The sequence below is a fragment of the Chryseobacterium viscerum genome (assembly GCF_025949665.1).
Classification (GTDB): domain Bacteria; phylum Bacteroidota; class Bacteroidia; order Flavobacteriales; family Weeksellaceae; genus Chryseobacterium; species Chryseobacterium viscerum_A.
This window is the reverse complement of the sequence record NZ_JAPDFT010000005.1, coordinates 115,343-173,013: the sequence shown is the minus strand read 5'-3', so window position 1 is coordinate 173,013 and position 57,671 is coordinate 115,343. Positions and strand designations below refer to the sequence as shown.

General features: G+C 35.5%; 45 protein-coding genes (2 of these 45 running past the window's edge). 25 read left to right on the top strand and 20 right to left on the bottom strand.

Annotation, left to right across the window (positions count from 1 at the left end):
- The 4 genes from OL225_RS20600 to OL225_RS20585 form a co-directional block, all read right to left on the bottom strand.
- On the bottom strand, positions 1-7,883 hold part of the coding region annotated (locus OL225_RS20600; RefSeq protein WP_264519433.1) for a non-ribosomal peptide synthase/polyketide synthase (this coding region is incomplete at its 3' end). 18,834 nt of the annotated region lie to the left of the window's left edge; 7,883 of 26,717 annotated nt are visible.
- A gap of 366 nt (positions 7,884-8,249) precedes the next feature.
- On the bottom strand, positions 8,250-10,025 hold the full coding sequence (locus OL225_RS20595; protein ID WP_047377899.1) for a hypothetical protein: 1,776 nt from the start codon (positions 10,023-10,025) through the stop codon (positions 8,250-8,252).
- A gap of 295 nt (positions 10,026-10,320) precedes the next feature.
- Positions 10,321-10,887: a hypothetical protein gene (locus OL225_RS20590; protein ID WP_264519432.1), complete on the bottom strand. Its 567-nt coding sequence runs from the start codon at positions 10,885-10,887 to the stop codon at positions 10,321-10,323.
- Between the two features lie 175 nt (positions 10,888-11,062).
- Positions 11,063-11,701 carry a 4'-phosphopantetheinyl transferase family protein gene (locus OL225_RS20585; protein ID WP_264519431.1) on the bottom strand — a complete coding sequence of 213 codons (639 nt, stop codon included), beginning with the start codon at positions 11,699-11,701 and terminating at the stop codon, positions 11,063-11,065.
- 237 nt (positions 11,702-11,938) lie between these two features.
- Between OL225_RS20585 and OL225_RS20580 the strand changes: the two genes are divergently transcribed.
- Entirely contained in the window at positions 11,939-12,442 is a 504-nt protein-coding gene (locus OL225_RS20580) for a superoxide dismutase family protein (protein WP_047377901.1), read from the top strand.
- A 52-nt stretch (positions 12,443-12,494) separates the two neighbouring features.
- Here the strand turns inward: OL225_RS20580 and OL225_RS20575 are convergent, their stop codons facing one another.
- A complete protein-coding gene (locus tag OL225_RS20575; RefSeq protein ID WP_047377902.1) occupies positions 12,495-14,624 on the bottom strand; it encodes a carboxy terminal-processing peptidase in 2,130 nt (709 codons plus the stop codon).
- Between the two features lie 343 nt (positions 14,625-14,967).
- Here OL225_RS20575 and OL225_RS20570 point away from each other — a divergent pair, with 343 nt between their 5' ends.
- Positions 14,968-15,138 (top strand): lmo0937 family membrane protein, encoded by a 171-nt coding sequence (locus OL225_RS20570; protein ID WP_047377903.1) that lies wholly within the window; start codon positions 14,968-14,970, stop codon positions 15,136-15,138.
- A gap of 403 nt (positions 15,139-15,541) precedes the next feature.
- Entirely contained in the window at positions 15,542-16,330 is a 789-nt protein-coding gene (gene surE / locus OL225_RS20565; RefSeq protein WP_047377904.1) for a 5'/3'-nucleotidase SurE, read from the top strand.
- Between the two features lie 57 nt (positions 16,331-16,387).
- Here the strand turns inward: surE and OL225_RS20560 are convergent, their stop codons facing one another.
- The 3 genes from OL225_RS20560 to OL225_RS20550 are packed head-to-tail and all read right to left on the bottom strand — an operon-like array spanning position 16,388 to position 18,778.
- Positions 16,388-17,791: a radical SAM protein gene (locus OL225_RS20560; protein ID WP_264519430.1), complete on the bottom strand. Its 1,404-nt coding sequence runs from the start codon at positions 17,789-17,791 to the stop codon at positions 16,388-16,390.
- Positions 17,792-17,801: 10 nt separating this feature from the next.
- The gene (locus tag OL225_RS20555) at positions 17,802-18,038 is read right to left on the bottom strand and encodes a hypothetical protein (protein ID WP_047377907.1); all 237 of its coding nucleotides are present in this window, start codon (positions 18,036-18,038) and stop codon (positions 17,802-17,804) included.
- Positions 18,035-18,778, bottom strand: coding sequence for a prolipoprotein diacylglyceryl transferase (locus tag OL225_RS20550; RefSeq protein ID WP_264519429.1), 744 nt, complete (start codon positions 18,776-18,778; stop codon positions 18,035-18,037). The genes OL225_RS20555 and OL225_RS20550 overlap by 4 nt, the downstream gene beginning before the upstream one ends.
- A 61-nt stretch (positions 18,779-18,839) precedes the next feature.
- Here OL225_RS20550 and OL225_RS20545 point away from each other — a divergent pair, with 61 nt between their 5' ends.
- A complete protein-coding gene (locus OL225_RS20545) occupies positions 18,840-19,880 on the top strand; it encodes a GMP reductase (RefSeq protein ID WP_264519428.1) in 1,041 nt (346 codons plus the stop codon).
- Positions 19,881-19,931: 51 nt separating this feature from the next.
- Here the strand turns inward: OL225_RS20545 and OL225_RS20540 are convergent, their stop codons facing one another.
- From OL225_RS20540 to OL225_RS20520, 5 genes are all read right to left on the bottom strand, one after another.
- Positions 19,932-21,251, bottom strand: coding sequence for a DUF6056 family protein (locus tag OL225_RS20540; protein WP_264519427.1), 1,320 nt, complete (start codon positions 21,249-21,251; stop codon positions 19,932-19,934).
- Between the two features lie 3 nt (positions 21,252-21,254).
- Positions 21,255-21,998, bottom strand: coding sequence for a 3-oxoacyl-[acyl-carrier-protein] reductase (fabG, locus tag OL225_RS20535; protein WP_047377912.1), 744 nt, complete (start codon positions 21,996-21,998; stop codon positions 21,255-21,257).
- A gap of 170 nt (positions 21,999-22,168) precedes the next feature.
- Positions 22,169-23,680, bottom strand: a complete 1,512-nt coding sequence (locus OL225_RS20530; protein ID WP_264519426.1) for a WG repeat-containing protein — start codon at positions 23,678-23,680, stop codon at positions 22,169-22,171.
- 6 nt (positions 23,681-23,686) lie between these two features.
- Positions 23,687-24,361: a 16S rRNA (cytidine(1402)-2'-O)-methyltransferase gene (rsmI, locus tag OL225_RS20525; protein ID WP_047377914.1), complete on the bottom strand. Its 675-nt coding sequence runs from the start codon at positions 24,359-24,361 to the stop codon at positions 23,687-23,689.
- Positions 24,362-24,363: 2 nt separating this feature from the next.
- The gene (locus tag OL225_RS20520; protein ID WP_264519425.1) at positions 24,364-25,848 is read right to left on the bottom strand and encodes a hypothetical protein; all 1,485 of its coding nucleotides are present in this window, start codon (positions 25,846-25,848) and stop codon (positions 24,364-24,366) included.
- A gap of 61 nt (positions 25,849-25,909) precedes the next feature.
- Here OL225_RS20520 and OL225_RS20515 point away from each other — a divergent pair, with 61 nt between their 5' ends.
- The 6 genes from OL225_RS20515 to OL225_RS20490 all read left to right on the top strand — a co-directional run bounded on the left by OL225_RS20515 (position 25,910) and on the right by OL225_RS20490 (position 34,646).
- Positions 25,910-26,497 (top strand): thymidine kinase, encoded by a 588-nt coding sequence (locus OL225_RS20515; RefSeq protein ID WP_047377916.1) that lies wholly within the window; start codon positions 25,910-25,912, stop codon positions 26,495-26,497.
- Positions 26,498-26,662: 165 nt separating this feature from the next.
- Positions 26,663-29,110, top strand: coding sequence for a bifunctional UDP-N-acetylmuramoyl-tripeptide:D-alanyl-D-alanine ligase/alanine racemase (locus tag OL225_RS20510; RefSeq protein WP_264519424.1), 2,448 nt, complete (start codon positions 26,663-26,665; stop codon positions 29,108-29,110).
- A 2-nt stretch (positions 29,111-29,112) separates the two neighbouring features.
- Positions 29,113-31,272, top strand: a complete 2,160-nt coding sequence (locus OL225_RS20505) for a patatin-like phospholipase family protein (RefSeq protein WP_264519423.1) — start codon at positions 29,113-29,115, stop codon at positions 31,270-31,272.
- 5 nt (positions 31,273-31,277) lie between these two features.
- Entirely contained in the window at positions 31,278-31,697 is a 420-nt protein-coding gene (ybeY, locus tag OL225_RS20500) for an rRNA maturation RNase YbeY (RefSeq protein WP_264519422.1), read from the top strand.
- 147 nt (positions 31,698-31,844) lie between these two features.
- The gene (gene mnmG, locus OL225_RS20495; RefSeq protein WP_264519421.1) at positions 31,845-33,707 is read left to right on the top strand and encodes a tRNA uridine-5-carboxymethylaminomethyl(34) synthesis enzyme MnmG; all 1,863 of its coding nucleotides are present in this window, start codon (positions 31,845-31,847) and stop codon (positions 33,705-33,707) included.
- Between the two features lie 117 nt (positions 33,708-33,824).
- A complete protein-coding gene (locus OL225_RS20490; RefSeq protein WP_264519420.1) occupies positions 33,825-34,646 on the top strand; it encodes a class I SAM-dependent methyltransferase in 822 nt (273 codons plus the stop codon).
- A 1,463-nt stretch (positions 34,647-36,109) separates the two neighbouring features.
- Here the strand turns inward: OL225_RS20490 and OL225_RS20485 are convergent.
- Positions 36,110-37,300 carry a phosphoglycerate kinase gene (locus tag OL225_RS20485; protein WP_047377922.1) on the bottom strand — a complete coding sequence of 397 codons (1,191 nt, stop codon included), beginning with the start codon at positions 37,298-37,300 and terminating at the stop codon, positions 36,110-36,112.
- Positions 37,301-37,942: 642 nt separating this feature from the next.
- On the opposite strand from OL225_RS20485, the gene rpiB reads away from it, so the two are divergent.
- The 5 genes from rpiB to OL225_RS20460 all read left to right on the top strand — a co-directional run bounded on the left by rpiB (position 37,943) and on the right by OL225_RS20460 (position 43,275).
- Positions 37,943-38,377, top strand: coding sequence for a ribose 5-phosphate isomerase B (gene rpiB / locus OL225_RS20480; RefSeq protein ID WP_047377923.1), 435 nt, complete (start codon positions 37,943-37,945; stop codon positions 38,375-38,377).
- A 338-nt stretch (positions 38,378-38,715) separates the two neighbouring features.
- The gene (gene rnr, locus OL225_RS20475) at positions 38,716-40,869 is read left to right on the top strand and encodes a ribonuclease R (protein WP_264519419.1); all 2,154 of its coding nucleotides are present in this window, start codon (positions 38,716-38,718) and stop codon (positions 40,867-40,869) included.
- Positions 40,869-41,381 carry a hypothetical protein gene (locus OL225_RS20470; RefSeq protein ID WP_264519418.1) on the top strand — a complete coding sequence of 171 codons (513 nt, stop codon included), beginning with the start codon at positions 40,869-40,871 and terminating at the stop codon, positions 41,379-41,381. The genes rnr and OL225_RS20470 overlap by 1 nt, the downstream gene beginning before the upstream one ends.
- Before the next feature lie 281 nt (positions 41,382-41,662).
- Positions 41,663-42,349, top strand: coding sequence for a LysE family translocator (locus tag OL225_RS20465; RefSeq protein ID WP_047377926.1), 687 nt, complete (start codon positions 41,663-41,665; stop codon positions 42,347-42,349).
- Positions 42,346-43,275, top strand: coding sequence for a S66 peptidase family protein (locus tag OL225_RS20460; RefSeq protein WP_047377927.1), 930 nt, complete (start codon positions 42,346-42,348; stop codon positions 43,273-43,275). Before OL225_RS20465 ends, OL225_RS20460 begins: the two co-directional genes overlap by 4 nt.
- On the opposite strand, the gene OL225_RS20455 is transcribed toward OL225_RS20460, so the two are convergent.
- On the bottom strand, positions 43,272-44,387 hold the full coding sequence (locus tag OL225_RS20455) for a PQQ-binding-like beta-propeller repeat protein (protein WP_052184765.1): 1,116 nt from the start codon (positions 44,385-44,387) through the stop codon (positions 43,272-43,274). The two genes, OL225_RS20460 and OL225_RS20455, sit on opposite strands and share 4 nt — an antisense overlap.
- A gap of 37 nt (positions 44,388-44,424) precedes the next feature.
- On the opposite strand from OL225_RS20455, the gene OL225_RS20450 reads away from it, so the two are divergent.
- The 3 genes from OL225_RS20450 (at position 44,425) to tsaB (ending at position 46,379) form a co-directional block, all read left to right on the top strand.
- Entirely contained in the window at positions 44,425-44,796 is a 372-nt protein-coding gene (locus OL225_RS20450) for a YraN family protein (RefSeq protein ID WP_047377928.1), read from the top strand.
- A 79-nt stretch (positions 44,797-44,875) separates the two neighbouring features.
- A complete protein-coding gene (locus tag OL225_RS20445; RefSeq protein ID WP_264519417.1) occupies positions 44,876-45,625 on the top strand; it encodes an SDR family NAD(P)-dependent oxidoreductase in 750 nt (249 codons plus the stop codon).
- Between the two features lie 79 nt (positions 45,626-45,704).
- Positions 45,705-46,379, top strand: coding sequence for a tRNA (adenosine(37)-N6)-threonylcarbamoyltransferase complex dimerization subunit type 1 TsaB (tsaB, locus tag OL225_RS20440; RefSeq protein WP_264519416.1), 675 nt, complete (start codon positions 45,705-45,707; stop codon positions 46,377-46,379).
- 68 nt (positions 46,380-46,447) lie between these two features.
- On the opposite strand, the gene OL225_RS20435 is transcribed toward tsaB, so the two are convergent.
- The 4 genes from OL225_RS20435 to OL225_RS20420 form a co-directional block, all read right to left on the bottom strand.
- The gene (locus OL225_RS20435) at positions 46,448-49,036 is read right to left on the bottom strand and encodes a tetratricopeptide repeat protein (RefSeq protein ID WP_264519415.1); all 2,589 of its coding nucleotides are present in this window, start codon (positions 49,034-49,036) and stop codon (positions 46,448-46,450) included.
- A gap of 150 nt (positions 49,037-49,186) precedes the next feature.
- Entirely contained in the window at positions 49,187-49,750 is a 564-nt protein-coding gene (locus OL225_RS20430; RefSeq protein WP_264519414.1) for a Maf family nucleotide pyrophosphatase, read from the bottom strand.
- Positions 49,751-49,758: 8 nt separating this feature from the next.
- Positions 49,759-50,277: a KdsC family phosphatase gene (locus tag OL225_RS20425; protein ID WP_264519413.1), complete on the bottom strand. Its 519-nt coding sequence runs from the start codon at positions 50,275-50,277 to the stop codon at positions 49,759-49,761.
- Positions 50,267-51,010, bottom strand: coding sequence for a Rossmann-like and DUF2520 domain-containing protein (locus tag OL225_RS20420; protein ID WP_264519412.1), 744 nt, complete (start codon positions 51,008-51,010; stop codon positions 50,267-50,269). Before OL225_RS20420 ends, OL225_RS20425 begins: the two co-directional genes overlap by 11 nt.
- 181 nt (positions 51,011-51,191) lie before the next feature.
- Between OL225_RS20420 and OL225_RS20415 the strand changes: the two genes are divergently transcribed.
- From OL225_RS20415 to dinD, 6 genes are all read left to right on the top strand, one after another.
- Positions 51,192-51,743 (top strand): RNA polymerase sigma factor, encoded by a 552-nt coding sequence (locus tag OL225_RS20415; protein WP_047377935.1) that lies wholly within the window; start codon positions 51,192-51,194, stop codon positions 51,741-51,743.
- An 18-nt stretch (positions 51,744-51,761) separates the two neighbouring features.
- Complete coding sequence (locus OL225_RS20410; RefSeq protein ID WP_264519411.1) at positions 51,762-52,304, top strand: hypothetical protein; 543 nt, start codon at positions 51,762-51,764, stop codon at positions 52,302-52,304.
- 6 nt (positions 52,305-52,310) lie between these two features.
- Entirely contained in the window at positions 52,311-52,820 is a 510-nt protein-coding gene (locus OL225_RS20405) for a hypothetical protein (RefSeq protein WP_047377937.1), read from the top strand.
- 101 nt (positions 52,821-52,921) lie between these two features.
- Complete coding sequence (locus OL225_RS20400) at positions 52,922-53,941, top strand: hypothetical protein (protein ID WP_264519410.1); 1,020 nt, start codon at positions 52,922-52,924, stop codon at positions 53,939-53,941.
- Between the two features lie 125 nt (positions 53,942-54,066).
- The gene (lepA, locus tag OL225_RS20395) at positions 54,067-55,863 is read left to right on the top strand and encodes a translation elongation factor 4 (RefSeq protein ID WP_264519409.1); all 1,797 of its coding nucleotides are present in this window, start codon (positions 54,067-54,069) and stop codon (positions 55,861-55,863) included.
- 68 nt (positions 55,864-55,931) lie between these two features.
- Complete coding sequence (dinD, locus tag OL225_RS20390) at positions 55,932-56,774, top strand: DNA damage-inducible protein D (RefSeq protein ID WP_264519408.1); 843 nt, start codon at positions 55,932-55,934, stop codon at positions 56,772-56,774.
- A 39-nt stretch (positions 56,775-56,813) separates the two neighbouring features.
- Here the strand turns inward: dinD and OL225_RS20385 are convergent, their stop codons facing one another.
- Positions 56,814-57,455, bottom strand: coding sequence for a DUF1579 domain-containing protein (locus tag OL225_RS20385; RefSeq protein ID WP_264519407.1), 642 nt, complete (start codon positions 57,453-57,455; stop codon positions 56,814-56,816).
- A 122-nt stretch (positions 57,456-57,577) separates the two neighbouring features.
- Between OL225_RS20385 and OL225_RS20380 the strand changes: the two genes are divergently transcribed.
- Positions 57,578-57,671, top strand: partial view of an NUDIX hydrolase gene (locus OL225_RS20380; RefSeq protein WP_047377941.1) — the start only. Its footprint extends 602 nt past the window's final position; only the first 94 of its 696 coding nucleotides appear in the window; it begins with the start codon at positions 57,578-57,580; its stop codon lies beyond the right edge, outside the window.

Below are 57,671 nucleotides of genomic sequence, written 5' to 3'. Positions count from 1 at the left end.
AAATCATCCGGCTGCAGATTGTAAGTACTAATTAAATAATTCGCTAAACGGTTTGATCTTTTATTCAGTTCCCGATAAGACCATTCAATATTCTGATACACTAAAGCTGTAGCATCGGGTGTTTTTACCACCTGATCTTCAAACAATTGCTGTATTGTTTTATCAGAAGCATAGTCAGAAATCGTTTCATTCCACCCTTCTGTGATTTGGCTGTAATTTGAATCTTCCAGAAGACGGAATTCGTTGATTTTTATCTTTTTATAACTGCTCTCTCCTATTGCAGCCAACTGATTAAGAAGCAGAAGATAAGTACCCTGCATTCTCAAAACCGTTTCTTTTTTGAAAAGAGAGGTTGCATAGTTGAATATTCCCCTGATCGTTTCTTCTCCGTCATCAATCATAGTGGTCAGATCAAACTTAGCTGCCTGATAGTTGACTTCATGGTGCAGAGGAGTAAACACAGCTTCATGATCTGCATTCATTCCAAAGCTTTGAACTCCGAACATTACCTGGAAAACCGGGTGTTTTGAAGTGTCCTGCTCTATATCCAGTTCATCCACTAGTTTTTCAAATGGAAGTTCCTGATAAGATTGGGCATCTGTTACTGATTTTGAAATCTGAAGAATAAAATCTTTAAGATCCTGTTCTGCATTGATCTTCTCTCTCAGCGCCAATGTATTCACAAAGAAACCGATCATATCTTCAAGACCTTCATGATGACGGTTGGCAATAGGGCTTCCTACGACAATATCATCCTGGCCTGAATAAGCCGAAAGCATCAAATAATATCCTCCTAACATCACACTGTACAAACTCACTCCCCATTCTCTGGAAAGTTTTCTCAATCCAGAACCTACTTCCAGGGAAAGACTGAAATGGGCTGTAGCACCGTCATAAGAGATGTTAGCTGGCCTTTTGAAATCTAAAGGAAGGCTAAGAGCTTCAAAGTCTTCAAGATTATTTTTCCAGTAACTGATCTGCTTCTCTAAGGTTTCACCCGTAAGATGGTTTCTCTGCCATAAAGCAAAGTCTTTATATTGAATTTTTAATTCCGGAAGCTGAGGATATCCCCCTTTAACAAGAGCATTGTATACTGTTTGTATTTCTTTTAAAAACAGATCCGCAGACCATCCGTCAAATGCAATGTGATGAATTACAACAGACAGATAATGATTTTCTTCCCACCTGAAAACAGTAGTTTCTACCGGAATTTCTTCTTCCAGACGGAATACTTTATGGGCACATTGATCTATGTTTTTCTCCAATTCCTCTTTGGTTCCAACTTCTCTATACTTGAATTCAGGGATAAGATCTGTAACAACCTGATAACCGATTCCACTTTCTGCAGCCCGGATTACGGAACGAAGCACTTCATGTCGCATTACAACTGTCTCTAATGATCTCTGAAGAACATCCAACTGTATTTCTTTGTTTAATCTGAAGGCCATTGGAACATTATAGGCATTACTTCCACCTTCAAAGTTTTCAATAAACCAAAGTCTTTCCTGAGCAAAAGATAGCAGCTGTTCTTCCGGAGAAGATACTTTTATCGGAACAATATTTTCCTGATACCCTGCATCAACCTTGCTGCCAATGACATGAGACAGAGAGGCTACTGTTTTATGAGTAAAGACAACCGCTACTCCTATTGATACATTCAAAGCTTTTTTGATACTGCTGATCAATCTTATGGCCATGATACTGTTTCCTCCAAGACGGAAGAAATCATCATGAATTCCAATGACTGAAGTGTTCAGACCAAGAACGTCTGCATAAACCTGACATAGCTTTTTCTGTAATTCGTTTTCAGGGGCTGTATATTCACTGCTTATCGTAAATTCCGGTTCAGGGAGTTGCTTTCTATCTAATTTCCCATTAATGGTCAATGGAAGTTTCTCAAGATGTACATACACACTCGGAATCATATGTTCCGGCAAGGTTTCTGCCAGAAATTCTGAAATTTCATGAGATTCTATCGCAGCATCAGATACATAATATCCAACAAGATATTTCATTCCTGCTTTATTGGTTTTAGCAAGAACTACCGACTGGCGAATTACCGGATTTTGCTGCAACTTGTTTTCAATTTCCCCAAGCTCAATTCTATAGCCGCGGATCTTTACCTGGAAGTCATTTCTTCCGATATATTCCAACTCTCCATCGGCATGATATTTTACTAAGTCTCCTGTTTTATAAAGTTTTCCGTTCTTACTGTATACTTTCTGTTCTTCTGTTTGAAAAGGATTCAGAATAAAGCGTTCTGAAGTCAGCTCGGGTCTGTTAAGATAGCCTCGTGCAATTCCAACTCCTCCAAGGTAAAGTTCTCCAACAGCTCCTACGGGAACCGGGCGATGAAGGCCATCCAGTACATACACTGAAGTATTTTCTACGGCATGTCCGATCAAATGGACATCACCATGCTCTACTTTTTTGTAAGTTGCATAAATTGTAACTTCTGTAGGTCCATAAAGGTTATAAAGGCTTGTATATTCTGACCAGTACTTTCCGGTTTCATAATCACATGGTTCACCAGCATACAGTAATCCTTTCAGATCAGGATATTCAATACGAGGAAGAACAGATAACATTACCGGAGGCAGATACGCATATGCTATCTGATGATCAAGTAAATATCTGCTTATTGAATCTGCATCTTTTTTAATGGTTTCATCTAAGATATGCAGTTCATTTCCGTACAATAGAGTATTAAAAAATTCTGATACCGATACATCAAATACATAAGAAGTAAACGCTGTTATCTTCTCATTCTCACTGAAACCATAAGCCTCTCTGATCTGAGTCACTACATTTACCACATTTCTGTGCTCAATCATTACCCCTTTAGGCATTCCCGTTGTTCCACTGGTATAGATCACATAAGCCAGTTTATCTGACTTATTTTCAGTCTCAGGGTTCTCTGCATTGCTTTTTTCAATGACATCCCGGAAAGAAACATCATCCAATGAGATAATGTTCTTGGTAAGATCTATATTCTGGATTTTTTCTGATATTTTTTCCTGAGTAAGAATAATTTCTGCATTCGTATCATCCAAAATATGTCTTATTCTGTCTGCCGGATAAGACGGATCCATAGGAACGTAGGCTGCTCCGGTTTTTAAAACAGCAAGAATAGCAATAATCATATCTTCAGACCGCTCCAAAAATAAAGGAACCATATCTTCGGCCTGAAGATTATAGGTTTCAATAAGAAAATGGGCAAGACGGTTTGCTCTCACATTCAACTCCTGATAAGATAATCGAATATTCTGATATACTAATGCTGTACGATCCGGATTTTTTTGTACCTGATCTTCAAATAATCTGTGAATAGTATACGTTTCAGGGCAGCTTTCTGATGTATTCTGATCTACTATGATCTTTTTATGCTCTTCTTTTGTCATAAAAGAAAGACCATTGATCTTACTGCTTTCTTCTTTTTTATTTCTGAGATCAACAAGCTGTTCAAGAAGCAATACATAAGTATCCTTCATACGCAAAATCGTATCTCTATTGAAAAGTGATGCTGCATAGTTGAATATTCCCCATACTTCTTCTCCATGATCATCAATCATCATGGTTAAATCGAACTTTGCCGTTTGATAATTGATATTCCCGTCAAAAGGAAGAAGAATCGCTTCATCTGTATGGGCAGAATAAATTCCTTCTTCAAAGTTCTGAAGCCCAAACATAACCTGGAAAATCGGATGGCGGGACATATCCTGATCTATTTTCAACTCTTCTACCAGCTTTTCAAAAGGAAGATCCTGATGAGATTGTGCCTCCATTACGGATTGGGAAACCTGTAAAATAAAGTCTTTAAGCTCCTGATTGGGATCAATTTTCTCTCTTAGCGCCAATGTATTAACAAAGAAACCGATGATATTTTCAAGACCTGCATGATGACGGTTGGCAACAGGGCTTCCAACAATAATGTCATCCTGACCTGAATAAGCGGACAACATCAGTGAATAACCACTAAGCATCACGCTATATAAACTTACTCCCAGCTCTTTTGAAAGCTCTCTCAGGTTTGTCACAAGATCGGCTGGCAAGTTAAAATATTCCGTTGCTCCTTCGTAAGAGGTTTGTGCCGGCCTTTTAAAATCCAATGGAAGATCAAGCGTTTGAAATTCATTAAGTTTATCTTTCCAGTAAATAATCTGCTGATCAAGTGTATCTCCTTTAAGATAGTTTCTCTGCCATAATGCAAAGTCTTTATATTGAATATTTAAAACTGGAAGTTCCGGTGTTTTTCCTTCTGCAAGGCAGTGATAAATACTGTTAATTTCTTTGATAAAAATATCTGTAGACCATCCATCAAAAGCGATGTGGTGAACTACAACGGATACATATTTCTGATCTTTCAACCTGAAAAGGACTACATTCAATGGAAGTTCTTCCTCTAAATTAAAAATTTTATTATTGGCATTATTGATCTCCTCATCAAGCTCTTCTCTCGTTTGAACCTCTTTTACAGAAAGCTGAATATTCTGGTCTGTAACCACCTGATATCCCATTCCCTCTTCTGTTGAGCGGATCATACTGCGCAAGACTTCATGACGCTGAATCAGCATTTCAAAAGACTGCTGAAGAAATTCTGTCTGAACATGGGTTCCAAGCTTAAATACCATTGGAATATTGTAAACATTACTCCCTTCTTCAAATTTTTCAATAAACCAAAGTCTTTCCTGAGCAAAGGATAATCGTTGATCTTCCTCTGAAGTCACTTCTAAAGGGACTATTTTCTCCTGTTTATCAATATTATTTTCTCCGCTTAAAACCTCAGCTAAAGAAACAATGGTTTTGTGGCTAAACACCATGGATACATTAGCCTGCAGCTTCAGTTCGTACTGTATTTTGCTGATCAGCTTTATTGCCATGATACTGTTTCCTCCCAAACGGAAGAAATCATCATAGATACTGATGGTTTCACTATTCAATCCAAGTATTTCACCATAGATCTGACATAGTCTTTCCTGCAGTTCATTCTGGGGAGCTGTATATTCTCTGTTTCCTGTAAATTCAGGCTCAGGAAGCTGTTTTCTGTCTAGTTTTCCGTTAACAGTGAGCGGAAGTTCCGTCAGTTGTACAAAAGCTCCGGGAATCATATATTCCGGAAGGGATTCCGAAAGGAAGACAGTCAGTTCTTCAATATTTAATTCTTCATCAGAAACATAATACCCTGCCAGATACTTCATTCCGGTTTTGTTTTCTTTCACCAGAACTACAGATTGTTTTACTCCCGGAAACTGGTGAAGTTTATTTTCTATTTCTTCCAGCTCAATCCTGTATCCCCGGATTTTTACCTGGAAGTCATTACGTCCGATATACTCGATATTCCCATCAGGAAGCCAGCGTACAAGGTCTCCGGTTTTGTAAAGTCTTTCATTTTCACCCTGAAAAGGATTCTTTATGAAACGCTCGGTTGTCAAATCCGGGCGGTTCAGGTAACCTCTTGCAATGCCCGCTCCACCAAGGTAAAGCTCGCCTACTGCTCCTATAGGAACAGGCTGAAAATCATTATCCAGAATATAAGCCTTTGTATTACCTACAGGACGCCCGATAAGATGTACATCTCCATGCTGTATCTGTTTGTAAACAGCATAAATAGTAGCTTCTGTAGGCCCATACAGATTATAAAGTTTCGTATACTCTGACCAGTATTTTCCTGTTTCATAGTCACAAGGTTCACCAGCATAAAGTAACCCTTTTAAGGACGGATATTCTATGCGTGGTAATACAGATAACATTACCGGCGGAAGGTAGGCATAAGCTATTTGATTATCAATTAAATAACGGCTTATTAAATCTGCATCTTTTTTGATATTTTCTCCCAGTATATGCAGTTCGTTTCCATACAATAAAGCATTGAAAAATTCTGATACGGATACATCAAAAACATAGGAAGTGTATGCTGTGATTTTTTCTCCTTTGCTATAGCCATAAGCATCCTGTACCTGATTCACCAGATTTATTACATTCCTATGTTCTATCATTACCCCTTTAGGCAGTCCTGTGGTTCCGCTGGTATAGATTACGTAAGCCAGATTATCCGGATTAACCTGTATAGAAAGGTTGTCAGGATTCATACCTTCCAATATATTTTGAAAAGCATAATCATCCAGCGCGATTATATCTGAAATAGCAGTCTGTACCTTATCTATTGCGGAATTCTGGGTCAGTATTATTTTTGCCCGGGTGTCCTGAAGAATATGTTCAATTCTGTCTGAAGGGTATGACGGATCTATTGGTACATATGCTGCTCCAGATTTTAATACCGCGAGAATGGCAATCAGCATATTTTCAGAACGCTCCAAACATAATGGAATCAAGTCATCAGGCTGAAGATCATATGTTTTAACAAGATAATTCGCCAGGCGGTTTGATCGTTCATTGAGTTCACGATAAGAAAGTTTAGTTGCATGATATACCAATGCCGTTTGATCCGGTGTTCTTTCTACCTGCTCTTCAAATAACTGATGAATGGTTTTATCCGAAGGATTATCTGAACCTGTATCATTCCAATCATGAATAATCGTTTGGAAGGTTTCTGTATCTAAAAGTTTATAATTACTTATTGAGTTCCCAGGATTTCCTTCCAGAAGTTCATCAAGGATTTCAACAAATAATCGTTGATAGATTTTAGTAAAATTGAATACCAACTCTGTGCTAAGATCCTGATTGGCATACCGAACCTTATAATTAAGCTGTCCGTTTCGTACTTCCTGTTCAAATGATAATTTACCCACCAGATCGACATTCAGATCACTGTTGATAATCACATCACTTGTTCCTTCATAATGAATCACCACGTCTTTAAGACTGGTTTGTACAAATCCATATTCTAAAATATCTGATGTAGGAGCATAGCTGATCAGCTCTTCAACTGGAAAGTATCGTGCTTTGCTTATTTTTAATTGATTGGTGTATTCTATATTCTGATCAATCAGGTCCTGAAGAGAAGTGTCTTTATTGAATCGGTATCCTTTTAAAACCGTATTAATATGAGCTCCAAAGATAAAATCCTGGCCTTCTGTAATTCCAACCGGATAATTAATCACAAAATTATCTACTCCTGAAATTTTATGCAGTAAGACAGCTAATACCAATTGCCCATATGTATAAGGCGTAAGTTTGTATTTTGATGTTAATTGTCTTACTTTAGAAAATATAGATTCGGAAATACTAAAACGAAGCTCACTTACCGGGTTTTTCGGAAGTGCTTTATTTTTTTCAGATGCTGATTCTAAAGGCCTGGTCTTTAAAAATTTAAAACCAATATTCTCCACCTCATTCAGATTGGTTTTCCAGAAATTTGACATTTCTGATTTTCCTTTTGCTAAAGTATCTTCAAGCTGGGTTCTTAAACTCTCATACAATTTTGCCTGTTCAGTAATGTTGATTGGGTTTTCATAGACAGGATCGTTGTAATATGTACTCAGTTCTGTATAGATACTGTTAGCACTCAGCCCATCCACTAGAATATGGGAAAAGATATGGATAATCCTATAGCCTCCGTTATCTAACTGAATTGCATAAAATCTGGCTAACTGTTCTTTTTCCAGATCAAAAGGTTGTAATGCAAAATCCAGTATTTCTTCAAGGCCAAGTTCCCGAGGAATAAATGTTAATATCTGATCATTTTCTGAAAGTAAAGGCCTGCGTTTCCAGAACAGCTCCCCGGATTTGGAGATCACATTACTGTTTACCAACAATTGATTATTAACAAATCTTATCAGGCTTATATTCAGTCTTTGGATATCTATAGATCCAGCCATAGACTGGTCAAATATAATATTATAATCACTTCGGGAAGGATTAAGCATCCATTCATTAAAAAAAATTGACTGGTATGGGGTTAGCTTCATAGGAAATGCTTCCATAGGATAAAGAGATATTAGGTAGGTTAGATTTAAGTCGTTTTTTTCACCATTTTAATTATTCTTAATGTCTTCATTTAAATACTTCCGGACCCCAGCAATTTTGGTGAAATCTTGGAAATATTGAATTTATGAGAGTGAAATAATTGTAATAGGTTTACTGAGATTCTCTTATTTAAGTAAAAGAACATTAAGCTTTGTTTAGTTTAAATGTGTGTTTATCATGATTTTAATCAGAATATAGTATTGAATACATAATATGGTCTGACAGAGGGAGTTTATTTTTATTAATGGTATTAGATTCAGTAATTACTGATAGCCACCAACAATGTTGGCGGCCATCAAATAATCATTTATTTTAAATTTTACTTATTCTTTGATACAACGAACTGAGCTTCCCTGTGCTGTTCCTGAGCTTGAAACACCATGTTCTCCAAATTCGGAAATCTGGAAAATATCACCGGACTGGCCGGACGCTCCACTTCCCCAATAGAAGCCACTGCTTCCTGAATAAGATGATGATATCGTTCCGAATGAAGCATCACGTTTTCCTGCCGCAGGAAAAGCCAGTTTGCTGGAAGCTGCCGCATTAATTCCACCACCTAATCCTAAAGGTTTAACTGCTGCTATATAATTAGTTAGCTGAGCTGCTGAAGGAACTTTAAATCCTTTAGGACAAGGATTATTCGGAGCAGATCCATTCTGCCACAATGTACCATCTGCTGTTACTCTCCAGCCTCCACCTGTTCCAATAAACCTGGTATCTGTTGGATTATCGGTTGCTGTTGGATTAACTGTTGGATTAACAGGTGTTCCTGCATTATTTGCAGTCCAAATCATTAACTCATGCCCATCTGGCTTTCTTCCCCATTGGAACATTGATCCATAAGCTCTAAAATCTTTAGGGCCGGTTGCCTGCTGAGCAATACTGAAGTTTGAACTGTTAGTATTGGCATAATCTGCTCCCAGGTTATTATTTAACCATGTGTAGCCATCTTCAGCCTGAACAGGAAGATAAAGGAAATTATGTCTGTTATTGGATCCTCCTGCGTCAGTCATACCAAACATTTTATCAGGAATACCCGGCAAAATACGAACATCATAATTTTTTGAAGCTCCGGTATTATTAGAAGGGAACTGGAACCTTGCCATTAATACTCCAAGATAATCATTTCCTATTCCTGCATTAATATCCAGTTTTTTGGCATTCAAAGTTCCCCCTATAGCTGTAAGCTTTGCTTTTATTGATTTAGTATTAGAATCATAAGTCTGTGCTGCCCATGAAAGTGTAAGTTGTCTGGAAATTCCATCTTCCGTAAGATTAGCAGGAACCGTTGTTGTTGAACTCCACGCGCTAAGAGAACCAGTTCCTGTAGTGGTAACAGGAATAAAAATGTCCAGTCCTGACGTAGGAATGAAACCTTGATAATCTGCCAGTTTATCCAGAACACCATCTGCCGCTACAGGTCTGGCAGTTGTAGCAGGTCCTGTAGGCTCTGTATAAGGAGCATAATCATTATCATATACCGAACCTATAAAATATATTCCTTCTTGGACAGTAATTGTAGGAGGAATTACCGGAGTTCCGTTATTGACCGGAAGAGAAATTGCAGAACAAGTACTTCCATTTACAGTAATATTAAATACTGCAGGACTTGCACTCACCGGAGTTCCTAATACATTAAACTGTAAAGTGCCATTTCCCATCACAAAATTACCCGGAGCTAATGTAGCAGTTAATCCATTGGCCTGATAAACTTGTGAAGTATAAGCACTTCCGTCACCTCCTGTATAAGGAATTGTTAATGTCCCTGTATATGGTTGATTCTGAGTTGCGGAAGCAGGATTAAATACCGCAGATGAACATACTAATGTAAAAGAAGAGCTTTCTTTCCAGAAACATTGTGACCAGGCACCTCCCTGAAAAGCTTTTACACATTGCTCTGATACATCATAGATTAGCATTCCGTTTACCGGATTATTAATAGCCCCTGTATTGGGAACTCTGTTTAATAATAAACTCTTATTCTTAGATCCCAGTTCGAGATCTGCACTTAAATTAGGATTAGGTTGATTAATCCCTACCTGAGCAAAGGAAAAAATACTAATACTAAGATAGATAGGTAATAATAACTTTTTTTTCATTTTAAATTTTTGTTGTGTTTAATAAAATTTGTCTATATAAATATTCTTTATTGAAGTTGTAATAAAAATAAAGAACAGCAAATTCCAGTAAGCAGATTCAAAAAGTGTCTGTATAGTTGCAAGATAAAATAGAGAAACCTTGTATAAATTAGAGTATTGGTGGTTTTTATAACCGTTTAATTTATAATTGATAAACAAAACTGTTATGAATTCCAATTACCATAGAATACACAGAAATTACTTAAGAAATACGCTGCAATGGTTTGAAACTGGTCATCTGGAAATACCTAATATATTATTTTGAAGTAACAGAACAAGAAGTTCCTGCAGCAGTTACATTAAATGTAATATTGCCGGTCCGGTCCGGAGTTCCTGTAATATGGTATAGTAAACTTCCGCTTCCCATGGCAAATCTTCCAGTGGGTAAAGCAGCGCTCAGTCCATTGGCCTTAATAGATTGTGCCTCATAAGTTTCTCCGTTCCCACCTGTGTAGGGAATCGTCAGTGTACCATTGAAAGCTTGTCCGGCAACCGGACTTGGAGAAATAGTAGCGGAGGTACAAGATAAAGAAACAAGGCTATTAAGAGCTTTTTTTCCATTTAACCCTTTACCCAGGCATTTGGACCATTTGCCTGCCTGATATGCTTTTACACATTCTTCGGACAAATCATAGATCATCATACCATTAACCGGATTTGCAACTGAACTGGTGTTGGGAACTCTGTTTAAAAGTAGTGTTTTATTGCTTGATCCAAGTTCAAGATCAGCGCTGGCATTGGGGTTGTCTTTTTTAATGCCCACCTGTGCAAAAGAAAGCACACTGAAACCGCATGTAATCAGCAGAAATACATTTTTTTTCATTTTTGTCTTTGTGTGTTTAAAATAATTTTTTTTCTGCGGGTAAAGATATATGTTAATTTTGGATTCACCAAAGAAAAATTCACAAAAAAAACAACATTAATCACCACATAATGATTTTATTAGGTTAAAAAAATACTGTAATACAGGCACATATAGTAAAAAAAATTTAATCCCTTTAAATTTCGAGATATTCAATAAAAGGCACTACATTATTTATTTTGATGTCATTTGAAGCAATACAACTACAGTAATTTTTATCAATAAAAATATCTTTTGTAAAGAATTTTTCACCGTTAATGAGAGCTTCATTATTTGAGACTTCAAAGGAATCTAAAGGGATCATCATTCCATCACCATGTGCTTTTATAACGGCCTCTTTTGCAGTCCAATAGGCAAAAAAACTCTTGATCCTGTCTTCCGCCTCATTAATTTTTTCAAACTCATCAGTGGTCATCTGAAATTCAAAATCAAGGTAGTTTATAGAAGTATCGAAAAACTCAACATCAATTCCCACAGGAAATTCAGCAATGATACAGGCAACAAGATCTTTGGAATGAGAAATGTTAAAGTATACAGGATTCCCTTTTAAATAAGGTTTATTATTGGAATTAACCATAATTTCTGCATCAGAAATATCATAATAGGTTCTCAAACCCTGCAGTAACAAAATCTTTCCAAGCAAAGAAAGCTGTGCATCCTGCCATCTTCTGTATCTCAGAATATCTCTTTTAATATCCTCAGAAAAAACAGGCAGATACCGGTCAATGAGAGACTGGTGCTTTTCTTCGCTGATGAATGTATATAGAATAATCATTTTCTATTTCTTCTTTTAATGCGTGAGAGTAATAATTACTTTCACGTTAAAAATAAGTTTTTTTCCCTTTTTAAAGCAATTACCCTTTCCCGTTCAAAAATTGCAGAATCTGAGGCCGAAACTTATGGAATTTCGGCTTTACTGCTCAGCATGTTTTTGAAAAAAGACTGGAATCATAAAGCGCTTTGAAAAATCTTTCATAATTTAGGGGTAAAATCACTATAAATCATTTAAAAAATGAAAGTACAAACATTAGCATTATTGGCAGGGTGTGCATTTTTAGCCGCTTCATGCGGAACTACAAAAATGTATTCTGTAAACGCCAAAAGCGGAACACAAACAGGAGGAACAGCGAAGTTTACCCAAAATGGAAATGAGGTAACTATGAAGCTGGATATCACCAATCTTACTCCTGGAATCCATGCAGTACACATTCATGAAAAAGGAGACTGCTCTGCAGCAGACGGAACTTCTACCGGAGGCCACTGGAATCCTTCCAAGAATGATCATGGTAAATGGGGTGCTGAACATTTCCATATGGGAGATATAGGAAACCTGGTTGCTGATGAGAGCGGAACTGCAACATTGACCTTCAAGACAGACAAATGGTGTCTGGGCTGTACAGATGAGTCTAAAAACATCATCGGAAAAGGTCTTATTGTACATGCTGCTGCAGATGATTTCCATACTCAGCCAACCGGAAATGCAGGAGGAAGAGTGGGATGTGTAGAAATTAAATAATCCCGTTACTCAATAAAAAAACCGCTAATTTTTATTAGCGGTTTTTTTATGTTTAGGATTTAGCTCCCATATCTGATACAATATTCATTGCTTCCTGCAGGTAAAGATCTTTTTTCAGATTCTTGATCCACATTTCAGATTTTTTCTTGAAAGCTTCATCTTTTTTCTCTCTTTCAACTTCACTTGGATACATGATGAACTGAAGTCCGTTCTCAAATTTAGTTAAAGCCTTGAACTTTTCAATCTGAGACTTTCTGTTCTTCATCAGTTCATTGAACTTAGTGATATTCAAAGTAATATTTTCTTCCTTGTCCAGTTTTTCTCTCCACTGAGCAGACTCTAATAACAACTGATAATTGCTGTTTTTAGCCATTCTGTCTGCACTTGCTTTTTCCAGCGCCTGAATGTTGAAATAGTTCAGTTTCTGGAATTTTGTAGGTGGAATTTTATCCCATGCCAAAGCATAGTCATCATATCGCTCTCCTACTTCAGCATAGGTAAAGAAGTCTTTCATCTGGATATCAGAAACAATTCCTTTTCTCTGTGTAGATTCTCCGGTAATTCTGTAGAACTTCTGGATAGTCAGTTTTAAAGATCCGAAATCATCCTCCGTGTTCAGGAATCTGTTCAGATCAACAAAAGTCTGCACGGTTCCTTTTCCGAAAGACTGAGGAGATCCGATAATCATTGCTCTTCCATTATCCTGCATTACGCCTGCAAGGATTTCTGAAGCTGAAGCAGAAAGCTCGTTTTGCATAATCACCAATGGACCTGTCCAGATAGGAGTTTCATTTTTATTTTTAAGAGTCTGAATTTTCCCGTTTCCGTCTTTCACCTGAACGTAAGGACCTGCTTCCATGAAAAGCCCCATAATATCACCTACTTCAGTTAAAGAACCCCCTCCATTATTTCTAAGGTCAAGAATAATTCCCTGAATATTTTGTTCTTTCAGCTTAATGATCTCATTCTTAATATCATCCGAAGCATTTCTTCCTTTTGCATTTTCAAAATCAGCATTAAAGCTTGGAAGGTTGATGAAACCATATTTCTTTCCATTTGGAGTGTTTACTACAATACTTCTTGCGAAAGTATCTTCAATAGCTACTTCTTCACGGATCATTGTTACATCCTTGATCGTTCCGTCCTTTTTCTGAACCGTCAGTGTTACCGGAGTTCCTTTCTCACCTCTGATCAATCGTACTGCTTCATCAGAAAGCATTCCTACCACATTTACAGCATCTTCTTTCGGTTTAGATCTTACTTTCAGGATTTTATCACCTTCTGAAAGCTGTTTAGATTTCCACGCCGGTGCACCAATGGTAAGAGCTCCCAGATAAAGATTTCCTTTTTTCTCCTGGATCAAAGCACCAATACCGATCACTTTTCCTGTAAACTGAGTATCAAAATCTTCTTTATCTTTTGGTGAATAATAATTGGTATGCGGATCGAATACTTCTGTGTAAGCGTTCATATACACGGTAAACCAATCCATTTTCTTTCTCTTTTTGAATCGGGTAAAGGTATCTTTTACAAGATCTTTTACTTCATCAGTCGCTTTTTTGATTTTTTCGTCCTGAGTAAGAGGCTTAAACTTGATCGTATCTTTCAGCTTATACTTCTGAACAGAATCTTTCTTTTCTTTCTGAGCCTCTTCTTTACTGTTCATCGACTCTACTTCCTGTAGGATGTTGTACTTGATGAATTTTTTCCACTCATTATACTGTTCCTGCTTATTGGCTGGTACCTTTTTGAGTTTCGGCTCAAGGGTAAGCGTTTCATCTTCCTGAAGATTGATTGGCTTACTGAAAATATCCTGTGTTATTTTATCAATCTCATCCACTCTCTGGTATAGTCTGTCAATCGTAAGCTTATAGAATGTAAGATCACCCTGGCTGATATAGTCATCAAGCTTTGTTTCATGCTTGTTGAATTCATCCATGTCAGATTGCAGAAAATATCTTTTCGCTGGATCTACCAATTCGAAATAATGCTTATAAACGTCCTTCGAATAGGCATCATTGATAGATTTGGGGCTATAATGCAGATAAGAAAGTGTGTTTTTTACGCTCACCATTATCGTCTGCATCTTTTCATCGTCATTCTTTGGCGAGTTGAAACAAAACATCAGACTGGTTAATGGAATAAGAAGTAAAAATTTATTCAGTTTGAAATTTTTCCACATAAACTGTCTTTATTTATTAATTTTTTTAAAATAAGTATAATAATTAGTAGCAGTAAGTTTGGTACTGTTACAAATGATCAAATTTAATACCTTATTTGCAATTATCAGAAAGTTTTGAACATTTTTATTAAATAGATTCGCAAATAATAATAACAGTGTTAGCCATTTCCTATTATCAGGCAGTTTAGTTCCAAAATGCAATAATTATCATTCTGTTTTCAAGGAAGATTCCCAATTTTATTTCTCACTGAAAACTAAAAACAGATACCACAAAAATGAATTTCAAAGCATAAAGGCACAAAATATGCTGATATTTAACCAGATAACTTTAAAATGTAACGTCATGAGAAGTTTATTATGGTTAATTGCAGTCATCTGCATCGTTGTTTGGCTTTTAGGAATGTTAGGAATAGTTCCGGGCATCAGCACGGGTTATTTGATTCACGTTCTACTGGTCATTGCCATTATTGTTATTCTTTATAACATCATTACAGGCAGAAAACCTCTTGATTAGTTTATTATTTTGTACAACCACTTAAATTAAACAACCATCAGGCTTAGCAGGTGCTTTTAAGCTAAACGGTATCAGATTCTGTTTGAAAAAGCATCTGTAAAGTACTGAGGTTATTAATGAAACAGAAATTGCTATTTGGGGAACCTGAAATTAAATCAATGCATTAATTTTTCTTAATTCCTAATTTATTTTCTAAACTTTAATTCTCCTTTTTCCATTCCCACAGCCCCATTTTATAATAAAAACAAGGCAGCCTCTATTCTGAATCCGGAAAAATTAATAATAAAACAGCTGTTTTATTACGTCTTATTTTTACCTACATTTGATGTGTTGAAAATCTATTTGTTCAATTCTAACATGAACAAATTCACCCTATTTGAATAAAAAATATTAAAGATAATTTATGGAAAGACCGCTTATTCTGGTTACTAATGATGATGGAATTACAGCTCCTGGTATCAGAAATCTTATCAGTTTTATGAATGAAATCGGAGAAGTAGTTGTTGTAGCACCCAACTCTCCTCAAAGTGGAAAAGGCCACGCTATTACCATTAATTCTACCCTAAGCTACGAAGAAGTTACCCTGGAAGGTCCGCAGATTGATTTTTCATGCAGCGGAACCCCTGTAGACTGTGTAAAAATGGCTCTTGATAAAATTCTGAAAAGAAGACCTGATATTGTAGTTTCTGGAATCAACCACGGAGCCAACTCTTCTATTAATGTGATCTATTCGGGAACGATGTCAGCTGCTGTAGAAGCGGGGGTAGAAGGAATTCCTGCAATTGGATTCTCATTACTGGATTTCAGTTGGGAAGCTGATTTTACGCAGGCTAAAGAATTTATTCAGAATATCGTAAGAAGAACCCTGGAAAACCCAATGCCAAAAGGTATTGTACTGAATGTGAATATTCCTAAACTTCCGGCTGAAGAAATAAAAGGAGTAAAAGTATGTAAACAGGCTCACGCAAAATGGGAAGAAAGCTTTGATGAAAGAATAAACCCACATGGTAAAAAATATTACTGGCTAACTGGTTATTTTAACAATATGGATGATTCTGAAGATGCTGATGAAACAGCTTTGGCTAACGGATATATTTCCATTGTTCCGGTAAAGTTTGACCTTACGGCATACGAATACATGAAAACATTAGAAGAGGTGATGACCTTTGAAAATGTGAAAGAAGAAAAATAAATATCAGAAATTAAAAGTAAAAAAAGCGTGAAATTTGATTTCACGCTTTTTTATGTATTAAAATAATACTTTATCTTCTTTTCTAAGTTCTTCGAGGTAAGCCTTTTTTTCATCCCTATAGAAAAGGTTCATGGTTTCAAAAGGAATTAACTTCAAGTCTTTATTCACAATATGCACACAGGACTTTTTTACTGCCCGTACATCAAAATCATGAGCATCCATAAAGTTCATAATAATAATTCTAAACAGGTTATCATAATCAAGATCCGGGGCACAAACTTCCGGAAGACAGCATAGTAACTGATTTACTTTGGGCTGTACCTTATCTACAGAAATCCCGGTACTGAATATATCCAGCAGCTGCATATGCAGTCCTTTATCCTGTTCGTAAACGATGGTATTTCTTGATTCATTATTCAGAAGATCTGCAGGATTTATATACCTGGTCAAAGGAATCGTTTCGTCCTGAAGTTTTAAAACATATCCCATAGCCAGGGAATCCGGGTTACATGGAACCGGGATAATATCATCAGAGTTTAGTAAAGGAAACTGATTGATTATTTCCTGTCTCACCTCAGTTAAAGTAATCTTTTCATGAGCAGAATCTTCCCGGTTTCTTCCCGCAATTTCAACAGGCTGGAACGTGATTCCCCTCACACATTTCTGTTTCAGGGCAAATTCTATAATTTTTCCAATTTCATCAATATTTTTGCCTTTTTGAAGGACAATAACTAATGTAGTGGAAAGATTAAGCTCATTGAGTTTTTCCAACGCTTTCATTCTTACAGCAGTAAGATCCTTTCCCCTAAAGTCTTCCAGTACCTCCGGTTTAAATGAATCAAACTGAAGGTATATTTCAAACTCAGGAGCATAGGTCGCCAACTGTTCAGCAAATCCCGGATCATTGGCTATTCTGACTCCATTGGTATTCAGCATGAGATGTTTAATCGGTTTCGACTTTGCAATATCCATAATTTTGAAAAACTCCGGATGAATCGTAGGTTCTCCCCCACTGATCTGAACTACATCCGGCTCACCTTCATTCTTTACAATAACATCAAACATGGCTTCAATTTCTTCCAGACTTCTATGACTTCCATAATGCGGAGAAGACATCGCATAACAGGTAGGACAAGTCAAATTACAACGATCTGTAACTTCTACGATAGAAAGACAACTATGCTGCTCATGGTCTACACAAAGCCCGCAATCATAGGGACATCCATATTCTACATCAGTTCCGAAATGAAGAGGCATTTCTGAGGCTTTATTATAGTTTCTTATGTTTTTATAATAAGGTACATCAGAAGCTATTTTTGTTTTAAAAAAACCATGATCGGGACATCTTTTGGTCATAAAAACAGCTTCATCCTCAATAATAATCTTAGCACCGACTCTTTTAAGACATTCCGGACAAAGACTGATTGTATAATCGTAATAGGTGTAATTTCTTACTGGCATAGCAAAAAGTTTAAATTCCTCCTCCGCAAATATAACCACTGATCAATCCACAGACCAGAAGGCAGATAAGCATTGTTTGGATAAATTGTTTTTTAGTGAATTTTCTGTCTCCCTTCCTTTCATATATCATTTTTGTGATAACAGTAACGATAAGGGAAAAAACCACGGCTACCAAAATAATCACTCCAATAATCATTATGACTACACCCGCCAGATTTCCTACTTCCAAAATAGTTAAGGTTTTCATTTTAAATATAAAGTTTTGGTGTTTACAGTATAAATATAGTAAATAATAACACAGATACAGACAATTTGAATCATCCCAAGGTTTCCTACGATCTCAACTCTTGGTTTTATAAAATCTAAAAAGAATCTGAAAGTAAAATAGCTGAGCATAAACAATTGAAAAATAAAACCGGAAGGATACTTTTTAAGATTTTGAATATATTTTAATCCTATCCAAAGAAAAATTAAAAAGGCTATTTCATACAAAGCAACGGGATGTCTGAGATATTGGTCGCCAAGATGCATTCCAAAAACAGAATCAGTAGGAATGCCATACGTTTCTTCATCAATTCCTGTAAGGAAACACCCTATCCTGCCTATAATAATGGCAAACATCAAAGGAAAGACAATAAGATCTCCAGTACTTTCTTTATGATGTACAATCTTCTTGGCAAGCTCCACACCGAGTAAGCCAAAGGCCAGACCTCCGACAATGGTATTATTTGACCAAAATTTTTTAATACTAAAATTCTCAAATAGCGTATAAGGACTTTCCAGATTGCCAATCAGCTTGGACCCTATCAAAGCGCCGGCAGTAGCTCCTATCAAAACGGCAGCAGAGGTATTGAAAGAAAGCTTTTCTTTGGACTTGCGTTTCAGATAAAAATAATATCTCATCCCCAAAAACATTCCGCCAGCCTCAAAAAGAGGATGTGCAAGGATTGTTTTACCGAAAATATGAAAAGTTACAGGAAAATCCATTATTTCAAAAATACACTATTTCATATTATTCACTACCTTTATTCTGACAAATAATTACAAAATGCGTATAGAATATGACATAAAACTGGGGTTCAAGGATGTAATGTTCCGTCCCAAACGTTCTACTTTAAAATCAAGATCAGAAGTTGATTTACAGAGAGAATTTACTTTTAAACATACTAAGAAAAAATGGACAGGTGTTCCTGTAATTGCCGCCAATATGGATACCGTAGGGACTTTTGAAATGGCGGTAGAGCTGGCAAAAGAAAAAATCATTACAGCTATTCACAAACATTACACTCCTGAACAGTGGGATCAGTTTCTGCAGAGCCAGCCTGAAAGTATTCATCAATATATTGCTTTAAGCACAGGAACGGGAAAGTCCGATGAAGAAAAAATAAAACTGATCCTTGAAAAGCATCCAAAAATCGAGTTTCTCTGCATTGATGTAGCCAATGGTTATTCTGAGCATTTCGTGGGATTTGTGAAGAAAGCAAGGGCTAATTTTCCAGATAAAATCATTATCGCCGGAAATGTCGTTACAGGAGAAATGGTGGAAGAGCTTCTTCTCGTGGGTGCTGATATCATAAAGGTAGGTATTGGCCCCGGGTCTGTTTGTACTACCAGAGTAAAGACAGGAGTTGGCTATCCTCAGCTTTCTGCTATTATTGAATGTGCTGATGCCGCTCATGGTCTGGGAGGTCATATTATTGCTGACGGCGGATGTAAAGTTCCCGGCGATGTTGCAAAGGCTTTTGGAGGTGGTGCAGATTTCGTAATGCTGGGCGGAATGTTTGCAGGTCATGATGAAAGTGGCGGAGAAATGATTGAGGAAAATGGTAAAAAATACCGCCTTTTCTATGGAATGAGTTCCAAAACAGCAATGGATAAGCATTCCGGAGGGGTAGCAGAATATCGTGCTTCTGAAGGAAAAACTGTGAAAGCAGCCTACAAGGGTCCTGTGGCAGACACCGTAAAAGATATTCTGGGAGGTGTAAGGTCTACCTGTACTTATGTAGGAGCTTCAAAACTTAAAGAACTTTCCAAGAGAACCACTTTTATCAGGGTTCAGGAACAGGAAAATCAGGTTTTTAAAGACTAGAAATAAAAACATAACAAAAGGCTTTAGAATTATGATCTAAAGCCTTTTTATTTATTCTTTTGTTCTTATATATTTCTTGTTAAAATATTTTTGAAGCTGGTCATTTACATAGGTTTCCTGTTCTTTTTCTGAAGCCATTTCATCTATATATAAAATTCTCGGAACCACTTTTATCTTATCTACAACAACAGAGTCCTGAGAAGAATTTTTGATGATATCTATTCTTTCATTCATCTCTCTTTCATATTCCTTAAGATCTGTATCCAGAAGTTCCATGACTATATTTTCACCATTAAAATCAATATTAAAATAATAATATTTTTCCGGGAAAATTTTAAGTTCAGGAAGAAAAATAATGAAGAGAGAAGCCCACCAGAACTTTTTAATTTTTTCAAATTTAAAATACAATAACAGTGAAAAAGTAAGCAGGAAATAAAAGAGTATACTTTCAAACTGTCTTGCAATAGAGGTGAGAATATAGCTGGTAAATAACAAAGGAATCAGTACGACAGACCAAAATAAAACAGTTTTTTTAAATGTGATCTGAACGGTAATCTTTTTAAGTTCTTCTTCAAAAACTTTTATAAATAACGGAAGTACTGCAATAACTTTTAATCCTACATAAGCCGTATCAGCACCAAAAAGAGCAATTCTTTTCAACCATTTTACCATTCCTCTTTCCACCTCTCCCATTCTGTTGAAGTTTCCTGGTGCAAGAAAGCATACAAGTAAAAATATTGTTCCTAACAGTACCAGAAACAAGTTTTCTTTATCACGCTTCTGATAATAATTGACTAACAGAAGACCTTCAAGAATCAATGCCAGAATTTCATTAGATCCCATCAGAATTATGATGAGCAAAACCGAAAGGTAAAACCATATTTTCCGTTTTGTATCCTCATACTTTTTGAAAAAATAAAGTAAAATCCCTGATAAAATAACAGGAACGAAATAGACATTGGACCCTGTAATCCAGAAGTAATGCTCTGGTAAGCTTACAAGAAGTACGGTATAAAAGAAAAACAGAAGAAACCCTTTTTTGAGGGATTCTTTCAGAGAATAGTTGAAATATTCTTTAAAGTTTAATGCAGAAACTCCGATAAAAGAGAGCATTAAGAAGACAGGATATATTTTCGGGAGGATATTGTTACTGTCATAAAAAACAGGATTAAACATATTAATTGAGTATCCGAAATATCTTCCGCCCCAATTTGTATAGGTATCTGTAAAACTTTGCAGTAATCCTGATTTTCTGGTCGTGTAGGACCAGAAATAATCATCGGTCTGATATACATTAAAAAAACTGATGTATGCCAGACCGATGATTAGTAATATCGACAAGAATAATATTATATTCTGTACCTTTTTCATTTTTTAAGTTAACATTCCACCGTCAACGTTTAACGTCTGTCCGGTAATGTAAGCTGACATTTCGCTGCCCAGGAATACACATGCATTCGCGATATCTGCAGGCTGCCCTCCTCTTTTCATTGGAATTTCTTCTCTCCATCCCTGAACTGTTTTCTCATCCAGAACAGCAGTCATTTCCGTTTCAATGAATCCTGGAGCAATAGCATTACATCTGATATTTCTTGATCCTAATTCCAGTGCCACAGATTTAGTAAACCCGATAACCCCAGCTTTAGACGCTGCATAGTTAGCTTGTCCGGCATTTCCTTTCACACCTACTACAGAAGTCATATTGATGATAGATCCAGATCTGGCCTTCATCATTGGCTTGATTACCGCTTTGGTAAGGTTAAAAACTGAATCTAAGTTTACTTTGATTACTTTATCCCAGTCTTCTTTGGACATTCTCAATAATAGGTTATCTTTTGTAATCCCTGCATTGTTTATCAAAATATCAATCTGCCCGAACTCTGCCATTACATCTTCCACCAATTTCTGAGCCGCGTCATAATCTGATGCGTCAGACTGATATCCCTTAATTTGGGTTACAGAACTTAAAGCTGCTTCTAATTCTTTTGCTTTGTCTACAGAGCCCGCGTAGGTAAATGCTACTTTTGCCCCTTGCTGAGCAAACATTTCAGCGATACCTTTACCGATTCCTCTTGTAGCTCCGGTAATTAGTGCTACTTTTCCTTCTAATATTTTCATATCTATTGATAATTATTTTCTTTTAACTCATTCAGCTTGTGACAGCTGACTCTTATATTTTCTACAATTCCTATCCGGAATTAAACGGTTTGCAAAGATATTATAAATTGTTATTCAACCCATTTAAATTGTTAAAATACTGGATTTTTTTGATGATTATTTGGATTTTATTAAAGCTGAACAGAATTATTTTTAAATCTTGTGAAATAAATAAAGTCTGTTTTTTTGATCCCATCCAGCTTCAGTACTTCTTTCTGCCAGAAATATTTATCATAAATAATTTCTTTCAAAGGTTCATTCTGAAAGTTTGAAACTCCGAATTTTCCTTCTTTTTTTACTACAATTTCGTTTTCAGCATTTCCGAATGTGATGATATCTTCGTAAATAAAGGGAACAATTTCTGTTCCTTTTCCATCCAGAATGCCATATAAATTGCCTGTATTTTTACATACCAAGGGTTTTGAATACTGATTAAGCGGATTAAAATATTCAACGTCTTCATTTTTGATCTGACTGATGTTCTTCAATTCTACCGCTGAACCATCCTTCACAGAAAATCTATAGTAATGATCCTGTTTTCCAATAATAAGATTGTCCGGATAAAAACCTAAAATCTGCACTCCTTCTCCAACAATATTTTTAAGATCCTTATCCAGTAATTTTTCGTCATTTCCTTTTTTAAGGTAGATAAAATCTTTTCCTGAAATGGTAAAAGCCTTGATAAAATCATATTCCTGAGGAATAATGATATTCCCTTCCAGATCAACTATTCCGGATTTTTTTACTTTTTCATTATAAACACTGAAGAAATTATTCAATAAAGGGTTTACGTATTTAAAAGTCTGGGAATAGAGTTTCTTGTCTTTTTTACTGAAGACGGTTGCTTTTCCGTTTTTTATAAGGTAGATATACTCCTTTTTTCCAAAATATTCCGGCGTGATATCATTAAAGATTTCTTCTGCAATTATATTTTCTTCTGCATCTATCAAGCCGTATTTTCCTGTACTCTTATTTTTAGTAATCAGATAAGGATATGCGTTGATATCTACCACCCTTTTAGAAAATTTATGCAGGGTCTGCCCATGAGTTCCAATGATTTCACTTTCATTTTCTTCATTAACGATCAGTGCTTTACCATCCTCGAAGTTGTAATCTTCCTTAAATTCCCGACTGCTGAGCTGTTTTCCGTTAAGGTCGTACAGAAACCATTTTTTATCTTTTAAAACAAAGAATCTGTCCTTTCCCGAAAAACGGATCTTTTCAGCATAAGGGATAATTTCTTTCCCATTATAGTCATAGACGGCTTCTTTATCCTGTTTTGAAGTAATAATACGGTCTTTGCTCCACCAGGGTGTATTGAATTCCTGATCATCCAAGGCAATGAATTCCTTTCCTTTTTCGTCAATAATGGCTGATCTTCTCCTATTTCCGACTTCAGAATAAAGAATAAATCTGTTTTTAAAAATATGTAAAATTCCTCCTCTGTAAGGAGATTCAAAGGTAACGGTTCCTAAAGAGTCTACTATTCCCTGCTTTTTAGAACCGGAATCATAAATTGTTCCGTATCCCTCCGAATAGGAATTCACCTCCTTTCCTGTCTTTTTTGACAGGATCACTTTCATATACTGGTTGGTCTGTGCTGTACAAACTACAGAACACAATACAAAGACTAATTTTTTCAAGAAAAATTAAATAGAATTGTTGACAATAAGAACGATCTCTCCTTTTAATGTTTTACTCTTGGAAAATTCAATTAATTCATTGATTGTTCCTCGTTTAGTTTCTTCAAATTTTTTAGAGATCTCACGGCTTAGGCTTACTTTGGTTTCTTCTCCAAAGAATTCTTTGATCTGCTCCAGAGTCGTGTTTATTTTATGGGGACTTTCGTAAAGAACGATGGTCTTTTTTTCTTCAGCAAGCTGCTTAAGCTTTGTCTGTCTCCCTTTTTTCTGTGGTAAAAAACCTGCGAATAAAAATTCATTATTGGGAAGACCTGAAACTACAAGTGCAGGAATGAGAGCAGTTGCTCCGGGAAGGCAGATCATATCAATATTATTGTCTGCTCCTGCTTTTGCCAGCAAATATCCTGGATCCGAAATACCTGGTGTCCCTGCATCGGTAATAATAGCGATATTCTGACCGTTTTTAAGGTCTGTAATTACTTTCTCGGTAGCCTGGTGCTCATTGTGTAAATGATAAGATTTTAAAGGCTTTGAGATCTCAAAATGTTTTAAAAGTATTCCGGAAGTTCTGGTGTCTTCACATAAAATATAATCAACTTCTTTAAGGACATTTACCGCCCTGAAAGTCATATCTTCCAGATTCCCAACAGGTGTGGGAACAAAATATAAGATTCCGCTCAAAATTATAAGAATTTGTTTTCCACCAATATCCAAAGTCTCTGAGCATATTCATCCACTTTATTCCATTTTCTTTCGTAATACAGATCACTAAGATATTCTTTGGCTTCTTCCAGTGTTTTGAACTGGTTCAGTTGAAATACCGTATCATTCAGATCTGTCTGACTTCCCTCAAAGAGCATTTTTGAAAAAGCAATCCTGTCATTCAGATCCAGTTTAAATTCCGGCTTCTGTTTGTCTGCTTCCATAAAATTGGTAGGAATATTAGACTTCAGAATACTTCCGGTATCTTCTTTCTCAAGCACAGATTCCTTTTCGTTAGGAAATTCTCTTTCCAGAGGATCGTCATCAAAAAGTGACTGAACAGCCTTCAATCCTTTGATATTGGATAATTTTATTTTTTTCTCCTGATGGTATGCTTCTAAATTTTCAAAGCTTTCATCAGAAGGATGTTTTTCTATTTCTTCGGCAGCAGGTTTATCGATTTCAACGATTTTTCTTCTGTCATAGACTTCAGCGAGGATGCTTTCCTCCTTGGGCTCTTCTACTGAATGATCATTTTTTATCTCACTCAGAATATTTTCTACATTGGACGTTTCTGTGGCCAGTTCTCCCTGTTCAATAGAAACATTTGAAGCAACAAACTGCTCTTCATTTTCTTCAATCAGTATTTCATCTTCCAGGGTTTCTGTATCAAAAATACTTGGAATAATTTCCGTCACAGAAACTTTAGTATCATTTACCTCGGCAAAATCAGTTTCTTTTTTTGATTCCTGTTCAATGTTTTCCTCTTCCTGATCATCTATTTCATTCAGTTGGTTATTGAAAATAGCTTCTTCCTCCGTCACTTCATTATGAAACAGGTCTTCATTGAGATCTTCATCAGAATCCGGTGTAGAATCGGCAAGAATTTTTTCTTCATCCACAAAGCTCAGAACAGCTCTCTGCTCTTCTGAAATTTCATTTTCATCAATTTCGTTCAGTTGATTATTGAAAACGGCTTCTTCTTCCAACGTTTCATGATCAGAAGTCTGTTCCTGAATATTTCCCGGTGTTTTTTCTTCGTAACCTTCTTCTGCAAAGCTTACCATATTTTCATGGAATTCATTTTCAACAATTTCATTCAGCTGATTATTGAAAACGGCTTCTTCTTCAGATCCGGTTGAGAAAATTTCATTCTCATCAATTTCGTTCAGCTCATTATTAAAGATAGCTTCCTCCTCTGTCACCTCATTTCCTTTATCATAATGTTCTGTTTCTCCAGATACAAAAGAGATGTGCTGACTGTCCGGATGCTGTCCCGGATGATCTGTAACAAAATATTCAATATTCTTTTCCAGCAGTTTCAAAAAAGAAATCCTGTTAGCAAGCTCATCTACAAGATCTTGCTTGGAAAGTAATTCGTCCACGTTGCTTATTTTGTCCAGATTATCAATGATATTCATGGATTCAAAAAAAATCTTTTCCTTTAAATCTTGGATATTCTGCATAATAAGATTCTTATTAAAATTGCTTACTTTTGATGTTAAAAATATACGGCTAATTTAACAAATGTTTTTAGAAAATACAATTAATCATTCCAAACAAAGTGGTTGGATGGAAGTGATTTGTGGCTCTATGTTTTCCGGTAAAACCGAGGAACTGATCCGCAGATTGCGAAGAGCAGAAATGGCAGGACAGAATGTGGAAATTTTTAAACCAAAAATGGATGTACGGTATTCTGAAGAGGATGTAGTGTCTCATAATCAGAATAAAATCCGCAGTACAGCAGTGGAAAATCCTAATGAAATTCTTCTGTTGGCATCCAATTGCGATGTAGTAGCCATTGATGAAGCTCAGTTTTTTGATGAAAGTATTGTTGATGTTGCCAACCAGCTTGCCAATAGCGGGATCAGAGTGGTAATTGCCGGATTGGATATGGACTTTTTAGGCCGTCCGTTCGGGCCAATGCCCAATTTGATGGCCACTGCCGAGTATGTCACAAAAGTGCATGCTATTTGTAAGAGAACAGGTAATCTCGCCAACTATTCTATGAGAACTTCCCAGGGAGATAATCTGGTAGAATTGGGAGAAACCGAAAGCTATGAGGCCGTAAGCCGCCGTGTATTTATTGACGAAGTACTTTTAAAAAGAAAATAAGGGATTGAATACACCCATAAAAATATATTCACTCAGTAAAAAATAAAGACGGAAAAGCAATAAGATAAAATCTTGAAAAAGAAATCAGTATAAATAATCGGTTTCTTATTTTCTTGCTGTTTTACTTCTGCTGTTTCGTTCAAAAACAAAGCAGAAAGGGCACCAATGAACTATACAGTACAACACATTGCAGAGATCACCAATGCACAAATCATTGGAGATGGAAATTTAATGATCAAAAATATAGCGTATGACAGCAGGATTATTTATTCTACTAAAAATACTGCCTTTATTGCGATCAATACCCATAAAAATTCGGGTGAAAAATTCATAGAGTCTGCCATAGACAGGGGCATTAATGTCATTATTTCCGAACATCATTTTCCGGAATTTGAAAATATAACCTGGATCATTGTTGAAAATTCTGTAGAGTTTCTTCAAAAACTGGCAAAATACCATTTCGAAAATTCTCACCTCCAATCTGTTGGAATCACGGGAAGTAATGGTAAAACAATTTTAAAAGAATGGTTATATCAATGTCTCTGGAATGAATTTCCTACTGTAAAAAGCCCAAAAAGTTTTAATTCTCAGATTGGCCTTCCGCTATCTCTTCTTCAGATCAACAGCTCTTATCAGCTGGGAATCTTTGAAGTGGGAATCTCAAAACCACATGAGATGGAGAAGCTTGAAAATATGTTCCACCCTCAGATCGGTTTGCTTACCCACATCGGAACAGCCCATGCTGCCAATTTTTCTTCCGAGGATGAGCTTATTGATGAAAAGATCAAACTTTTTAAAAATTCTGAAGTCATCATTTATAATGGTGACAATTCTTTGGTAGAACAAAAAATTAAACAATCCTATCCTGATAAAAAATTAATTTCTTACGGTTTCAAAAAAAAGAATCAGGTTTTCATCAAAAGTAATGTTTCCAAAGATGACAACATTATTGTTGATTATTTTGGTGAAGAAATCACTTTTCCGGCACATCAGAGAGACGAAGCTACATTAACCAATGCTACAGCGCTTATCACAGTCCTTAAGGAACTGAATATCAAAAATAAAAAGATCGTTGAAAAAATCAACCTTTTAAAAGCCGTTGAAATGAGGCTTGAAGCGATTGAAGGAATTAAGGGTAATATCGTCATCAATGATTCTTTTAATCTTGACCTTGATTCTTTGAAGACTGCCCTGCAGTTTTTGAATGAATATAACAAATCTAAAAAATCGCTGGTCTTAACAGACATCGTAGGGGTGAGTACCAATGTAAAAGAATTATATGAAGAAGTTTCTGAGTTGGTCAATGAACAGCATTTTGATTCTGTATTCTTAATCGGTGATGAAATATCAAACTTCAGTGAATTATTTAAAGCTAAAACATATACTTTTATTGATACTAAAGAGTTAATTGAAAGTAAGCACCTTACTGAAATAGAAAATCAGATTATCCTGTTAAAAGGAGCAAGAAAATTTGAAATAGAAAGACTTAAAGATATTCTTGAACTCAGAAAACATGATACGGTATTGGAAGTAAACCTTAATGCCATTCTCCATAATATCAACTATCATAAATCATTGCTGAAGCCAGGGACCAAAATGATGGCCATGGTAAAAGCCAATGCTTACGGATTGGGAAGTTATGAAGTATCAGAATTTCTTCAGCACCATCATATAGATTATCTGGGTGTAGCCTATGTTGATGAAGGGGTGGAACTTCGTAAAAAAGGAATCACAACTCCTATCATTGTCATGAATCCTGAACAGCACAGTTATCAGACAATCATAGAGTATAATCTGGAACCTGAAATCTATAGTTTCAGAGTATTGGAATTATTCTATGAGGCCGTTCAGAAATCAGGTTATGATAAGAAATATCCGATCCATATCAAACTGGAAACCGGAATGCACCGTCTTGGTTTTAAAGATTTTGAACTGGATCAGTTAAGTGAAACTTTAAGCCAGAAAAATGTGAAGGTGCAAAGTCTTTTCAGCCATTTATCCTCTTCGGATATGCCTGAGGAAAAAGAATTTACATTGAAACAGCTGGAAGTTTTTGAAAAGAATTCCAGTTACCTGATACAAAAATTAGAATACACTCCTCTCCGTCATATTCTGAATTCATCTGGAATAACAAGCTATACCAATTATCAGTTTGATATGGTAAGAATAGGTATCGGAATGCTTGGAGAATCTCCTGATAATGAAATTCAGAAGCAACTACAGTCTGTTGTAAGTTTTAAAACCGTAATTTCACAGATATCAATGGTTGAAAACGGTGAATCTGTAGGCTACAGCAGAAAATATAAAGCTGACCATCTTACCAGAATTGCAACAATACCTGTAGGATATGCCGATGGTATTCCGAGACTGATCGGAAATCAGGTAGGAAATGTAGGCGTCAATAAAACACTGGCACCTATCATTGGAAATATCTGTATGGATATGATGATGATTAATATAGACGATATCCCGAATGTAAAAGAAGGCGATACGGTAACTGTTTTCAACGCCAAACCAAGTTTAAAAGAATTCGCAGCCTACTGCAAAACGATAACCTATGAAGTATTAACCTCCATTTCGCCTCGGGTGAAACGGATTTATATAAAAGATTAACTATGAGAAAACTCCTGATTCTGCTTTCCATATTCCAACTGTTATTGATCCATTCTCAGGTAAAAAAAGATTTGGTGATTCCTAAGAACCCAAAGATCGGACTCTCACTTGCTGGTGGCGGAGCCAAGGGGTTTTCACATGTAGGAGTTCTTAAAGTATTAGATTCATTGGGAGTAAAGGTGGACTATGTTTCCGGAACAAGTATGGGAGCCATTGTAGGTGGTTTATATGCAGCAGGCTATTCCGGAAAAGAAATAGAAAAAATTGTCATGGATACAGATTTCTATTCTTTAATTATGGATCCGAAATCGAGGCAGGAATCCAGTTTTTTCAACAAATCTGTAGACAAATACCTTTTATCCATTCCGCTAAAAAACGGAAAAATAACACTTCCATCTTCTATCAGTACCGGCCAGAGAAATGTTTATCTTCTGAAAGAACTTTTTAAAAACGTTTCCAATATCGAGGACTTTTCCAAAATGCCAATTCCATTCCTGTGTGTTGCAACCAATCTTGAAAGCGGCAATATGCAGATATTTGAAAAAGGCGATCTGGTACAATCAATTATGGCAAGTTCTGCATTCCCTTCTTTAATGGATCCCGTTAAAATTGGTGACAGTATTTATATTGACGGAGCTATGACGGTGAACTACCCTTCAAAGCCCTTAAAAGACAGAGGAATTGATATTGTCATTGGTGTAGATCTTAATCAGGATCTTTCAAAAAGAGAGGATTTAAACAATATTATATCCATCCTGAACCAGGTAATTGATTTCGGCATAAAGAAAGATACAAGAAAACAGTATAAATATACAGACATTAATATCAAACCCAATCTGAAGGGCATGTCTGCTACAAGCTACGATGATAAGAAAAAAATTCTGGACAGCGGATACGTAGAAGGCCTCAAATATTCCCAGGTACTGGATCAACTACCCAAACGTCCTTTTGACCGCCTCAGACAGCGTGTAAACCCTATATACTCCAATGTATACAAGATAGACAGCATTTCCATCGAAGGAAGTAAAATATACGGTAAAAACTACACGCTGGGAAAAATGGGACTCCGTCTACCCTCTTTACAGACTTATGGAAGCATCAATAAAATGGTAGATAAATTGGTGGCCACAAATAATTATCGCTTTATCAATTATGATATTGTTCAGGAAAATGATGCCAACTATTTAAAACTTTATGTCACTGAAGATGACACCCGCCATTTTCTAAAATTTGGTCTTCATTATGATGAAGTTTTCAAAACAGGGCTTCTTTTGAATTATTCTGCAAAGAGGCTTTTATTTAAAAATTCTAATCTATCCCTTGATGTTGTCGTAGGAGACAGATTGAGATATTACCTGAACTATTTTATTGACAACGGATATATTCCGGGATTTGGTATTTACTCGTCCGGAATGAGCTTTGATATAAAAAATGTAGATAATTATGTAGTTGACCGCTGGGAATGGATCAGAAATGAGGCCTATATACAGTCTATATGGAAGGATAAATTCGCTATTGGAGGTGGTATCAGCCACGATTACTTCAAAGCGGAAAACAGCAATGGAGATAACAAACGTTACAGCCGTTTTTTGAACCCTTATATCTTCATAAAAACCGATACACAGGATGATAAAGAGTTTCCTACCAAAGGAATTTATTTTGCTGCAGAAGGAAAGGTAGTAGATCTTTTAAAATCTGAGGTTGATAAAAGGATAATTCAGATCAAAGCAGATCTTAAAATCAATATTCCTCTGGGAAAACAATTCACTTACCGCCTTAATGTGTTTGGAGGGGTTACTATTGGTGAAAATCTTCCTGCCTACTATCAATACAGATTGGGGGGAATTTTTGAGCAAAATCTAATGAATTTTAAAAGCTTTGGAGGATTTTATTTCGCCCAGCTTTATACCAATAATGTGATATTGGCATCTAACGATGTTCAATTTAAATTTAACAAAAACTATTTTATCAGTGGAAACTTCAGCTTTGCTAACTTATCAAACGATATCAAGTTTGAAGATGCAGTTAAAGTAAATTATAGTTCACTGGGAATCACGGCCGGTTACAAATCTCCTTTCGGGCAGATAAAAGTAAACTTCAGCCACTCACTTAAAAATAACCAAAAAGGTATATTCAGTGTTATTTTAGGACACTGGTTTTAAAAAAAATGATACAGTTCTTTTACGAAAACTTACCAGAGTCGGTAAGTACAGATTACAAAAAATGGCTGGAAGATCTTATTCTTTCAGAAGGAAAAAAGCTAGGAGAAATTAATTACATTTTCTGTGATGATGAATATCTTCTTAAGATCAACCAGGATTATTTACAGCATGATTATTATACGGATATCATCACTTTTGATTATGTAAAAGGCAAGACAATAAGCGCTGAGATTTTCGTATCTTTGCAGCGCATTTCTGATAACGCCTCTACCCTTTCCCGAGATTATGAAGAAGAATTAAGAAGGGTTTTAGCCCATGGTATTTTACACCTTGCAGGCTATAAAGACAAGACGGAAGAGGAAGAAAAAGAGATGCGGAGAATGGAAGATTTGTACTTGACAAAATACAGGGATTTAAAGTTTTGAAATTGAACAATCACTTAAAGTCCCATACCTAAAGTACTCAATTCTAGTAATAATATAACTTTACTTAGAGTGCATTCTCCAAAAATGTTTCACGTGAAACATTGGTTATAAAGATAAGGTTTAAAGCTTAAAACAAGCGAGATAAAAATGATTTCAGAAATATATGATGTAATAGTAGTAGGTGCAGGACACGCAGGTTGTGAAGCCGCAGCAGCAGCAGCTAATCTCGGTTCAAAAACACTACTCGTTACAATGAATATGCAGACCATCGGACAGATGAGTTGCAACCCGGCAATGGGCGGAATCGCAAAAGGACAGATCGTAAGAGAGATTGATGCAATGGGAGGATATTCCGGAATTGTAGCAGACAAATCTGCTATCCAATTCAAAATGCTGAATCTTTCAAAAGGTCCTGCGATGTGGTCTCCGAGAACCCAAAATGATAGAATGCTTTTTGCCGAAGAATGGCGCTTAGCATTAGAGAATACTCCCAATCTTGATTTCTTTCAGGATATGGTGAAACAACTGATCGTTGAAAATAATAAAGTAACAGGAGTGGTTACTTCTTTAGGAATTGAGATCAAAGCAAAATCTGTAGTTCTTACTAACGGAACTTTTCTTAACGGATTAATTCACGTTGGAGATAAACAATTAGGCGGAGGAAGAATGGGTGAACCAAGAGCATTTGGAATTACAGAACAATTGGTCACTTTAGGATTTGAAGCTGGAAGAATGAAAACCGGAACTCCACCAAGAGTAGACGGAAGAAGTTTGGATTATTCAAAGATGGAAGAACAGAAAGGAGATGAAAATCCTCAAAAATTCAGCTATCTTGATACTCCGAAATTAACAAAACAATTAAGCTGTCATATTGTATATACAAACGAAACTGTACATGATATTTTGAGAGAAGGTTTTGACAGAAGCCCAATGTTCAATGGTACAATTCAAAGCTTAGGTCCGAGATACTGCCCAAGTATTGAAGATAAAATCAACCGTTTTGCTGAAAGAAACAGACACCAGCTTTTCGTAGAACCTGAAGGATGGAAAACTGTAGAGATCTATGTAAACGGATTCAGCTCTTCTCTTCCGGAAGATGTACAGATAAAAGCAATGAAACAGATTCCTGGATTTGAAAACGTAAAAGTATTCCGTCCTGGTTACGCAATTGAATATGACTACTTCCCTCCTACCCAATTAAAACATACTCTGGAAACAAAATTAATTGATAATTTATATTTTGCAGGACAGATTAATGGGACAACAGGATATGAAGAAGCAGCAGGCCAAGGTTTAATTGCTGGTATTAACGCTCATAATAAAGTTCATGAAAAAGGAGATTTCATTCTAAACAGAGACGAAGCTTATATCGGAGTCTTAATAGATGATCTTATCACCAAAGGAACTGAAGAACCTTATAGAATGTTTACTTCACGTGCAGAATACAGACTTCTTTTAAGACAAGATAATGCAGATATCAGATTAACTGAAAAAGCTTACCAATTAGGATTGGCAAAAGAAGACAGATTAAGAAAAATGGAAACAAAAGTATCTGAAAGCCAATCACTTGAAGAGTTTCTTCGTGAAACCTCTTTAAAACCTGGTATTATTAATCCAGTTCTTGAATCTATAGACAGCAATCCGGTAGATCAGGCATACAGAGCAGCACAAATTCTTACCAGACCCCATATGACATTAGGAAAACTGGATGAAATTGATTTCATTAAAGAAGTTTCAAGCCAATACAACGATGAAGTAAGAGAACAGGCAGAGATCAATATTAAGTATAAAGGATATATTGAGAAAGAAAAAGAAAATGTAGCCAAATTGAACCGCCTGGAAAACATTAAAATTCCAGAGGATTTTGATTATACAAAGCTAAGCAGCCTTTCAGCAGAAGCAAAACAGAAGATGTCTAACGTACGTCCGAAAACTATAGCACAAGCAGGAAGAATAAGCGGGGTTTCTCCAGCTGACATAAACGTTTTATTAGTCTATTTAGGACGTTAAAAAAATATGTTTCACGTGAAACATTAAAAAAATAAAGCAAAGATTAAGGTATTTATGAGCATATATCAAGCTCAGAATATCTTAATCTTTTTTACAATATAAAAGATTACGATTTCAATGAAAATAAAAGATCATTTTCTTTCACAGGAAATTTTTGAAATTAAAGAGACAGAAACGAAAGGGGTATTCAAGACCACCCCTATTCCATCCAATATTTCCAGATATTATGAAAGTGAAAATTATATTTCTCATCATCAGGATTCCGGAAGTCTGAAAGAAAAGCTTTATAAATTTCTTCAGTCATTCAATCTTCAATACAAAAAAAATGTATTAGTAGACAGAATAAAAAAAGGATCAAGAGTTCTTGATTATGGATGCGGTGCCGGAGAGTTTGTTAAATTTATAGAAAATGATTTTGAGACTTTCGGTTTTGAGCCTGATGCAGATGCAAGAAAAGCAGCACAAGGAAAAATAACGAAGGCTACTATATTGGATAATATCAATACAATTGAAGAAAACAGCTTAGATGCTATTACATTATGGCATGTGTTTGAACATATCGAGAATCAGGATGAAATGCTTAACATTTTTAACGAAAAATTAAAAGAAAAAGGAATTCTTATTATTGCTGTTCCCAACCCTACTTCATATGATGCAAAACATTATAAAGAATATTGGGCAGCTTATGATGTACCAAGACACATTTATCATTTTTCAAAAAACGGAATGGAAAACCTGATTTCAAAAAAATCAGACTGGAAAATGAGAAAAATCAAACCTTTAGTATTAGACTCTTATTACATCTCCATGTTGAGCGAAAAATACAAAAAATCACCCCTATTTTGGATAAAAGCAGTGGTCTACGGAACAATTTCGAACATAAAAGCGTTATTTTCAAACGAATTTTCAAGTTTGATATACATTATCGAAAAAAGATAGAAAATTGATTTTTGACCCATTTCTGAAGGTCAATTTTCAGCATTTTAAGCTTTAAAAACAAAAACTTAGGATTTTACTCCTGAGTTTTCTTTTTATCTGATAAAGAAGATTTTCAAAATTTATTCAATCTTATAAAAATTTAACATCCTTGTTGTATTTTTCAGAACTCTCCCCTACTCCATTTTTAAAAACAATATAAAAAAGGAAATAGGTATTTCTCTTATTCATTACCTAGAGTTTTCCTTGAACATTTAAATCTGTATTCAATAGCTGCCTATAAATTGATATGAAACAAAAAAAAATGTTCCAAATGATAAATTCCATCACAAAGGGTACAAATTCATCGTCAAAATAGAAAAAAGTATAAATACTCAGGAAAAGATAGTTTTTCAATTTTAGAAGCAAATATAGAGGTCAATTTTCAGGGGATTCAAAAAAAAATCTCTTGAAGAAAAAATAATTTCATTCTAAATCAAAAAATAAAAATTAATACCTGGAATTTAAAACACCCCTACTCCATCCAATCCTAATCCAAAAAATTAAAACATATTTTAAAATATAATTTTCGAAGAAATGATAACTTCCGAAAATTACAATGAGAAGAAATTAAAAAATTAAAAATACAGTACTTAAAAAGCAATAATTGAAGATTCTTATAAAATATAAACTGATAGAAAAGAAAAATTCTTAAATAAGTCTGTTTTAAAAATTTAATGAAATTCGTTTATGAAAAAAATTGATTGTTACCTTCCTTTTATAGTATTAAATGAATAATTTTTAATCAAAATCTATAATGTCAAATGATAATCACTATATAATTCCATACTATAAAACAGTTTAATTACTGATATACAATAATATACAACATCATCACAAATACGTGAAATAAATAAGATATAATACTTTGCCTTAAAAATTATATAAAGTCAGCGTAAAAGTTAAAAAATAGACATTAAGTACTATATAAAATCAAATTCCAAAAGAATTCGGAGATTCCCAAATTAAACATTAAAGATATTATTCAAAAAAATTATAGTGTCACGCTCAAGAAATAATTAACGGGAAATACTCTCTTATCTGTCAGAAATTTTACTTCAAATCAAATCATTTTACCTACCTATTCAATCAAAACATACATAGCAATTAATGAAAAAAATCTAACTTCTTCTCTCAACAAGTTTAGAATTTAACAGTAAAAAAATATAGCCATTTACCACACAAATTAAGGTATGAAGTAGAGAACTGAATATCTAAAATTACTCAATTTTAAAATGAAAAGCCGAAAATAGAATCTACTAAAAACCTAAGTAACTGAAAGAGAATTAAACCTAAATCAATATAACCTGTGGTTATATCTAAAACACATCCAAAACTTCGATTAATAATGGGTTTTCTCACAATCTAATAAATAAAAAAAGTCTGCTAATTATATTAGCAGACTATAAAATATCTATTCTTTTGTATTAATTATTGATTGCAGCTACACCTGGTAATTCAAGTCCTTCAAGACTTTCAAGCATTGCTCCACCACCGGTAGAAACATAACTTACCTGATCAGCATATCCGAATTGCTTAACAAATGCAACACTGTCTCCTCCTCCAACTAAAGAAAAAGCTCCTAATCTTGTTGCCTCAGCAATGCTCTCGCCCAATGCAACAGTTCCACCAGCAAAATTTGACATTTCAAAAACTCCTATCGGCCCATTCCAAAGAATAGTTCTTGAATTTAACAACACATCGTTGAACTGATCTCTGGATTTATGGCCAGCATCAAGTCCCATCCATCCTTCAGGGATTGCGTAGATGTCAGCTTCTTTTCTTTCCACATCATTACTAAAACTTTCAGCGATGATAGCATCAGAAGGAAGATAAACTTTTACTTTATGTTCTTTAGCTTTCCCTAAAATCTCAAGAGCTAAAGGAAGTTTGTCTTCTTCTACCAAAGAATTACCAATTTTCCCTCCAAGAGCCTTAATAAATGTAAATGCCATTCCTCCACCTATAATAAGATTATCTACTGCAGGAAGAATATTTTCTATAATGGTAATTTTAGTTGAAACTTTAGATCCTCCAAGGATGGCCGTAACCGGTCTCTCACCACTCTTTAATACCTTATCGATCGCCTGAAGCTCATTAGCCATCAGCAAACCGAAATATTTAGTTGATGGGAAATATTGAGCAATCACTGCTGTAGAAGCATGAGCTCTATGTGCAGTCCCGAATGCATCATTTACATAAGCATCTCCTAGTTTAGAAAGCTTTTCAGCAAAACCTGCATCTCCTTTTTCCTCTTCATTATGAAAACGTACATTTTCCAGTAATAAAATCTCCCCCGGTTTCAGTTCAGCAGCAGCTTTCTCTGCCTTTTCCCCAATGCATTCATCAACAAACTTAACCTCCTGTCCAAGAACAGCAGAAACTTCGGCAAGAATATGCTTAAGAGAAAATTCATCTTTAACCTCACCCTTAGGTCTTCCAAGGTGTGTTATTAAGATGACCGAACCACCATCATTAAGGATCTTCTCCACTGTTGGTTTCACAGCAACAATTCTCGTATTGTCTGTCACCTTCAGCTGATCGTCCTGAGGAACATTGAAGTCCACTCTTACCAGAGCTTTCTTATCTTTAAAATTGAAATCATTGATTGTTTTCATAAGTAGATTTATTTTTTCTGAGTCAAATGAAACTCCTGTGCCCAGATCCCGGTTTGCTTTTCCGTAAATCCTGCAAAGACAATTTCATAAATCTCATTGAATTTTCGTTTCACAAATGTAAGGTTTTAAACTTTTTCAACAGATTGATTAAAATAAAAGTTTTCAAAAACTTTCCCCGAACCCAATCACCCATTAATCAACAATTTTTTCTCTTTAAAAAAAAAGAATAATGTAGTTGTTGTTGAGTGTTGTTAGTTTCGGGGATAAGTTTTAGGCTAAAAGTTGGTAACACTCAACTTTTATTCAATTCATATTTAACTCACAATATAAATCATTGTAAACCCGCTATTTCACATACTTATTAACAAATGTTGGTAACTTTGATAAGAGCCAATTATTAGTTATTTTATTATGGAAAAATCTGGGGATAGCTTGAGAAAAGATCTGGAAAGTTGTGGTAAAAATTTACGGAAAGATTTTCCATTACGAAATAAATTGGTCTTTAAAAATAGAAAGTTGATAAAAGTTTTCCACAGTTATTAACATACCTCTTAACAATTAACTCAGGGTTTACTAACACGAATTGTTATTATTCTTACCTTTGTATGGAAATAGAATCTAATAAAGCTTAATAAGAGTATTATGAAAAGAAAAATTGCTATCGCAGCGGACCATGCAGGCTATGAATATAAGGAGATTGTTAAGAACTACCTTTCAGAACGTTTTGAAGTTCAGGATTTTGGAACGTTTTCCACAAACAGTGTGGATTATCCAGACTTTGTACACCCTGCTGCAACTTCTGTTGAAAACGGGGAAAATGAGCTCGGAATTCTGATCTGTGGAAGCGGAAACGGAGTTCAGATCACTGCGAACAAACACCAGAAAATAAGATGTGCATTGTGCTGGATGCCGGAGATTGCAACACTGGCAAGACAGCATAATGATGCCAATATGATTTCAATGCCTGCAAGATTTATATCAAAGGAGTTGGCGATTGAGATTGTAGACAGATTTCTTTCAACAGACTTTGAAGGTGGAAGACACCAGAATAGAGTTGATAAAATTGCAGTTTGCTAAATATACTAAGGCTTGTAAATCATATTACAAGCCTTATTTATTTTTTATTCGTACATTTGCAGTGTCCAATAGAAATTACACTCTATTATTCTCTAAAGCCTTTCTTATATTTGAAACATATTTAATAGAAGGTTTTTCTCTTTTCTTCTCCAGAATTGTATTAAATTTATACAAAACTAAAGCTCCCGTTCTAAGTAAACTGAAAGATAATTTCTGATGATGTACGGAAAGAATCTAATGATGAAATTGAATAACCTTATATATAAGGAATGAATGGGGAAAGATTTAGAAAAAGGTTTTATTTGAACTAAGACCAAATTAATTAAAAGAAAATTAAAATGCCAAAAAAAAGAAAATATATAAGTCATAAAAATGATTTAAAAATGATGGAGATCGGAAGACTGATCCTCCGTTTTATGAATGCGAATTCATCCAAAATTTATAATTATAAGCAGATTGCTGACGGGATAGATTACAAAAATCCAAGACAAAGAGAACTTGTCATTCAGGCTCTGCATAAACTTCAGGGCTCTGAAAAAATCAAAGAAGTAGAAAAAGGAAAATATATAGTGAACCTCAAAATTGCAGGAACGCTTACCGGAACTATTGACTTCAACCAAAGCGGAAATGCTTACGTAAGTGTGGAAGGATTGGAAGATGATGTGTTCGTTCACGCCAAAAATGTGAAGGATGCCCTGCAGGGAGATAAGGTTCTTATTATAACTTATCATTATAAAGGAAAGAAACTTGAAGGCTCTGTTCTGGAAGTTTTGGAGCGTACCAGAACTGAATTTGTAGGAACATTTCAGAAGGTAGCTCATAAAGAATTTGGGTTTGTTGTTTGTGATAAAAAATCAATCAATACAGATATCTTTATTCCAAAAGGAAAATTCAACAATGCTGAAGATGGAGATAAAGTAATCGTAAAAATGACAGAATGGAGACCGGGAGATAAAAATCCTGAAGGAGAAATTATCCAGGTGCTGGGTGCTCCGGGAGAACATGAAACGGAAATCCACTCTATCCTTGCAGAATATGGTCTGCCTTACGAGTTTCCATCAGAAGTGGAAGCAGATGCAGATAAAATAGACAGAAGTATTACGGACGAAGAAGCTGCAAAACGTTGGGATATGCGTAATATCTGTACATTTACGATTGACCCTAAAGATGCTAAGGATTTTGATGATGCACTATCCATAAGAAAACTGGAAAACGGAAACTGGGAAATCGGAGTTCACATTGCTGATGTATCTCATTATGTGGTTCCGGGAACTATTCTTGATGATGAAGCGTATAAGAGAGCTACTTCGGTATATCTTGTTGACAGAGTTGTTCCGATGCTGCCGGAAGTTTTGAGTAATGATGTTTGTTCCCTTCGTCCCAACGAAGATAAATATACTTTTTCAGCAGTTTTTGAACTGAATGAAGAGGCTGAAATTCAGAAACAGTGGTTTGGAAGAACAGTGATTCATTCAGACAGAAGATTTACTTATGAGGAAGCTCAGGAACGTATAGAAAGCGGCCAGGGAGATCTGGCGGAAGAGATCAATACGCTTGACAGGCTGGCAAAGATTATGCGTCATGAACGTATACGAAGAGGAGCTATTACTTTTGACAGAAGTGAAGTAAGATTCAATCTGGATGAAAATAATGAACCGATTGGAGTGTACTTTAAAATAAGTAAGGATTCCAATCACCTGATCGAAGAATTCATGCTACTGGCCAATAAAAAAGTATCTGAATATGTATCTCTAAGTAGAAAAGGTGAAATCACCAACAATACATTTATTTATAGGGTTCACGATGATCCGGATCCGGCAAAACTGGAATCTTTAAGAGATTTTGTGGCTACTTTCGGGTATAAAATGAATCTTGCGAATACCAAAAAGGTTGCAGAATCTTTGAATAAGCTTCTTCACGATGTAAAAGGAAAAGGCGAAGAGAATATGATTGAAACTCTTGCGATGAGAAGTATGAGCAAGGCAGTATATTCTACAGAACCGATTGGCCACTATGGTCTTGGTTTTGAATATTACAGCCACTTTACCTCTCCTATCCGCCGTTACCCGGATTTGCTTGCACACCGTCTTCTTCAGCATTATCTGGATGGAGGAAAATCTCCAAACAGAGGTGAACTTGAAGACAAAGCAAAACACTGCAGTGCGATGGAAAGACTGGCAGCAGATGCAGAAAGAGACTCTATCAAATTTATGCAGGTGAAATTCATGAAAAAACACTTGGGGGAAACTTTCAAAGGAGTGATTTCCGGAGTAGCAGAATTCGGTTTCTGGGTTGAAATTCCTGAAAACGGAGCTGAAGGATTAATCAAATTGAGAGACCTTGTAGATGACTCATACATGTATGATGCAAAAACCCATGCGGTATATGGAATAAGACACGGAAACAAATATCAGTTGGGAGATGAAGTTCAGATCAAAGTGGTAAAAGCCAACCTGATCCAGAAGCAGCTTGATTTCCAGATTGTAAAGTAATGACAAAGATAGATAAATACATTGTATTTAGTATTTTAAACGTAATATTATTGGTAACAGTAATTTTTAATACTGTTATCAATTTTTATCTGTTTGTACTCGCTATGATCATTCTTGTAATCATATGTAATATTTTAATCAAAAGGAATATTATTAATATTGAAAAACAGGGAAGAAAATATTTTTTTGGAGTCACATTTCCACAGATAATAAACGGATTCTTTTTGATAAATTATCTTACAGGAATGAATCCTACTAAAGAAACATACTGTTTCAGAAGCATGGTTTCCGGGGTTGGAGGAGTACACAGCCGTGAGGTAGGAAAGACAACATATGTCTATTTGAGTGGAAATGCCTATGAATACTCTTATATGACCAGAAGTTTTCTCATTGATTATAAAAGAATGTTGTTTAAAAATCAGATTACGTATACCTTTGAAAGAGGAATTTTTGGACTTAAAGTCAGAAAAGACTTCGAATTTACTTTTAATGAAAATTGCCTGGAAAGATAAAGTTTTTGAAAATCTTCAGCAAAATATAACACAAAAGAGGTTGTTCCAAAGAGGAATGACCTTTTTATTTTTAAGAACTTTGAAAACCACCCAAAGTAAGTTTAGGATTTGGTAACGTTTCAGCACTTATCATTCTTGCTCCCCTCCTATTTTCTTAAAAACTTTACATTAAACTCTCCTTAAAATCGACTTGATATATCACAACTTTATTGAATAATTAAATCATAAAGTATAACTTTGTATAAAACGAAATGAATTTTTTTCATTTTAAAACACATTAAATGCTAGAACTTGTACTATCGGCGATCATATTAGGATTCATGCTGAGCTTGGTTTTTATAGGACCTATATTCTTCCTGTTAATTGAAACCAGCTTTTCCAGAGGCCCAAAACATGCCTTATCATTGGATCTTGGAGTTATCACAGCAGATTTATTATGTATCGTAGCGGCATATTATGCCAGTACAGATATCGTAGCTTTAATTGATAAGCATCCTGGCTTCTACAGGATCACTTCCATTCTTATTTTTATTTACGGAGTCGTGATGCTGGTTACCAAAACCAAGATGCATTTGCCCGGCGAAGAAAAGATCATTGGCCAAAATTATATTAAGACATTTTTCAATGGTTTTTTCTTTAATCTTTTAAATGTTGGAGTCATCCTTTTCTGGCTGGTAACGGTAATTTCCGTAAGAAATCAATATCCGGACACCAGCAGTTTTATTTTATACATAGGGATCGTACTGGCCACTTACCTTTCAATAGATCTTGCCAAGATATTTCTTGCGAAGCAATTTCACGATAAATTAACACAAAAACTGGCCAACCAAATCAGAAGAGTTGTTGGCTGTATTCTTATTATTTTCAGTTTCTTTATCTTCCTGCAGAGTTTCAAAAAGTTCAATCAGTTTGAAAGACAGCTGGAAGAAGCAGAAAAGAAAGAAGTAAAATATCAAAAAACAAAATGAAAAAAATAATCTTTCCAAAGTCCCTTAAAAAAGGCGACAAAATAGCTGTTATTTCCCCTGCTGGAGCTGTAGATGCCTCTCAAATGGAAAAGGGAATAGAAATGATTAAAAGCAGAGGTTTTGAACCCGTTCTCGGAGAACACCTTTACACCAGATTTTCAAACGGATACAATTATGCCGGAACAGAACAGGAAAGAATAAAAGATATCAACTGGGCTTTAAATGATACAGAAATCAAGGCAATATGGGCTTCCAGAGGAGGTTATGGATGCCAGCACCTGATTCAGCACCTGAAAATGAAAGGTTTTACAGAAAATCCGAAATGGTATATCGGGTATTCTGATAACACGGTTATACAAAGCTATCTGTTGAAAAAAGGGTTTGCATCCATTCATGGGCAGACCATCAAAACATCAAGTTTCGGCGTTACTAATGACAGCTATGATCTGATCTTCGATATTTTAAAGGGAAAAACCCCAAAATACAGCCTTGAACCGCATCAATTTAATAAAGAAGGCAATATTGAAGGAGAACTGATTGGAGGGAATTTAGCCCTTATATACGCTCTTTTAGGAACCAGATATTCTTTTGACTTTAAAGACAAAATTTTGTTTATTGAAGATATCGGAGAAAACTTCTATGCACTGGACCGTATGATCATGACTCTTGAGCTTGCAGGAGTTTTCAGTAAGATCAAAGGACTTATCGTTGGTGGGATGACCAATATGGGTGACGAAAAAGAAAATAAAAGCTATGAAGAAAGCTTTGATGAGTTTGCCTATAAACTGATCGCTGACAGAATTTCAAAATATAAATTCCCTGTAGTATTTGCTTTCCCGAATGGGCATATTAAAGATAACCGTCCATTGATTATTGGAAGTGAAATTAAGGTAAAAGTTGATAATAAAGTAAAGGTAGAGTTTTAATCTCTACCTCCGGACTTACTTGGATAAACTAATTTCCCGTCTTTATTAATAATTACTGGAGCTGAAGTGGTGATTGACTTGATTGGAAATCTCCACTTTTCTGTGCCATCGTTTTCGGAAAAAGCATATACATAGTTTGAACCACCACCGCCAATAAAAACTGTACCGTCTGTAGAGACAGCCTCTGCACTATTGGAGTAAATTGTTTTCTGCCACTTTGTATTTCCTGTCTGTTTATCTATAACAGTAATATTTCCTGAACTGGAATTTACAGAAATGTAATTTTCATTAACAAATGGGCTGCTGGAATAGTTACCCGAATTATAAGATTGCCAAACAATATTTCCTGTTAAAGCATCTATTTTATATAAAGAATTTTCATCAGTTGTATACAAGTATCCATCTAAAATTGTGGGTGAAGAACGCTCAATAGAGCCTCCAAGTTGTTTTTTCCAGTTCAGTTCACCTGTAGATTTGTTAATATTATAAATATTACCATTTCTATTTCCGATGTAAAGGTTATTCTGTACTATGGAAGAAGAAGAAGAATTAAAAAGGCCTCCTGCATAATATTTCCATTTGAGAACTCCATTACTCTGATTTAGGGCATAAATATAACCATCATCACTGGCGAAATATACAATTTCCCCGGATACTACTGGACTTGAACTCACATTAAAGCCGGTAGAATATTTCCATTTTAATTCCCCGGTTGCCGCATTTAGTGCATAGAAATCATCGTCATCACTTCCAAAGAAAACAGTATTATTAGAAACATAAACACTTGATTCTATTGCTTCATGCGCTTTAAACTTCCATAATAAATTTCCATTACCAGCATCCAATGCATACAGGTAACTGTCTGTACAACCAACATATAATACGTTATTATTATAAAAAGCAGTACTATATTCAAAACGGCCATTAGGAACTGAAAACGCCCATTTTAATTGTCCATTCTGAGAATTAATAGCATAATATTCATTGGTTCCGCCAATAAACATTATGTTTTTCGGATTATTATTGGTTTGAGCTTCATCGATATCATCAGATGAAGAGCAGCTGATTGAACATGCTAATAAGGTAAAACAAAAAAGTAAATTAAATTTCATAGGTTTGAAAAAGTAAGGCAAAAATACAAAATATATTATGGCAGATCACAATGACTTCGGTATCTTAGCAGAAGATTTAGCAGTTGAACATTTGAAAAAAAATGGCTACAAAATCCTTGTCAGAAACTTTCGTTTTCAGAAAAATGAAATAGATATTATTGCTGAAAAAGATAATTTGATTATCATAGTGGAAGTGAAGGCAAGATCTACTGATGCCTTTATGCTCCCTCAGGAAGCTGTAACCAAAACAAAAATAAAATCAATTGTTTCTGCAGCCAATCATTATCTCGAAGAATTCAATAAAGATAGCGAAGTCAGATTTGATATTATCTCCGTTCTTCCTGATGAAAACAAAAACTTAAAGATTGACCACATAGCCGATGCTTTTCATGCATTGGATGCCAATTAATAAATCAAAAACAATGTATGAAGGAACAATATCATACTCCTGGAAAGTATTCCATTCATACCGTTAATAAACAATTTTTATGAAGACAGTATTAATCACCGGAGCTACTTCCGGTATAGGTAAAGCCACTGCAGAGCTTCTTGCAAAACAAGGAAACAGAATCATTATCTGCGGAAGAAGAAGGGAAGTATTGGAAACTGTAAAATCAGAGCTTTCTCAATATACCGAAATATTTAGTTTATTGTTTGATGTAAGGAATCTTGAAGAAGTGGAAGCCGCTATTAATTCGCTTTCTGAAAACTGGAAAGAGATTGATGTTCTGATCAATAATGCCGGAAACGCTCATGGATTAGATCCTCTTTCAGCTGGTAAGACCGATGACTGGGATTCTATGATTGACGGAAATGTGAAGGGACTGCTCTACGTTTCTAAAATGATCATCCCAATTATGAAAACTAAAAATTTAGGTCATATAGTAAACATCAGTTCTGTGGCAGCAAGACAGACTTACGCAAATGGGGTAGTGTACTGTGCAACGAAAAAAGCAGTAGACGTTATTTCAGAAGGAATGAGACTGGAGCTTACCGAATTTGGAATCAAAGTAACCAATATTCAGCCGGGAGCTGTAGAAACTGATTTCTCTTTGGTGAGATTTAAGGGTGACAGCGAGAAAGCTTCAACGGTATATGCAGGGTATGATGCCCTGAAAGCAGAAGATATTGCTGACGCTATTGCTTATTGTGTGAATGCTCCGAAACATGTTACCGTTTCAGATATGACCATCTATCCGAGTGCTCAGGCAGAACCGAGAACGATTTATAGAAAATAGTCAAAATAATGGCTAAATTTGCAGAATATTAAAGCAATGTTGCGAAAAGCAAGATCGCTGTTTAGCTTAAAACAAGAAAATGAAAATTCTATATCTGGAAACATCATCCAAAAACTGTTCGGTAGCGGTATCATACAATGAAAAACTACTGTGCGTGTGTGAAGAGGTTTCCGAAAATTATAAACAGTCTGAAAGCCTTCATACCTATGTAGAATGGGCGTTGGAAGGAGCTGGTATTGCTCTTAAAGATATCGAAGCTGTTTCTTTGGGAAAAGGCCCCGGATCTTATACAGGGTTAAGGATTGGTGCAGCTTCTGCGAAAGGGTTCTGCTATGGCCTTAAAGTTCCTCTGATTGCTGTGAATTCTCTTGAAAGCATGATAGAGCCTTTTTTAGACGATAACTACGACTTGATAGTACCTTTGATTGACGCGAGGAGAATGGAGGTCTATACGGCCGTTTATGACGGTAGTACGGGAAAAGAACTATCTGAGACAGAAGCCAAGATTTTGGACGAAACTTCTTTTGAAGAATTCAGAGATAAAAAAGTATTGTTTGTAGGAGATGGGGCTAAGAAGGCAAAAGAGATCCTGAATCTTCCTGATGCTATTTTTAACGAGAATGTTTATCCTTCGGCACAATATCTTATCAGAAAGACATTGGAAAAAATAGAAAATAAAGAATTTGAAGACATGGCTTATTTTGAGCCTTTCTACCTCAAAGATTTCCATGGAGTAAAGAAAAAGAATCCGTAAGATTGTATTATATCAAAAAATAGAAAACAACATAAAAAAAGCGAAGAGTACATCTTCGCTTTTTTTTATTATTGAGGTCTTGGCGGTGCCTTTGATGCTGGTTTGGTAGTTTCTGTTGTTTTCTTATTTTTTTGCTGCTGTTGGGAAGGATTTCCCTGCTGTGGAGCAGGACCCATATTCAGGGTTTGTGTACTGATATTTTCCAGCTTTTGTACTTTTCCATTGTTCATTTGCGGAACGCCGGTATTCTGGGCATTAGGCTGTGCAGGTGTTCCTCCGGGTTGTTGTGGAACAGCATTTCCTTTATTATCCGTTGCCTGGAAGCTGAGATCACTTTTCAGATAAACCAGCATTTCTTTGGCTCTTATCCCTTCAGGAGTTTTAGAATAATTCAGTGCAATCTGTTCAAGCTGCAGAATCATGACTTCCTTTCCACTGGATTTCCCCGCATTGAATGCGTTGAGCAGGTATAATTTAGGAACCAGTGCATCTTTAGGGAATTTTTGAAGTGTCTGATCGATTACCTCCTTACTTTCCGCAAATTTTTCTGATTCAAATAAGGCATATGCCTTTTTATATTCATTTTCAACTTCTTCTGTTGATTTTACGAAAGATTTGTTTTTAGGATTTCTGGCAAATTCAGCATAAGAAGTGTAGGGATAATCTGCTAAGAGAATCTGTTTTGCTCTTTCAGAAGCCTGTGGATTTTTCTCATAATTCATGGCAAAAATCTCATACAATGCCTGCAGCATTACCTTTTCTTCCGGTTTTACATCTACAAGATCATACAGCGTTTTTGTAGCTAGGGGAGTGTTGGTAAAATAGTTCTGATACATAATTCCCAGACCTAATGAAGCGGTATCTCTGTCCTTTTTCAACTGAGACAATTTGCCTTGATCTGTAGGGATCTGCTCAATATAGTAAGAGGGCTCAAAACGTCTAGGATTAGGTGCTGAAGTTACTCCCAGGGCTTCATTTTTCATATCTTCAATGGAAGCCATTTTCTTGGAAAAACGCCAGTTATCAGCAAGAGCACGATCTCCCCAGACTTGTTTAAAGGTAGATGTTCCTTTACTTACAGTTCCGGTGTTTCCGAAGTAAAATCCTTTGGTAGTCACTCCGAAATCCTCAAAAGCATTGGAGCTATTTGCAAAAATAGAATTAGCGCTATAGTCTCCGGTATCAAATCCTTTGCTCCTTTCTGCGCGTCTTCTTTCCTGTTCCTCTTTTTCCTCTTTAATCTTTAATTTGGCTATATATTTGGTGAAATAGTCTGTTTTCTGGCCCTCATCCATCTTGGCCAGTGAAAGAATACTGTCATTCTTTTTGATCAGATAATAATTCTTTGAAATCTTTTTGATGTAGGCAGACTGGTCTTTTAAAAGGATTTTTGAGGGCTCATATGTCATTACTGCAAGCGCAGAGTCATAATAGCTTCCGGCTCCAATGTAATCATTCTTGTCAAGATAGCTTTTACCTATTTCGTAATAAGCCAATCCACGGATCTGAGGGTCAGAAACCTTTTCAAAAAGAGATTTTCTGAAGAATTGTTGGGCTTCATCTTTTTTTCCCGCTTTGTTGGCCATTAAACCTAAAGCATAATAAAATTCATTTTTTCTGGAACCGTAAGTACCTTTCTTACTGATTCCTTCCAGATAATTTTTGGCTCCGGCATAGTCACCTTTACCATTAAAAGTTTTAGCAATGGCAATCTGAGATTTTACTTCAAACTCAAAATCATTGGCATATTTATATGCTGCGGTATAGCTTTCTCTTGCTTTGTCATTCTGGTTCAGATTTTCTAAAACCTGACCTCTCAGATAAGCAATTCTACTCTTTAGTTTTCTGTTGCTGTTCAGTTCAAAAGCTTCATCAAGTTCTTTGGCGGCCTCTTCCTTTTTACCTGCATCCAACAGAGATTCAGAATAATAGATGCTCAGCAGTTTTGCATAGCTTTTATTAATGTCTTCTCCTTTCAGTTTAGCAAAAGTTTCATGAGCTCTGTGATAATCTTTGATTTGATCATAGGCAAGACCCTGATAAATTCTTGCCAGTGCAATTCTTTTATCGTCTTTCATGTGGGTGAACACATAATTAAGAGCATCCAGCGCTTCCAGGGATTTACCTCTATAAATTCTCGCCTGGGCAAGAATCATATAGGCATCAAAAATCTGTTTATTTTTCTCTTCACCGTTTCTGGTGACAGAATATTTATTAATTGCTTTTAAAGCTTTTGCTTCTGCAATTTCAAGAGTGGTAGCTCCTTTACCTTGTTCTCCGTCAGGTCTTGCAGGGGCATTTCCTTGTGGCCCACCAGGGATATTCGGTATTCCGGAATTTCCTCTTCCTGAAGGTTTGTTGGCTACTTCAGCCATTTTCATGGAGTTTTCGGCAAAAGCCTCCGATTGTCCAAGATCACTTCCTAAAGGCTGTTCTTCATAGGTAAGAATAGGAATATAAGGGGCATAAAAATTATCTTTATGTCCTTTATCTCTGGTTGTAAACTCACTGTTTAATGCATCTTTCGCATTAAAAAGAGTATTATAATATGTGGAAAATCCTTTCAATAGCTTTGATCGCTGCTCCGGCTTTTTTGTCTTGGTAGCACAGGAAGCAACAAGGCATATCACTAAAAGGAATAATATATTCTTTTTCATTATTCAATTATAACTTGCTAATCTGCTTTTTATTATCAGCAGTTTGATGATTTTGTAAAAATAATAAAATTTTATAATGAATAATATTTATATTTCTTGTGGAAATATTTTATTTCTTCTTTAACTGATATTCGAAACTTCAATAATTTCTTAAATCATAGAGGTTTCTTTCAATATTTTGTAAACAAGGTGGGTAGGAAGTCCCATAATGGTATAAAAACTTCCTGTAAGGCTTGTGATCTTTGCCATTCCAAGCCATTCCTGAATACCATAGCTGCCCGCTTTATCGAAAGGCTTATAGTTTTGAATATAATAGTTTATTTCTTTATCAGAGAGCTTATCAAGAGTAACATCGGCAACATCGGTTTCGGTAATAGATTTATCTGCCGTTTTGATAGTAATTCCTGTGTAAACCTGATGGGTTCTTCCTGAAAGGCTTTGAAGCATCATAAAGGCGTCAGCTTCATCTTTGGGCTTTCCAAGAATCTGATTGTCAATAGCTACTACAGTATCAGCAGTCAGTAGGACTTCATCTACCTCCAGAGGTCTGAAAGCATCAGCTTTTAAATCAGACAGGTAAGCTGCGGCTTCTTCAATTTTTATATGTGCAGGAAGAATTTCCTCACAGTCAATTTTTACGACTTCAAATTCAAAACCAAGGCTTGAAAGAAGTTCTTTTCTTCTTGGCGATTGAGATGCTAAAAGTAATTTCATACCGGTAATTATACAGATTGAGTATTATCATCATGCCAGTTTCCCTGCACCTTCATTACCTGTTCAATCACATCGCGTACTGCTCCGGCTCCTCCTTTTTTCGGAGAAATATAATCGGAGATTCCTTTTACCTCAGGAACTGCATTTTCAGGGCATGCCGCAATAGCTGAACTTTCCATAATATGAATATCCGGAAGATCATCACCCATCGTCAGGATTTCTTCATTTTTAAGGTTATGTTTCTTCTTAAAATCTTCAAAATCCTCTATTTTGTTGTGGGATTTAGGGTAGTAATCCTGGATACCCAGATAATTGATTCTGTGTTTTACCATTTCATCATTTCCACCGGTAATCACTCCAATCAAATAGTTATTTTTTAATGCCTTTACTACTGCATATCCGTCCAGAACATTCATTACCCTGCACATATTTCCTCCGGGAAGTAGATAAACACTTCCGTCTGTGAAAACTCCGTCAACATCAAATACAAATGCCTTAATATCTTTTAATTTCTCTTTATAACCCATACATTTTCTGAATAGAATGATTCATTGTTTTATAAATTTCAAGACTTTCGTCTTTTAATAACTCTTCATGCAGCTGTAAAATTCTTACGTCATTTCTCACTGCAGGTCCGGTCTGTGCCTGTTTAGGTTCAATTTCATAAATTTTCTGAACCGTTTCATCAATCAGCGGTAAAAAATAATCAAACGGAATCTCCTGAGAATCCGAAATTTCTTTAGCCCTTGAAAAAAGATGATTCACAAAATTACAGGCAAAAACAGCTGTTAAATGAATATATTTTCTTTTTTCGTGGCTGCTTTCCATTACTTTTTCTGAAATCTGTGAAGCGAGGTCAAGCAATATTTTCTGATCTCCTTCATTTTCTGCTTCTACGAAAAATGGAATTTTTTCATATTCCAGCTCTTTTGATTTTGAAAAGGTCTGTAAAGGATAGAAGCTGGCTTTCCTGTACTCACCAGCCAAGACTTCTTTTGGAAGTGATCCTGATGTATGGGAAACCAGACAGTCTTTTTTGGTAATAATCTTTGAAACTTCCTCTACAGAATTATCACTTACACAGATGATATAAAGATCCGCTTCCTCCAGATGATCTGTGGAATAAGGAATGTTTAATTCTTCTGAAATCTTACTTAATTCTTTTTCGTTCCTGCCAAAAATCTGGGCCAGGGGAATGCTTTTCAAAGCTTTTGCCATATGATAGGCAACATTTCCGGAACCAATGATTACAATTTGCATATAACAAATATAAGATTTTAAGCCGAGCCGGGAAAGGAAGATGATTTCAGAAATTCAGTACTTCAATATAGGCACGTTTATTGCGTAAGTGTCTCATATTATTTTTAATATTTAAATTGAAAATTGAGTTTTTAATTTAACTTTCAGCTATTTTTGTAATCCAAAACAATGAAGGCATCTTATGAAGATTAAGGACGCGGAAATTATTTCGTTGATGCAGAATCCACGGACCCAGGATAAAGGTGTCCGGGCCTTGATGGATGCCTATCAAAGCAGATTGTACTGGCACATAAGAAGAATTATTGTGGACGGAGATCTTGCACAGGATACTTTGCAGGAAACTTTTATTAAAGCTTATCAAAATTTTCATCAGTTCAAAAATGATAGCCAGCTGTATACCTGGTTGTACAGAATTGCAACCAACGAAGCATTACAGCAGGTGAACAAAATGAAGAAGATGCAGAAAACTGATGAAGATCCTGAGTATCACATGCAGAATCTTGTGGCTGACAATACAGAAGGAGATGCCGAAGAAATACAGATTTTGCTGCAGAGCGCTATACAAAGCCTGCCCGAGAAGCAGAAACTGGTATTTATGATGCGGTATTATGATGATTTGCCCTACGAAGAAATATCAAAAATTGTAGATATGTCAGTAGGAACTTTGAAAACAAATTATCATTATGCCAAACAGAAGATAGAAGATTATATTAAAGAAAATTACGAAAGATAATTTTTGACCCCAACAAAGATGAAAGAGTTCGACATAGAAAAATTAGAGCGTAAGAACATTTACACAGTTCCTGATGATATGTTTGAAAATATTCAGGAGAACGTTATGAATGATATAAAGACAAGTAAAAAAGCACCTGTCTTTAAGCTGAACTGGATGTATGCCGCAGCGGCATCACTGGCTTTGATTTTTGGAGCAACTTATGTTTTCAATTCGGATAATGATTCTGTTCAAAAAGAATTGAATTCTGAAACAGCATATGCAGCCAATACCAAAGAACCCAAAACTGAAGGTGAGCTCGCTTATGAAACTTTAAAATCTGATTTAACTTCTGTTGAAAATAATGATCAAACAGTTGAAAATCAAAAGAATAATGATAGTTATGCTTATAAAAGTGTAAACGAAACTGAAAAAACAATTGAGGCACCAAAACAGGTGAAAACCGTAAAGAAAAAAGAAGAAACACAAATGAATGAATATCTGGACTCGTTTTCTAATTCTGAAATTGCAGAGTTAGCAAGTAATTCGACTCAGGACGTTTATTTGGATATTTATAATTAAAAGAAAATGAAAAAGATATTATTGACGTTTTTGATTATTTATGGCTTTGGATTAAATGCCCAAAGAACTGATTACGACTGGAAGAAGATGGACCCTAAGCAAAGAAAGGAAGTCATCAATAATCTTTCTCCGGAAGAGAGAAAAGAGCTCCTTAAGAAATTCAGGAACAATATGATCATGGATAATCTGAATGTTGATCCAGGTGATAAAGCAGAATTTACACAACTGTATAACGAATATCTGGACAGCCAGAAACAAATAAAAAGTCAGTTTAATTCAAGCTTTGATCCTGAAACTTTAACGGATGAAGAAGCAAAAGCAAAATTGCAGCAAAGCTTTGAAGTAGGACAAAAGTTATTGGATAACAGAAAAAAATATGCAGAAAAAATGCAGCAGGTAATTCCCTGCCAAAAAGTTCTGAAGCTGTTTCAATCTGAGAAAATGATGAAAGATAAAATGGATGAAAGAAAACCTCACGGAAACAATAATGCTTCGGGACCTAAACAAAACCCATAATAGTTTATTTTTTTAATGTTGGACGGCTCTTACAGATCTTTCTGTGAGAGCCGTTTAATTTTTACAACAAAAAAAATTACTTTTACCGGAAAGTATCACTTATGAAAAAAACACTTTTCTTTTTATTATTTTCGATAATATTATTTGGACAGAAAACAGAAACGATTGATCTTTCAAAATCTATTAAAGACAACAAAAACTCTGTTAAAAGCCTTATGGTGATAGATCAGAGAGCCAGTCAGGAAGTTGGTACAGTTATGTATCATAAGGACGAGGTGAAAGTTGTTTTCGAAAATAATGCCGCTAAAGACATAGAAGACTGGTTTTATAAATACAATCCGGTAAGAGGAAGTAATGACATGGTTCTTTTGCTGGAAAGTTTGAATATTTCAGAAGACAAAAAAGAAAAGTACTCTATAGGAAAGCTTGAATTAAGAGCGAGTACATTCCTTAAAAAAGAAGACGGATATCATTTTATTGACAGAAAAGATACGGTAGCAATTGTTTCATCCCGTACAACACCATATCTGGCACAAAGTCTGGCAAGAAAAACGACTTTAATTCTTACTGACCTGTTTAAAGAATCTTATAAAGGAGAACCTTGGGAATTTAGTATTTCAGAAAATGATCTTCCTAACTATGCCTCTGTATTAAAAGAAAAACTTAATATCCTAAAAGCAAACGAACTGAAAGATGGCGTGTACAAAGATTATTATAGTTTTTTTACTCATAATCCTGAACCCGGATTTGCTTTACAAGCTAATGATAAAGGAGTTGTTACAAAGGCAGTAAAAGGAGATGAGAAAACGGGAATAAGACATTTTTATGCTTTTGTGCATAAAGGGATAGCATATAAAAATATTCCTGTTGGTTATACTGAGATTTTTAAAGATGAGAACGGCATTTTTATTGAAGTAACAAAAGCAGAATTATTTCCTGAAACAACTGCAAGTAGTGTTACAATTGGTGTTGCTGCAGGTGGTCTGGTTGGTGGTGTTATTGGAGCAGTTATTGATATCAGCGGGTCAAATAAAAAGAAGAATACTTTGGGCCCTAAAGTTTATCTTGATCCTTTTACAGGAAATTATTTGTTACCGGATGACTTTGGGAAAACGAAATAATATTGAAAAAAAGAGAAAAATTTAACTTCTCTTCTTATTGTTATCTGTGTTTCAGTTAAAAGAAAGAATTAAGAATGAAAAATTCTCTTGCATTTTCTTATCTTTGCAAATTACAAGATTCTTAAATGAAAAACATACGAAATTTTTGCATAATCGCTCATATCGACCACGGTAAAAGTACCCTGGCAGACCGTCTATTGGAGTATACGAATACCGTGACCCAAAGAGAATTACAGTCTCAGACGCTTGATGATATGGATTTGGAGAAAGAACGTGGGATTACAATCAAGTCACACGCCATCCAAATGGATTATGAGTATAAAGGAGAAAAATATATTTTAAACCTTATTGATACACCGGGACACGTTGACTTTTCTTATGAAGTATCCCGTTCTATTGCTGCCTGTGAAGGAGCACTTCTTATCGTAGATGCTGCACAGAGTATTCAGGCACAAACCATCAGCAACCTGTATCTGGCGTTGGAAAATGATTTGACAATCATTCCGATTCTAAATAAAATTGACCTTCCGTCTGCAAATCCTGAAGAAGTAACAGATGAGATTATGAATCTTATCGGATGTGAATATGAAGATGTATTGAGAGTTTCAGGAAAAACAGGAGAAGGTGTTCATCATCTTTTGGAGCAGATCGTAGAAAGAATTCCTGCACCGGTAGGAAATCCTGACGGACCGCTTCAGGCCCTGATTTTTGACTCTGTATACAACCCGTTCAGAGGCATTGAAGCCTATTTCAAAGTGGTGAACGGAAGCATTACTAAGAACGAAAAAATTAAGTTCTTCGCAACCGGAAAAGAATATGGAGCTGATGAAGTAGGAACATTGAAATTGAAACAGGTTCCGAAGAAAACCATTCAGTGTGGAGATGTAGGGTACCTGGTTTCCGGAATTAAAGATGCCCGTGAGGTAAAAGTAGGAGATACCATCACTTCTTTTGAAAAACCAGCTGAAGGCCCTATCGATGGATTCGAGGAAGTAAAGCCAATGGTGTTTGCCGGGATTTATCCAATTGATTCTGAGGATTTTGAAGAACTTAGGTTCTCCCTTGAAAAATTAAGACTTAATGATGCTTCTTTGGTTTTTGAACCAGAAAGTTCTGCTGCTCTTGGTTTTGGTTTCCGTTGCGGATTCTTAGGAATGCTTCACATGGAAATCGTTCAGGAACGTCTTGACAGAGAGTTTAATATGAACGTAATCACAACAGTACCGAACGTTTCATATTTTGGATATACTAAAAAAGAACCTGAAGTTCCGATTCTGATCAACAATCCGTCTGAAATGATGGATCCTTCAACAATGGATAGAGTAGAAGAACCTTTCATCAAGGCTTCAATCATTACAAAATCCGATTTCGTAGGAGCAGTAATGACATTATGTATCGAAAAGAGGGGGGAGATCGTTAACCAGAGTTATTTAACATCAGAAAGAGTGGAACTGATTTTCAATATGCCGCTTGCTGAAGTTGTATTTGACTTCTATGACAGATTAAAATCAATCTCTAAAGGATATGCTTCCTTCGATTATCACCCAATCGGATTCAGAGCTTCCAAGCTTGTAAAAATGGATATCCTGATCAATGGTGATATGGTAGATGCACTATCTTCATTGATCCATGATTCTAATGCTTATTATATCGGTAAAAGAATGTGTGAAAAGCTTCGTGAGCTGATTCCGAGACAACAGTTTGATATTGCTGTTCAGGCTGCATTGGGGACGAAAGTAATCGCAAGAGAAACCATTAAAGCCTTAAGAAAAGACGTTACAGCAAAATGTTACGGTGGAGATATTTCCAGAAAACGTAAGCTATTGGAAAAGCAGAAAGAAGGAAAGAAGAAAATGAAGCAGATTGGTAGAGTAGAAGTACCACAATCAGCGTTCATGGCTGTATTAAAACTGAATGATTAATTCATTATAAAATAAAAACCGCTTCTGATGAAGCGGTTTTTTTGTACATTTATAAAAACACATTATTAATGAAATCAGAAGAAATAAAAGATTTATTCTATAAATTTGAAGAAGCAGCCTCTGAACTGGAGGGGATAGAATGCTGGAGTGCAAGAGATTTACAAATATTATTGGGATATAGTAAATGGGAAAACTTTGAAAAAGTAATTATTAAAGCCAAAGATGCTTGTAAAAACGTTGGAGAGTTAATTGAGTATCATTTTCCTGATGTCAGGAAAACGATACAAATGCCTAAAGGAGCGGAGAAAGAAATAGATGATATTTTACTAACAAGATATGGTTGTTACTTAATCGCACAAAATGGAGATAGTAGAAAACAGGAAATCTCATTTGCTCAGAATTATTTTGCGGTACAAACTAGAAGAGCGGAATTGGTGGAACAGAGGTTATTAGAATATGAAAGAATCAAAGCTCGCGAAAAATTAAGTCAGACTGAAAAACAACTTTCAGGAATTTTATATGAAAGAGGTGTTGATAGCCAGGGATTTGCTGTTATAAGAAGTAAAGGAGATCAAGCGCTTTTTCGTTTAAATACACAAATGTTAAAGAAAAAAATGGGAGTTCCTGAAAGCAGACCAGTAGCAGACTTTTTACCTACAATTAGTATTAAAGCTAAAGATCTTGCAGCAGAAATGACAGGTTTGAATGTTCAAAATAAAAATTTAAAAGGACAGCTGAATATTGAAGAAGAACATATAGATAATAATGTTGCTGTTAGAAATATGCTGACAAACAGAGGAATAATCCCTGAAGATTTACCTCCGGCAGAGGATGTAAAAAAGTTACAAAGAAAATTAGATGGTGATGAAAAGAAAGTTTTAAAACAAACTAAAAAACCTTTTAAGAAATAAATCAATAAAAAACCGCTTCTGATGAAGCGGTTTTTTTGTTTATTTTTTACGGGTATACTTTATTTCCATTGTTTTGTACTCTTTCCCTGTTTTGGAATCAGGGCCATACATTTCCAGCTTTTGATTATTATCATCTACAAATGTGAAAACCTCTCTGAAGTCACAATCTTTTCCAGGTCTTGAAGGATCAGTCATTTTTCCTTTAAATTCAACTGATTTTGTGGAAGCATTCCAATCTCCTTCGCTATGCATGATTCCGGTTCCCATATTGTCTATCCAAGTACTGACAAACTTCTTCTTTGCGTTGTCATATCCTACAATGCTCATACCCTCAAATGGCATTCCCATAAAGTCACCTTTGTGATTTGTGATCTGATAACGTCCGCCAAACATCATTTTATTGGTAGCTTCAGATTTACTCATCATAGGTTTTGCTCCGTTTTCCATCCACATGGTAGTTTCTCCTGTCCAGGTTCCGTCAGATTTTGCCAGCATTTTTTGCATTTCTCCCGGAGTTGAGTATGCCATCCAGTCTTTCATGGCTGTTGCGGAATCTACGGGTTTCCATTCAGAAGTCGAAGCAGAATCGGCTTTGTCAGCAGTATTGGCTGCAGTTGTTTTTCCTTTCTCACATGCTGTTAATAAAAAAGCAATAAAAAGAATTGTTAATACATTTTTCATAATAATTTAGTTTTAAGATGGTTAGAATGATAACTTAAAGATAAAACTTTTATTATAAACGAAATTATTTTTTAATTTGGGCATAAATTGTAACTTTGTGTATTCATAACGCAAATTAATTTATGGAGTCTCCAAAAAAATTACAGGATATAAAAGTGGCTGTAGATGCCGTCATTTTCGGATATTTTGATAAAAAAGATCTTCAGATCCTTCTTA

Excerpts from the sequence above, each read along its gene's own strand:
- OL225_RS20410 (WP_264519411.1), top strand. The coding sequence starts at position 51,762 with ATGAAAGAGTTCGACATAGAAAAATTAGAGCGTAAGAACATTTACACA.
- OL225_RS20580 (WP_047377901.1), top strand. The coding sequence starts at position 11,939 with ATGAAAGTACAAACATTAGCATTATTGGCAGGGTGTGCATTTTTAGCC.
- OL225_RS20425 (WP_264519413.1), bottom strand. The coding sequence starts at position 50,277 with ATGGGTTATAAAGAGAAATTAAAAGATATTAAGGCATTTGTATTTGAT.
- OL225_RS20485 (WP_047377922.1), bottom strand. The coding sequence starts at position 37,300 with ATGAAAACAATCAATGATTTCAATTTTAAAGATAAGAAAGCTCTGGTA.
- OL225_RS20430 (WP_264519414.1), bottom strand. The coding sequence starts at position 49,750 with ATGAAATTACTTTTAGCATCTCAATCGCCAAGAAGAAAAGAACTTCTT.
- OL225_RS20520 (WP_264519425.1), bottom strand. The coding sequence starts at position 25,848 with ATGCAGAATATCCAAGATTTAAAGGAAAAGATTTTTTTTGAATCCATG.
- lepA (WP_264519409.1), top strand. The coding sequence starts at position 54,067 with ATGAAAAACATACGAAATTTTTGCATAATCGCTCATATCGACCACGGT.
- fabG (WP_047377912.1), bottom strand. The coding sequence starts at position 21,998 with ATGAAAATATTAGAAGGAAAAGTAGCACTAATTACCGGAGCTACAAGA.
- OL225_RS20405 (WP_047377937.1), top strand. The coding sequence starts at position 52,311 with ATGAAAAAGATATTATTGACGTTTTTGATTATTTATGGCTTTGGATTA.
- OL225_RS20510 (WP_264519424.1), top strand. The coding sequence starts at position 26,663 with ATGAACTATACAGTACAACACATTGCAGAGATCACCAATGCACAAATC.
- OL225_RS20400 (WP_264519410.1), top strand. The coding sequence starts at position 52,922 with ATGAAAAAAACACTTTTCTTTTTATTATTTTCGATAATATTATTTGGA.
- dinD (WP_264519408.1), top strand. The coding sequence starts at position 55,932 with ATGAAATCAGAAGAAATAAAAGATTTATTCTATAAATTTGAAGAAGCA.
- OL225_RS20515 (WP_047377916.1), top strand. The coding sequence starts at position 25,910 with ATGTTTTTAGAAAATACAATTAATCATTCCAAACAAAGTGGTTGGATG.
- OL225_RS20445 (WP_264519417.1), top strand. The coding sequence starts at position 44,876 with ATGAAGACAGTATTAATCACCGGAGCTACTTCCGGTATAGGTAAAGCC.
- OL225_RS20555 (WP_047377907.1), bottom strand. The coding sequence starts at position 18,038 with ATGAAAACCTTAACTATTTTGGAAGTAGGAAATCTGGCGGGTGTAGTC.
- OL225_RS20435 (WP_264519415.1), bottom strand. The coding sequence starts at position 49,036 with ATGAAAAAGAATATATTATTCCTTTTAGTGATATGCCTTGTTGCTTCC.
- mnmG (WP_264519421.1), top strand. The coding sequence starts at position 31,845 with ATGATTTCAGAAATATATGATGTAATAGTAGTAGGTGCAGGACACGCA.
- surE (WP_047377904.1), top strand. The coding sequence starts at position 15,542 with ATGGAAAGACCGCTTATTCTGGTTACTAATGATGATGGAATTACAGCT.
- OL225_RS20385 (WP_264519407.1), bottom strand. The coding sequence starts at position 57,455 with ATGAAAAATGTATTAACAATTCTTTTTATTGCTTTTTTATTAACAGCA.
- OL225_RS20585 (WP_264519431.1), bottom strand. The coding sequence starts at position 11,701 with ATGATTATTCTATATACATTCATCAGCGAAGAAAAGCACCAGTCTCTC.
- OL225_RS20560 (WP_264519430.1), bottom strand. The coding sequence starts at position 17,791 with ATGCCAGTAAGAAATTACACCTATTACGATTATACAATCAGTCTTTGT.
- OL225_RS20415 (WP_047377935.1), top strand. The coding sequence starts at position 51,192 with ATGAAGATTAAGGACGCGGAAATTATTTCGTTGATGCAGAATCCACGG.
- OL225_RS20460 (WP_047377927.1), top strand. The coding sequence starts at position 42,346 with ATGAAAAAAATAATCTTTCCAAAGTCCCTTAAAAAAGGCGACAAAATA.
- OL225_RS20590 (WP_264519432.1), bottom strand. The coding sequence starts at position 10,887 with ATGAAAAAAAATGTATTTCTGCTGATTACATGCGGTTTCAGTGTGCTT.
- OL225_RS20465 (WP_047377926.1), top strand. The coding sequence starts at position 41,663 with ATGCTAGAACTTGTACTATCGGCGATCATATTAGGATTCATGCTGAGC.
- OL225_RS20545 (WP_264519428.1), top strand. The coding sequence starts at position 18,840 with ATGCGTATAGAATATGACATAAAACTGGGGTTCAAGGATGTAATGTTC.
- rpiB (WP_047377923.1), top strand. The coding sequence starts at position 37,943 with ATGAAAAGAAAAATTGCTATCGCAGCGGACCATGCAGGCTATGAATAT.
- ybeY (WP_264519422.1), top strand. The coding sequence starts at position 31,278 with ATGATACAGTTCTTTTACGAAAACTTACCAGAGTCGGTAAGTACAGAT.
- OL225_RS20450 (WP_047377928.1), top strand. The coding sequence starts at position 44,425 with ATGGCAGATCACAATGACTTCGGTATCTTAGCAGAAGATTTAGCAGTT.
- OL225_RS20575 (WP_047377902.1), bottom strand. The coding sequence starts at position 14,624 with ATGTGGAAAAATTTCAAACTGAATAAATTTTTACTTCTTATTCCATTA.
- OL225_RS20570 (WP_047377903.1), top strand. The coding sequence starts at position 14,968 with ATGAGAAGTTTATTATGGTTAATTGCAGTCATCTGCATCGTTGTTTGG.
- OL225_RS20420 (WP_264519412.1), bottom strand. The coding sequence starts at position 51,010 with ATGCAAATTGTAATCATTGGTTCCGGAAATGTTGCCTATCATATGGCA.
- tsaB (WP_264519416.1), top strand. The coding sequence starts at position 45,705 with ATGAAAATTCTATATCTGGAAACATCATCCAAAAACTGTTCGGTAGCG.
- OL225_RS20540 (WP_264519427.1), bottom strand. The coding sequence starts at position 21,251 with ATGAAAAAGGTACAGAATATAATATTATTCTTGTCGATATTACTAATC.
- rnr (WP_264519419.1), top strand. The coding sequence starts at position 38,716 with ATGCCAAAAAAAAGAAAATATATAAGTCATAAAAATGATTTAAAAATG.
- OL225_RS20595 (WP_047377899.1), bottom strand. The coding sequence starts at position 10,025 with ATGAAAAAAAAGTTATTATTACCTATCTATCTTAGTATTAGTATTTTT.
- OL225_RS20505 (WP_264519423.1), top strand. The coding sequence starts at position 29,113 with ATGAGAAAACTCCTGATTCTGCTTTCCATATTCCAACTGTTATTGATC.
- OL225_RS20490 (WP_264519420.1), top strand. The coding sequence starts at position 33,825 with ATGAAAATAAAAGATCATTTTCTTTCACAGGAAATTTTTGAAATTAAA.
- OL225_RS20550 (WP_264519429.1), bottom strand. The coding sequence starts at position 18,778 with ATGGATTTTCCTGTAACTTTTCATATTTTCGGTAAAACAATCCTTGCA.
- OL225_RS20470 (WP_264519418.1), top strand. The coding sequence starts at position 40,869 with ATGACAAAGATAGATAAATACATTGTATTTAGTATTTTAAACGTAATA.
- OL225_RS20455 (WP_052184765.1), bottom strand. The coding sequence starts at position 44,387 with ATGAAATTTAATTTACTTTTTTGTTTTACCTTATTAGCATGTTCAATC.